Origin of the sequence: Colwellia chukchiensis (assembly GCF_002104455.1) — a bacterium.
Classification (GTDB): domain Bacteria; phylum Pseudomonadota; class Gammaproteobacteria; order Enterobacterales; family Alteromonadaceae; genus Cognaticolwellia; species Cognaticolwellia chukchiensis.
In genome coordinates, this window is record NZ_NBOC01000022.1 from 1 (window position 1) to 52,618 (window position 52,618).

The 52,618-nt window shown below is 42.9% G+C and carries 43 protein-coding genes and 4 pseudogenes; 22 read left to right on the forward strand and 25 right to left on the reverse strand.

The features are described from left to right. Positions 1–176 precede the first annotated feature (176 nt). Both B6K83_RS16575 and B6K83_RS16580 read right to left on the reverse strand, forming a co-directional pair. On the reverse strand, positions 177–1,916 hold the full coding sequence (locus tag B6K83_RS16575) for a sodium:solute symporter family protein (RefSeq protein WP_085285984.1): 1,740 nt from the start codon (positions 1,914–1,916) through the stop codon (positions 177–179). Beyond that, a complete protein-coding gene (locus B6K83_RS16580) occupies positions 1,916–2,167 on the reverse strand; it encodes a DUF4212 domain-containing protein (protein WP_085285985.1) in 252 nt (83 codons plus the stop codon). The genes B6K83_RS16575 and B6K83_RS16580 overlap by 1 nt, the downstream gene beginning before the upstream one ends. 310 nt (positions 2,168–2,477) lie before the next feature. Between B6K83_RS16580 and B6K83_RS16585 the strand changes: the two genes are divergently transcribed. Continuing rightward, a complete protein-coding gene (locus B6K83_RS16585; RefSeq protein WP_085285986.1) occupies positions 2,478–4,319 on the forward strand; it encodes a putative nucleotidyltransferase substrate binding domain-containing protein in 1,842 nt (613 codons plus the stop codon). 15 nt (positions 4,320–4,334) lie between these two features. After that, on the forward strand, positions 4,335–5,033 hold the full coding sequence (locus B6K83_RS16590) for an exonuclease domain-containing protein (protein ID WP_085285987.1): 699 nt from the start codon (positions 4,335–4,337) through the stop codon (positions 5,031–5,033). A gap of 463 nt (positions 5,034–5,496) precedes the next feature. On the opposite strand, the pseudogene B6K83_RS16595 reads toward B6K83_RS16590, so the two are convergent. The 9 genes and pseudogenes from B6K83_RS16595 to B6K83_RS16630 form a co-directional block, all read right to left on the reverse strand. Further along, positions 5,497–5,628: pseudogene (locus B6K83_RS16595) on the reverse strand (IS256 family transposase); the annotation flags it as partial. A gap of 44 nt (positions 5,629–5,672) precedes the next feature. Next, positions 5,673–5,909 (reverse strand): hypothetical protein, encoded by a 237-nt coding sequence (locus B6K83_RS16600; protein ID WP_085285988.1) that lies wholly within the window; start codon positions 5,907–5,909, stop codon positions 5,673–5,675. A gap of 405 nt (positions 5,910–6,314) precedes the next feature. Continuing rightward, positions 6,315–6,737 carry a hypothetical protein gene (locus B6K83_RS16605; RefSeq protein WP_233144081.1) on the reverse strand — a complete coding sequence of 141 codons (423 nt, stop codon included), beginning with the start codon at positions 6,735–6,737 and terminating at the stop codon, positions 6,315–6,317. 11 nt (positions 6,738–6,748) lie between these two features. Then, positions 6,749–7,609, reverse strand: coding sequence for a hypothetical protein (locus B6K83_RS16610; RefSeq protein ID WP_085285989.1), 861 nt, complete (start codon positions 7,607–7,609; stop codon positions 6,749–6,751). A 95-nt stretch (positions 7,610–7,704) separates the two neighbouring features. Further along, positions 7,705–7,971: pseudogene (locus B6K83_RS18610) on the reverse strand (transposase); the annotation flags it as partial. Positions 7,972–8,196: 225 nt separating this feature from the next. After that, on the reverse strand, positions 8,197–9,171 hold the full coding sequence (locus tag B6K83_RS16615) for a transposase (RefSeq protein WP_085285990.1): 975 nt from the start codon (positions 9,169–9,171) through the stop codon (positions 8,197–8,199). 286 nt (positions 9,172–9,457) lie between these two features. Beyond that, positions 9,458–9,931 carry a transcription elongation factor GreB gene (gene greB, locus B6K83_RS16620; protein WP_085285991.1) on the reverse strand — a complete coding sequence of 158 codons (474 nt, stop codon included), beginning with the start codon at positions 9,929–9,931 and terminating at the stop codon, positions 9,458–9,460. 256 nt (positions 9,932–10,187) lie between these two features. Then, a complete protein-coding gene (locus B6K83_RS16625) occupies positions 10,188–10,817 on the reverse strand; it encodes an OmpA family protein (RefSeq protein WP_085285992.1) in 630 nt (209 codons plus the stop codon). 404 nt (positions 10,818–11,221) lie between these two features. After that, positions 11,222–14,110: a M16 family metallopeptidase gene (locus tag B6K83_RS16630; RefSeq protein WP_085285993.1), complete on the reverse strand. Its 2,889-nt coding sequence runs from the start codon at positions 14,108–14,110 to the stop codon at positions 11,222–11,224. Between the two features lie 139 nt (positions 14,111–14,249). On the opposite strand from B6K83_RS16630, the gene B6K83_RS16635 reads away from it, so the two are divergent. Further along, entirely contained in the window at positions 14,250–15,074 is an 825-nt protein-coding gene (locus B6K83_RS16635) for an SDR family NAD(P)-dependent oxidoreductase (RefSeq protein WP_085285994.1), read from the forward strand. A 64-nt stretch (positions 15,075–15,138) separates the two neighbouring features. Here B6K83_RS16635 and B6K83_RS16640 read toward each other — a convergent pair whose 3' ends face one another. Then, positions 15,139–16,065 carry a peptidylprolyl isomerase gene (locus B6K83_RS16640; RefSeq protein WP_085285995.1) on the reverse strand — a complete coding sequence of 309 codons (927 nt, stop codon included), beginning with the start codon at positions 16,063–16,065 and terminating at the stop codon, positions 15,139–15,141. Between the two features lie 181 nt (positions 16,066–16,246). Between B6K83_RS16640 and B6K83_RS16645 the strand changes: the two genes are divergently transcribed. The 12 genes from B6K83_RS16645 to B6K83_RS16700 all read left to right on the forward strand — a co-directional run bounded on the left by B6K83_RS16645 (position 16,247) and on the right by B6K83_RS16700 (position 29,109). After that, positions 16,247–16,957, forward strand: coding sequence for a DUF445 domain-containing protein (locus B6K83_RS16645; RefSeq protein WP_085285996.1), 711 nt, complete (start codon positions 16,247–16,249; stop codon positions 16,955–16,957). A 302-nt stretch (positions 16,958–17,259) separates the two neighbouring features. Next, a complete protein-coding gene (locus tag B6K83_RS16650) occupies positions 17,260–18,447 on the forward strand; it encodes an amino acid aminotransferase (RefSeq protein WP_085285997.1) in 1,188 nt (395 codons plus the stop codon). Positions 18,448–18,746: 299 nt separating this feature from the next. After that, positions 18,747–19,370, forward strand: a complete 624-nt coding sequence (gene gmk / locus B6K83_RS16655; RefSeq protein ID WP_085285998.1) for a guanylate kinase — start codon at positions 18,747–18,749, stop codon at positions 19,368–19,370. Positions 19,371–19,444: 74 nt separating this feature from the next. Further along, positions 19,445–19,723, forward strand: a complete 279-nt coding sequence (rpoZ, locus tag B6K83_RS16660) for a DNA-directed RNA polymerase subunit omega (RefSeq protein ID WP_085285999.1) — start codon at positions 19,445–19,447, stop codon at positions 19,721–19,723. A gap of 242 nt (positions 19,724–19,965) precedes the next feature. Next, positions 19,966–22,074 carry a bifunctional GTP diphosphokinase/guanosine-3',5'-bis pyrophosphate 3'-pyrophosphohydrolase gene (gene spoT, locus B6K83_RS16665; protein ID WP_085286000.1) on the forward strand — a complete coding sequence of 703 codons (2,109 nt, stop codon included), beginning with the start codon at positions 19,966–19,968 and terminating at the stop codon, positions 22,072–22,074. Between the two features lie 18 nt (positions 22,075–22,092). Then, positions 22,093–22,482 (forward strand): RidA family protein, encoded by a 390-nt coding sequence (locus tag B6K83_RS16670; protein WP_085286001.1) that lies wholly within the window; start codon positions 22,093–22,095, stop codon positions 22,480–22,482. A 72-nt stretch (positions 22,483–22,554) separates the two neighbouring features. Next, complete coding sequence (gene trmH / locus B6K83_RS16675; RefSeq protein ID WP_085286023.1) at positions 22,555–23,265, forward strand: tRNA (guanosine(18)-2'-O)-methyltransferase TrmH; 711 nt, start codon at positions 22,555–22,557, stop codon at positions 23,263–23,265. Positions 23,266–23,316: 51 nt separating this feature from the next. Beyond that, on the forward strand, positions 23,317–25,404 hold the full coding sequence (gene recG, locus B6K83_RS16680; protein ID WP_085286002.1) for an ATP-dependent DNA helicase RecG: 2,088 nt from the start codon (positions 23,317–23,319) through the stop codon (positions 25,402–25,404). 130 nt (positions 25,405–25,534) lie between these two features. Continuing rightward, positions 25,535–26,326 (forward strand): bifunctional demethylmenaquinone methyltransferase/2-methoxy-6-polyprenyl-1,4-benzoquinol methylase UbiE, encoded by a 792-nt coding sequence (ubiE, locus tag B6K83_RS16685; RefSeq protein ID WP_175474845.1) that lies wholly within the window; start codon positions 25,535–25,537, stop codon positions 26,324–26,326. 3 nt (positions 26,327–26,329) lie between these two features. Further along, entirely contained in the window at positions 26,330–26,953 is a 624-nt protein-coding gene (locus tag B6K83_RS16690) for a ubiquinone biosynthesis accessory factor UbiJ (RefSeq protein ID WP_085286004.1), read from the forward strand. Positions 26,954–26,980: 27 nt separating this feature from the next. Beyond that, positions 26,981–28,546, forward strand: coding sequence for a ubiquinone biosynthesis regulatory protein kinase UbiB (gene ubiB, locus B6K83_RS16695; protein ID WP_085286005.1), 1,566 nt, complete (start codon positions 26,981–26,983; stop codon positions 28,544–28,546). A gap of 83 nt (positions 28,547–28,629) precedes the next feature. Then, positions 28,630–29,109, forward strand: coding sequence for a YehS family protein (locus B6K83_RS16700; protein ID WP_085286006.1), 480 nt, complete (start codon positions 28,630–28,632; stop codon positions 29,107–29,109). A gap of 15 nt (positions 29,110–29,124) precedes the next feature. Here B6K83_RS16700 and B6K83_RS16705 read toward each other — a convergent pair whose 3' ends face one another. Then, positions 29,125–30,135, reverse strand: a complete 1,011-nt coding sequence (locus B6K83_RS16705) for a GGDEF domain-containing protein (RefSeq protein ID WP_158088377.1) — start codon at positions 30,133–30,135, stop codon at positions 29,125–29,127. Positions 30,136–30,281: 146 nt separating this feature from the next. Beyond that, positions 30,282–32,300: a DNA helicase Rep gene (gene rep, locus B6K83_RS16710; protein ID WP_085286024.1), complete on the reverse strand. Its 2,019-nt coding sequence runs from the start codon at positions 32,298–32,300 to the stop codon at positions 30,282–30,284. 176 nt (positions 32,301–32,476) lie between these two features. Between rep and ubiK the strand changes: the two genes are divergently transcribed. Beyond that, positions 32,477–32,728, forward strand: a complete 252-nt coding sequence (ubiK, locus tag B6K83_RS16715; RefSeq protein WP_085286025.1) for a ubiquinone biosynthesis accessory factor UbiK — start codon at positions 32,477–32,479, stop codon at positions 32,726–32,728. Between the two features lie 18 nt (positions 32,729–32,746). Here the strand turns inward: ubiK and B6K83_RS16720 are convergent, their stop codons facing one another. From B6K83_RS16720 to ilvG, 7 genes are all read right to left on the reverse strand, one after another. After that, the gene (locus B6K83_RS16720) at positions 32,747–33,598 is read right to left on the reverse strand and encodes a universal stress protein (protein ID WP_085286008.1); all 852 of its coding nucleotides are present in this window, start codon (positions 33,596–33,598) and stop codon (positions 32,747–32,749) included. Positions 33,599–33,607: 9 nt separating this feature from the next. Further along, positions 33,608–35,098, reverse strand: coding sequence for a SulP family inorganic anion transporter (locus tag B6K83_RS16725; protein WP_085286009.1), 1,491 nt, complete (start codon positions 35,096–35,098; stop codon positions 33,608–33,610). Positions 35,099–35,419: 321 nt separating this feature from the next. After that, positions 35,420–37,000 carry a threonine ammonia-lyase, biosynthetic gene (gene ilvA, locus B6K83_RS16730; RefSeq protein WP_085286010.1) on the reverse strand — a complete coding sequence of 527 codons (1,581 nt, stop codon included), beginning with the start codon at positions 36,998–37,000 and terminating at the stop codon, positions 35,420–35,422. Further along, complete coding sequence (gene ilvD, locus B6K83_RS16735) at positions 36,993–38,867, reverse strand: dihydroxy-acid dehydratase (protein ID WP_085286011.1); 1,875 nt, start codon at positions 38,865–38,867, stop codon at positions 36,993–36,995. Before ilvD ends, ilvA begins: the two co-directional genes overlap by 8 nt. Before the next feature lie 348 nt (positions 38,868–39,215). Beyond that, the gene (locus B6K83_RS16740; RefSeq protein WP_085286012.1) at positions 39,216–40,142 is read right to left on the reverse strand and encodes a branched-chain amino acid transaminase; all 927 of its coding nucleotides are present in this window, start codon (positions 40,140–40,142) and stop codon (positions 39,216–39,218) included. 95 nt (positions 40,143–40,237) lie between these two features. Further along, a complete protein-coding gene (gene ilvM, locus B6K83_RS16745; RefSeq protein ID WP_085286013.1) occupies positions 40,238–40,495 on the reverse strand; it encodes an acetolactate synthase 2 small subunit in 258 nt (85 codons plus the stop codon). Then, a complete protein-coding gene (gene ilvG / locus B6K83_RS16750) occupies positions 40,496–42,160 on the reverse strand; it encodes an acetolactate synthase 2 catalytic subunit (RefSeq protein ID WP_085286014.1) in 1,665 nt (554 codons plus the stop codon). It abuts the gene before it with no gap. A 495-nt stretch (positions 42,161–42,655) separates the two neighbouring features. Here ilvG and B6K83_RS16755 point away from each other — a divergent pair, with 495 nt between their 5' ends. Continuing rightward, positions 42,656–44,182, forward strand: a complete 1,527-nt coding sequence (locus B6K83_RS16755; RefSeq protein ID WP_085286015.1) for a YifB family Mg chelatase-like AAA ATPase — start codon at positions 42,656–42,658, stop codon at positions 44,180–44,182. On the opposite strand, the gene ilvY is transcribed toward B6K83_RS16755, so the two are convergent. Continuing rightward, positions 44,172–45,050 carry an HTH-type transcriptional activator IlvY gene (ilvY, locus tag B6K83_RS16760; RefSeq protein WP_085286016.1) on the reverse strand — a complete coding sequence of 293 codons (879 nt, stop codon included), beginning with the start codon at positions 45,048–45,050 and terminating at the stop codon, positions 44,172–44,174. The two genes, B6K83_RS16755 and ilvY, sit on opposite strands and share 11 nt — an antisense overlap. A 171-nt stretch (positions 45,051–45,221) precedes the next feature. Between ilvY and ilvC the strand changes: the two genes are divergently transcribed. Next, entirely contained in the window at positions 45,222–46,706 is a 1,485-nt protein-coding gene (gene ilvC, locus B6K83_RS16765) for a ketol-acid reductoisomerase (RefSeq protein ID WP_085286017.1), read from the forward strand. A gap of 225 nt (positions 46,707–46,931) precedes the next feature. Here ilvC and B6K83_RS16770 read toward each other — a convergent pair whose 3' ends face one another. Both B6K83_RS16770 and proB read right to left on the reverse strand, forming a co-directional pair. Continuing rightward, positions 46,932–48,179 (reverse strand): glutamate-5-semialdehyde dehydrogenase, encoded by a 1,248-nt coding sequence (locus tag B6K83_RS16770; protein ID WP_085286018.1) that lies wholly within the window; start codon positions 48,177–48,179, stop codon positions 46,932–46,934. Between the two features lie 18 nt (positions 48,180–48,197). Further along, positions 48,198–49,310 (reverse strand): glutamate 5-kinase, encoded by a 1,113-nt coding sequence (gene proB / locus B6K83_RS16775; RefSeq protein ID WP_085286019.1) that lies wholly within the window; start codon positions 49,308–49,310, stop codon positions 48,198–48,200. A 488-nt stretch (positions 49,311–49,798) separates the two neighbouring features. On the opposite strand from proB, the gene B6K83_RS16780 reads away from it, so the two are divergent. Both B6K83_RS16780 and B6K83_RS16785 read left to right on the forward strand, forming a co-directional pair. Beyond that, entirely contained in the window at positions 49,799–50,704 is a 906-nt protein-coding gene (locus tag B6K83_RS16780) for an acyltransferase (protein WP_085286020.1), read from the forward strand. Continuing rightward, the gene (locus tag B6K83_RS16785) at positions 50,704–51,969 is read left to right on the forward strand and encodes a mechanosensitive ion channel family protein (RefSeq protein WP_085286021.1); all 1,266 of its coding nucleotides are present in this window, start codon (positions 50,704–50,706) and stop codon (positions 51,967–51,969) included. Before B6K83_RS16780 ends, B6K83_RS16785 begins: the two co-directional genes overlap by 1 nt. Here B6K83_RS16785 and B6K83_RS16790 read toward each other — a convergent pair. Next, positions 51,953–52,138: pseudogene (locus B6K83_RS16790) on the reverse strand (acyl-CoA thioesterase II); the annotation flags it as partial. The gene B6K83_RS16785 and the pseudogene B6K83_RS16790 sit on opposite strands and share 17 nt — an antisense overlap. Between B6K83_RS16790 and B6K83_RS18230 the strand changes: the two are divergent. Together B6K83_RS18230 and B6K83_RS16795 are read left to right on the forward strand one after the other, a co-directional pair. Then, on the forward strand, positions 52,136–52,378 hold the full coding sequence (locus B6K83_RS18230) for a hypothetical protein (protein ID WP_198951703.1): 243 nt from the start codon (positions 52,136–52,138) through the stop codon (positions 52,376–52,378). The pseudogene B6K83_RS16790 and the gene B6K83_RS18230 sit on opposite strands and share 3 nt — an antisense overlap. Before the next feature lie 51 nt (positions 52,379–52,429). Beyond that, positions 52,430–52,618 (forward strand): annotated as a pseudogene (locus B6K83_RS16795) (IS256 family transposase); the annotation flags it as partial.

Here is a 52,618-nt window from a genome sequence, read left to right on the forward strand (position 1 = left end):
CTTCAACTGATTCATAAACAAGCTCTAGTTCATTATTAAGCACAAAAAAATCCCCTCTGAAAATATCAGAGGGGATTATCTTATACTTGCAAGATCGTTCAACTATTTCTTAAACGATCGGCATTACCAGATAAGGGGCCTTTTTCTGTCGGTATTATCAATAAGTTAACACCGAGTTAGTGATCGTGCGCTGCTGCAACACCACCATGTGGTGTGCGGAAGTTATCGACCATTTCTTGAATATGGCTAGGCGCTGGACCTGTTACTTTTAACACCACAAAGGCAACAATAAAGTTCACTAAAGCACCCACTGAGCCAAAGGCATTCGGTGAGATACCAAAGAACCAGTTCTCGCCCATGCCACCTAAGAATGACGTGCCAGGAATAAACATAATACCTTTATGCTGGAACACATACAGCATAGTGACACCAATACCCGAAATCATTCCCCAAACCGCAGCCTTACCACTCATTTTCTTGGCAAATATCCCCATCATTAACGCTGGGAAAATTGACGATGCGGCTAAGCCAAAGGCCAGTGCCACCGTACCAGCCGCAAAGCCAGGCGGATTTAGCCCCAACCAACCAGCAACAATAATCGACAAGGTCATCACCACACGCCCCGCCAGCAGCTCATTTTTCTCTGACATATCTGGGGTCAGTATCCCTTTCATTAAGTCATGAGAAATAGACGAAGATATAGCCAATAATAAACCTGCCGCGGTCGATAATGCCGCTGCCAAACCGCCAGCTGCCACTAAGGCAATCACCCAGTTAGGTAAGTTAGCAATCGCAGGGTTAGCCAATACCATAATGTCACGGTCTACTTTAACCATTTCATTGCTGGCTTGATCAGCTGAGTATTGCACTTTGCCGTCACCATTTTTATCTTCAAATTGCAACAAGCCTGTGGTTTCCCAATCTTTAAACCATTGTGGACGCTCAGCATAGTCCATGTGTTGACCGGCAACTGGCTCTATGGTGTGCATTAAGTTTAATCGTGCCATCGCGCCAACAGCAGGGGCTACTGTATAAAGTAAGGCAATAAACACCAACGCATACCCGGCTGATTGACGCGCCGCTTTAACCGAAGGTACGGTGAAAAAGCGCATAATTACATGCGGTAAACCTGCAGTACCTATCATTAGCGACATGGTATAAGCAAACATGTTCACCGTGCCGCCCATGTTGTCTGTGGTGTACTCTTTAAAGCCAAGGTCAGTTACCACCATATCCAGCTTATCAAGCAAGTACATCCCGCTACCGTCAGCTAAGGTTGAGCCTAAGCCCAGTTGTGGGATTGGGTTGCCGGTTAATTGTAGCGAAATAAATACCGCCGGAATGGTGTAGGCAAAAATCAACACGCAGTATTGAGCAATTTGCGTATAGGTTATGCCTTTCATACCACCAAGAACCGCATACACCCAAACCACGAACATACCTATGTATAAACCTAGGTCGTAATCCACTTCTAAAAAGCGCGAGAAAGCAACACCAACGCCTTTCATTTGCCCTATGATATAAGTTAATGAGGCGATGATTAAACACACAACCGCAACAATACGCGCCGTTTTAGAGTAATAACGATCATAAATAAACTCAGGCACGGTAAACTTACCGTGTTTACGCATATAAGGCGCTAACAGCATAGCCAATAAAACATAACCGCCGGTCCAGCCCATCAGGAAAACCGAGCCGCCATAGCCTAAAAAGGAAATCATCCCCGCCATAGAAATAAACGAAGCAGCACTCATCCAGTCGGCACCAATCGCCATACCATTTTGCATTGGCGTGACACCGCCACCAGCCACATAAAAGTCACTGGTTGAGCCGGCACGCGCCCACCAAGCAATACCAAAATAGAGCGCAAAAGAGCCAAATACAGCGATATAGGTATAGATTTTTAACTCATCCATTATGACTCCTCCACATTATATTTTTTATCAAGATCGTTCATTTTCTTGGTATACCAAAAGATAAGACCCACAAAGGTATAAATAGAGCCTTGTTGAGCAAACCAGAAACCAAGTTTATAACCGCCTAACCGTATGGCATTTAACGGTTCAACCAAGATCAAACCAAAGCCAAATGACACCACAAACCAAATGGCCAGACATATGTATATTAAGCGCAGATTTTCCTGCCAATATGTTTTATTACCTTCCATCATTCTCTCCTAGCAATTATGGCCATTACAGCTAATAGCCACAGCGTTTTATGATTTTTATACGCTTTAACCAAGCAAAGTTTCCTGAGCCTAGCTTATTTCACCTGTTGTTATCCGAGGGATTGACTATTCATTGGTTGACGTTTTGAACTAAGCTGACGGCAATGAATACTTAACCTACTCTAAAATACACACTAGCAACCTTTTTTCAGCCCTGATATTAAACTTTAGTCTAGAACACAGGCGAATCGGTTGACTTAATAAAGATAATTGCCCTAAATACAGTAACTACTGCTAGACGAGACATTGCATGGACTCTGCACTAACTGAAATCTCTGACTTTATCCACGCCCTTCCAGCGATGGAGCTATTGCCGAGTCAGATCATTGAACAAGTGGTTAAAGAAATCAGTATTTGCTATGTGCGCCGAGGTCAAGTATTACCACCGCGTGGTGTATCTGAGCATAACCTTTACATTTTGCGTAAAGGGGCGCTAAGTTACGCCAGTGAAAATGATGAGCTATTAGCTAAATATGGCGAAGGCGATATTTGTACTGTTTTTTGTCATGAGCCTCAAGATAATATTAAGGTATGCGCTGAAGAAGACACCTTACTGTACAGCATTCATTACCCAACATTCCATAAAATCGTCAAGCACTACCCTGACGTGTTGGCGTTTTTTCAACACACAGCTGAGCAACGCCTGAGTAAAAAAATGCTACAAGTGAATGAAGATGCCATAGTTAACTCTTCTTTACTTAATAGTACTGTAGAAAAGTTTTATCACAGCCCTGTGGTGAGTGTTAGCTCAAGCACTAGCATTAAACAAGCCGCTATTTTGATGACCGAAGAAAACTTCTCCTGCTTAGTAATTGTTGACCAAGGTCAGCCATTAGGCATAGTCACAGATAAAGACATTCGTCGCCGTTGTGTGGCACAAGGCTTAGCCACAGAACAACCGGTTAGTGCCATCATGACTGACAACATGACCACAATCGACATTAAAAGTACCGCGTATGATGCCTTGTTGATCATGACACAGCAGCATATTCACCACTTGCCGGTCATGCAAAATACCAAGCTAGTTGGCATGGTTACCGTGACCGACTTAATGAATAACGAAGGACAAAATGCGGTCAACATTACCAGCGTTATTCACAAAGCGAAAACCGTTGCTGAGCTTAGTGAGATCAGTCATATGATCCCAAAACTGCAAATTCGCATGGCCAAACTCGGCACCACAGCCGATCATGTCGGCAAAAGTATTAGCGCCATTACCATGGCGTTTACCATTCGCCTGATTGAAATGGCAGAAAAGCTATTAGGCCCAGCGCCAGTGCCTTTTGCTTGGCTAGCGGCCGGCTCACAAGCGCGACAAGAGCAATTTGTGCACTCAGATCAAGACAATGCCTTGATCATCTCAAACGACTTAAAGCCAGAGCACGAATATTGGTTTAAAGACTTAGCAACCTTTGTCTGCGACGGTCTCGCCGCCTGCGGCTTTGTCTATTGCCCGGGTAATGTTATGGCCACCAACCCAAAGTGGTGCCAAACACAAGCCAAATGGCACCAGTATTTTACCCAGTGGATACATAACCCTGAGCCCAAGGCGTTAATGCATTGCAGTATATTTTTTGACTTAAGCACTGTCTATGGCGATAGCCACTTACTAGAGCAAGTGCGAGAAAAAATGCTCAAAGCAACCCAATTAAGCACCTTGTTTATTGCCCATTTAACGAAAAATGCCTTAAATTTACGCCCTCCTTTAGGTTTTTTTCGCGACTTTGTACTCATTCAAGACGGCGAAAATAAAGCCACACTCGACATTAAACACAACGGCATTGCCCCGATTGTTGATTTAGCAAGAATTTATGCCCTGTCAGAAGGCATTGCCTGTGTTAACACCATAGAGCGACTTAAACTAGCCGCCGGCACTCCATCATTAACCAGAGCCTCAGCCGCAAATTTAATCGCCGCCTATGAGTTTTTAAGCATGTTACGCATGACACATCAAGCCAATAAATTACAACAGGGCCAACAACCCAATAATTATTTGTCGCCAAAAGAATTATCTAAACTCGAGCGTGAACACTTAAAAGACGCCTTTAAAGTGATCAAAACCTTACAAGACAGTCGTCAATCAACTTTTTAGTGGTTTGTGTACATTATGCTTGAACATCATTTTCTCTTTCGCTCTTTTATCGGTTATGAAGCCCAACGTAAGCGCATGTTAAAAAGCGCACCTGCCGGGCCGTTGCGCACATTTTTATCACAACCGTTTCCGGCGCTTGATACACCGTTTGAAGATATTGAGATATTAGCCGTTGACTTTGAAACCACCGGCCTTGATGCGGTAAAAGACAAATTACTCAGTGTTGGCTGTGTTGACGTAACACAACAGCAAATAAAATTAGCCAGCAGTTATCACGCTATAATTCATACCCAGGGCAGTTTACAAGCCGACAATGTCACTATTCACCAAATTACCGACGACCAAAAAGACCAAGGCCAACCCTTAGCCGATGTGATAGCACAACTACTAGAACGTTTAGCCGGTAAAGTGATGTTAGTGCATTTTGCCCGCATTGAACGACAATTTTTACGACAAGCTTGCTTAGAGCTTTATGGCATGGCGCCACCCTTGCCGATAATTGACACCTTAGTAGTCGCTAAAAAAATGCTTGATAAAAGCGCCGTAGCGTACGACCCTTCGCAATTGCGACTGGCTGCGCTACGAGCAAAATACCACTTGCCCGATCATTACGCCCACAACGCCCTCAACGACGCCATTGCCACCGCAGAATTACTGCTGGCAATAAACGCTGAACGCCAGCAAGCGTTATCACTACAACAATTAATTTTATAGCCAAATGGCGAATTCTTAATAGCTTAAGGGTGGCTTGATAACGTCTGTTAATGAAATTGCGACATAAAGTGCTTTTCGGGCGCCACCTTTATAACTAATTGAATTACTTTGTATTTTTGGTGATTTAACGCGCATGTTGTAGGCGGATATTGCTGAGGCGATTACCTAGTATTCTGTTATGTTTTCAAAGAGCTCGGTGCAGGTCCATGCTTTTAAGGAGAACTTGGGGTATGCCAATTAACTCGACTCTTGGCAACCTTGCCATTGCGATATTCCTTTAAGTCCATTTTCAGACTAACTATAGCTCATAGACTCAAGAGCGGCGTTTAAATTTAACCGATCCCATTTATTTCATGATGATTCTGCAAGAAAAGTTATTTACCTAGCCATTGAGCAAGCATCAAAAAAATGGACGATGCCAATAAGAAATTGGAAAACGGCCTTGAATCGATTTATGATTGAATTCGAAGACCGCTTTTAAAGCAGCTTCGGTTAATTGCTTGATGAGCGGTGTTAAAACACCATCCTCACCTGTTAAACCTTTACCAGATTGAAGTTCAGCTAGTGCTTTGTTGAAGTCGAAAGATTGAGTCATGTGTCACTCCTATTTTCTTAATAATACTGAAATGACACAGATTTCTAAACACTACCGAACAATGAAAGGAATAGTTTGAATATACCTTCATTCGTTGCGTGTTTGGCTCCTTTTTTAATATCATCAATGTTTCCATTTCCTGTCTTTAAATCATCAGGTAGAGCTTGTTCTCGTTTTTCAATATTTCTTTTTGCATCTTTCAGAGTTGTATCTGCAAACTGATTAGATGCACACCCTGAAACCGATAATAAACAAGCAACAAAAAGTATAGCTCTGTTCATTTCTAACTCCTTAAGCAGCTCTTATAATTACTAATGTTTTACATATGGAATTTATCACCGTTTATATAGTCACCTTCGCTATACAATGGTCGAAGTTTTTTTCCTCTGTGAAAGAAAGATATTCATTTACTTCTATCATCGATTCCTCACCTCGTTTTCTAGATAGATTATATATCGCCTAACTGTTTTAAAACTCATCATATGGGGCATTTCATTAGCTTTACCCTCCTGTTACTTTAGATGATTTGCGTTGAGTTGGAATTTTTAGATGAGCTAAAGATAAAAAGGTGGTCAATAAAGCTTGACCACCTTTACTTTTCCTTTATTAGCTTATTATTACTTTTGCTGAATAAACAGTGTAATATTCTTCATTAGGCAATATTATTTACAAAGATTCAGTCACATTTACCATAAATAGCCAGCTTGTATTAAAAGTTGTGGCGAACTGTAATCTCCACTACCGAATGAAAGCCCCGGCTCAATAAAAAAACCATTTTTCTCCAATCGTGTCGTGATCCCCGCATAACTCCACTCTTTTAGTTTTGAGTTTTCTTGTCTACTATATCCTAAAACAATATTTGCATTTGATATAAAGTTATCAGGGTTGTTATAGAAGCTAGTCCCAACCTCTATACCACTAACTTTATCTCCCCAGTAACCACCAGACAATTGAAATTTTAGTCCTTTAATCTCTTTATGGATTACAATGTTTGCTAAAGCAGGGGAACCAACCGACAGCCCAATTTTGTAGTCATCATCCTGAGCTGAAAAACTGCTAAAACTTGTTAATAAAAGAGAAATCATACAAAACTTGATAGAATTTTTCATACTATTCTCCTTTATAGAGGCTGGCACGACTGGCACGGCGGGCTTGATGGGCCTGAAATAAATATTGTTCCGTATGTATAGCTCTTAGAATATGTGCCATCACTCACTGTCGCTTGAACTAAGTAGGGACCACCACCAGCTGAAGGAAAGACACTTAAGTTAATATTGTTGTCTAATATAGAGCTATAAATATATTTAGTTGATACAGACCCGTAAATTTCACTTGTGGCTTTTAGCTCTACCCGGACATTGGTTGAAGGATTTTTTGCTGCCTTCGAATATTTGTCCACATCATAAGAAATTGAAGCAGAAATTGCTCCAGAAGAGTCGGAGGCGGAATTAATAGTAATATCTGGTGAAAATTGAACCCAAACTTGCTGTGATGAACACAAGCCACTCGCTCTGTGCGCCCAAACTAAGCCTATCCCATATGTATTTGAGAATGACATGTTTTTATATGCATTGGTCTCTAAATTTGTTTTATCAGTGCCAACGTAACCCTTTTCTGAGTTACTAAACTTTATGTTTACATAAGGATCTAGAAATGCTTCGCCTTTAGCTCTAAATGTTTGCCCTCTTAATACATGTTTGGGGGCTGAAACTTTAACAGAGTCAAATGAATTAATTAATTCAGAAATTTGTTCAATCCACCCTTGATGAGCACTAATATCCCCAGAGCTTGCACTTGGATCATTATAGATATCATACCCAAACTGAATTTGCTCTTCTAGATTAGAAATAGAAAAGTCATAAGCTGTATTTCCATCAAGTTCACAATTATCAGGCATCTCATAGGTTCTTGAAAAAGCATTTTGAGAGCAAGTCGCAAGTGAGATGAAAATTACAGATGATAAAATAGATTTCTTAAACATGAATCACACCCTGTTATTATTTTAAAAATTTAAAGTTTGATTTGATCGTTAATTCTATAATATTCATATAGCTATAAAAAAAATCACCATAAACACTACGTTATTATTAACTTATTTGCAACAATGGCTCGTCGCTTCAACCCTTTATGTTCACAATAGTCAGTTAATACATCGCTATGACCTACAGCACCATGAAAGAGCTTTCTAAAATCTTTACTTAACGTTAACCAGTTTTCAGGCATTATATTTAACCTTGTTAGCAGTGCTGGTTGGTGTTTATCAATATACCCTGTTTTGTCTTCTCGAATACAGCGCCCTGTTAGCTCAATTAGTTCAAGATAGTCTTTAAGCTCAAACGGTAAAATTAATTAGGACACTCGCTTATAAATTACCTACAACAAAGCCAGCATGCAAGCTAATAAACAGCTTAAAATAAACTCAATGATTAAGAATATCGTCTTTATTTAAAAAAACTTTACCAAAGTTACAGTCAAAATAGAAAAACACTGTTTTCTAGGCAGAACTACTACATCAGGCTTGATGTGTTGGTGGGACTTGAGTGGTTGTACTACAAATTTTGCTTAATACTATGCTAACAATTTAGTACAACGGTTAACATTGGCTCGTCGCTTCAACCCTTTATGTTCACAATAGTCAGTTAATACATCGCTATGACCTACAGCACCATGAAAGAGCTTTCTAAAATCTTTACTTAACGTTAACCAGTTTTCAGGCATTATATTTAACCTTGTTAGCAGTGCTGGTTGGTGTTTATCAATATACCCTGTTTTGTCTTCTCGAATACAGCGCCCTGTTAGCTCAATTAGTTCAAGGTAGTCTTTGAGCTCAAACGGTAAGCCCTTGGGCATCGATTGGCGTGGGTTGCCAATAAAAGGCAACAACAATTTTGGTTGTTGAGCTTTTTTAGCTGATATTACGCGTTGTTTTACACTGGTATTCTCTGAGCTTTCTGGTGTTGTGGCTACATTGGCTCTAACGGGGTTTAAATCAACATAGGCCATACAAGCAGCAAGGGCGGCTTCATCTAATAACGCTTGAGATTTAAAACGTCCTTCCCAAAAATGCCCTGTACAGTTATCTTCTTGGTTGGCTTTTGTAGCAATACTTTGGTTGAGTAGGCGCATAAACCAGCTGATATCCATTAAACGGTTGCGATATACCTCAACTGTTTCAAGCAATGAGGTCATTAAGTAGTCGGGAATTTCATCACCGCAACAATATTGCTGTGTGAGTAATGTGCCTTTGAATAATTGATGCCAGCGTTCAAGCACTTCTTTACTTGACCAACCTTTAGCGGTGTCTTCGTCAATAAATAATACGGTATGGGTGTGGTTACTCATCACAGCGTAAGCGCATACATCAATAGCAAACACTTGAGTTAGGCTAAGTAGTTTTTCTTCTATCCAGCCTTTCCTGTGGTCAAAGTTCTGACCTGTATTTTTATCTTCACCACACAAAAAAGCACGGCGTACACAACGAGAAATACAATGATAATAAGGGGTATCGACTAAACTAATTAACTGCTTTCTCGCTGTTGTCATAATAACATCCCTGAATTTTGATTAGATATTAACCTTAGTTCAGCATTTTGTATTATTCAAATATAAGCGACTGTCCTTGTTATTTCTTTGAACGAGCTAAAAGTTAACGCTCGATTTAATATGGTTAGCCTTGATGCGTTCCGCGCCAAGCATTTTCATAAGCAAAGAGAATAAATATTTAGATAGCGACAGTTAAATCAATTTATGTGTTATTTCTAGCTACTACTAATTATCTCCATAAGTGATGAGCACTGGCCTGTTTAGGCTTAAATTCAGCGCTATCACCCTATTTTTCATACTGAATATCACATACATACCAAACTTTCTCGCCATTTGGCGTTTGCACCACCACTTCATCGTCTACTTCTTTTTGCAGGCAGGCACGCGCAATTGGCGAGTCGATTGACGAGTAATCGTTACGACCATAAATTTCTTCTGGGCCAACAATGCGAAATTTAAGGGTTTCATTATCGTCGTTTTCTAGGCTGACCCAAGCGCCAAAAAACACTTTACCTTCTTGCTGCGGACCGTAATCGACAATTTTTAATTCTTCGAGTATTTTCCGTAAGTAACGTACTCGCCGGTCTATTTCGCGAAGCCGTTTTTTGTTGTATTGATAGTCTGCATTTTCACTACGATCACCTAAACTGGCAGCCCACGAAACTTTACGCGTGGTTTCGGGTCGCTCTTCACGCCAAAGTTTATTTAACTCTTGCTGCAACATTTCATAGCCGGGTCGAGTAATTAGTTTTGTTTTCATCGTTATTCTGTGATCTTATTAGTCAAAAAAAGTTGTGCTAATGCCACTGGCTTACAACGCAATAATATAGCCAATTGTATTGCTATGCTAGCCGCGACGTTATTTGGGTTTATGGCCCTGAGACAAAAATACCACGCCAAGGCATGGTATTGATAACATTAATCATACGGTAAAAGCGGCACTACATACGCATTACCTGTGCACTTGCAATAACGTACAGCTCTGGCTATTACCTTGTGCTAATAAAGCTCGCCACTTACCCTTGCTTAGGAATAATTTGAATTTCAACACGGCGATTTAATGCTCGGCCATTGGCGGTGGCATTATCGGCAATGGGTCGTGATTTACCATAACCAACCGTTTGTAAACGATTTGCTAAAATAGCTTGATTGGTTAAATATTGCTTAACACTGGCGGCGCGTTGTTCGGATAAATTTTGGTTAAACGCCACGCCACCTTGGCTATCCGTATGGCCTTCAATGCTTAATAAGGTTTTTTCATACTTATTGAGCACGCGGGCAATATCGTCAAGCGTGGCATAAAAGCCCGAACTTATATAAGCTTGACCAGTAGCAAAAGTAATATTAGCCGGCATGATCAGGCGTAAATTATCACCTTCGCGCACCACGTCAATGCCAGAGCCAGATAGCTCCTGACGAAACTCTTGTTCTTGCTGATCCATATAATCACCAATCGCGGCACCGGCAATCGCACCAATGGCAGCACCCCAAACAGCGCGTTTATTTTTATGATTACTGGTTGATTTACCTAACACCGCACCCGCAACAGCACCTATGGCGGCACCTTTGCCTTTATTGGTACTAGCGCAACCGGTTAACACTATAGATGCAACAACTAAACTGATAATAGATTTTTTGAACCGCATGACCTATGTCCTCAAAAGAAATAGCTTTATTTACATCATACCAAGGGAAAAATGAATGGTTGATGAACGAGAAGCGTGATTGTAGCAAGCAATCACGGCTTATTGTCAATTTTAATAGCAGTAAAAATTTCTCACCATAAATATCAATCGAGGCGTGATTACAACCGAATTTACTATGGCTGATGCACTTGATAAGTGCTGGAAATAAGAGCCGTTAATAAATAATCAGTATGCTGTTAACGTCAGTTACTGAATATGTGTTGCGCTAACGGCAATAGAAATTAACAACATAGTACAGGAGTAATCGCGCATTTAGTGGCAGTCGCAGCGAACAAAGCCCAGCTTATTGGCCGCGAAAACACCACTGCGTGAATGGTGTTTTCGCTAGTTTATCAATTGTTTCGTTAGTTAAAGACTTCTTCAACCGCAAGCACTTTAACATTGTCGCTTGGCAGCTTAAGTTTATAGCTTTCAATAATTTTATCGGTCGCTAATAACGCCGCTGGTTTTTCAGCGTTGTATTTTAACGGTGAAATTTGCTCGTTTAATAAGCGTTGTTTCATGTCCTCACCGTCACCAGAAACAAAAACATAGTGCATGTTATCCGTTTGCAAGTTGTCTTTAATAACACGATTAACATCAGCTAAAGTCAATTTCGCTAATTGCCCACGCACATAACGAACAAATTCGTCGGTTTGATAAAAGGCACTATCTAGCGCATAGCCTAATTGCTTGTCTTGGCTAGCGACTAGTTGCGGCGCATAATTAATTAAATAATTGCGGGTCGCTTGAAAGTCTTTTTCGCTCATGCCGTTTTTAATCAATTGCTCTAGCTCATACACTGCTGCTCGAGTGGCAAAATGGGCATCATTATTTGAGCGCAAGGGGCGTAACCATACTTGGAATATTTGGCTTGACCGCCCTAAGTTCGCATCAGGTTTAGTTTGAAACATACCACGGGGAAAATACTCAATGTAGGCATAATCACCGTAGTTCATGCCGCGGTCTTGGCGTATTTGTTGATATAAATAACTATTTGAGCTTCTGTGTTCACCAAAGTAAGAGCGCACTAGCCACAAGGCGGGCCAGTCTTGATGATTGCGTATAGTGTCAATTGGAAAACCAAAAGACACCGCGGTTGATTGCGCGCTCTTTTCTACAATCGTGGCATGGCGACCTTGTAATGTTGGCGCTTTGGCTATGCTTAAGCGTTTTTCATCGCCGCGTGGCAAGCGGGCTAAATCACTTAGCAACTGTGCTTTAACATCACTTGGCATAGCGCCCGTAATACCCAAATGCAATTTGGCTTGGGTGAATTGTGTGGCATAAAATTGTTTTACATCGGCAAGCGTAATCGCGTTTAAATCTGCAACCGCACCATGATTATAGTGCTGATAAGCATGGCCTTGATAAAGTTGCTGATACAAAACCTCTTTACCTAATTCTTCGTCATTCGAAGACTTTAAGTCAGCATTAATACTATCGATTAATTCTTTTTTCAATCGTTTAAAGTCATCTTCTCGCCAACCCGGATTTAATAATTGCTCGCTGATCAGCTGATACCACGACTTTGCATTATCTTGATGAACGCGGCCGGTAAACGAGATCATTTCTTTATCAACTTGCGCAGAAAACTGCCCAGCAATCGGATATAAACCTTGTTGTATTGCTTGATAACTGCGAGTTTTTGAACCGCCTTTTGTCAACATACTGGCCGTAAGCGCCGCCAAGCCTTTTTTCCCAACAGGATCAGCCGCAGCGCCGGTATAAAACAAAAAGTTAACGTCTATTAACGGTGAATTGCTGCTGTGGTCTAATAGGGTATAGTAGGGTTTATTGACAGCTTGTTGTTGCATTTTTAACTGCGTTACCGCAGCGTTTAAGCTCACTTCTTCACTAAAGCCAGTGATTTCATGTAATGCCGATAAGGTGGCTGTGGTGCGGTTTTCATCCACAAAATACTTATTTGCCACAGTCAAAATATCTGCTGCGCTTACCTTGTCAAAGCTGTTATAAAGATAATTAATGGTTTCGGGATCACGGTTAAAATGCATATAGCTTGCTAATGTTGCTGCAATCGCCTCTGAAGAGTCTAAGCTATTAATAAAGCTATATTTTAAGTTTGATTTTAATTTATCAAGTTTTTCTACCGCCACTAAGCTGGTGCGTGCCTTAGCATAAGTTTGATTAATTGCGTCACGCACCGTCAGCAAGTCTTGCTCTTTATTTACTTTCACAAAAACATGGCGCAAGCCAACGTCTTTAGTGGCTGGGTTATAACTAAACATCTGACTAGCCAATTGTTTATCAACCACTAGCTCTTGATACAAGGCGGAATTTTTAGAAAAATAAAGTTCAGAGATCAAATCAAGAGCCGCGCGATCTTTTTTCGTCGGTTGCCAATCAGTCCCTTTATATGACACCAATAGCCAATGCCCCGGCATACCAGCAAATTGTTCGTGTACATATTTGGCGGTTTGCTGTTTTGGCTCTGGCGCTATCTGATTAACAAAATCACCACGTTGCCAATCGCCCCAATGTTGCTCTACCAAAGCTAAGGTTTGCGTAGGGTCAACGTCACCAACAATAATTAAAGAAACATACTCGGGTTTATAAAACTGTTGAAAGAATTTTTCACCATAAGCTAATTGCTCAGGCATGGCTTCTACGTCTTCAAAAAAGCCCATGGTGGTGTGCTTATAAGTATGACTTTCAAACGCCTCATTACGCACCGCTGCTAACAGCTTTCGTATTGGGTTGGCATTATTTTTTAAATACTCGCCTTTAACCGTCAGTGCTTCGGTTTTAAATTGCGCCGCAGTATAGGTTAAGTTTTTAAAGTGATCTGCTTGAATTTCTAAAACGCTTGCTAAGTGATCTTTTGAAAAGTCTAAATGGTAATTGGTATAGTCATTGGTGGTGTAGGCACCATTATCAACGCCAGCATTTTTAAATAAATCAGCATATACCGCTTGTGGGTATCGCGTTGAGCCTTTAAACATCATATGTTCAAAAAAGTGCGCAAAGCCGGTTTTACCCACTTGATCTTCATCTCGCGAGCCAACCGATACCGGAATTTGTACCGACACTAAATCAGGGTAATCTGTTTTTACAATCAACACCCGTAAGCCGTTACTTAGCTCTTTAAAAAGATAATTTTGTTTAAATACTTTATTGTTATTGTCCCCAGTCGCGGCACTTTGCGCGCTTGACTCTTGTTGGGTTTGGGTAGCGATACACGCTGAGAGTGTCAAGCTGATCAGCGCTGTCGCAATTAAGTTTGCTATTTTCATGTTAGTTCCCTTTCATATAGTATCGCTATTCTATGAAATTATTACTCTTTATTCATCTATTTAACAAATTGTTTACATGCTAACCTGTAATAAAATAACCACAAGTTACCGCACACGGTTACCCTATGAGGTATGGTTTATGGGCATTCATAACTTTAACGGCAAAACTGTCATCATTACCGGCGCCTCAACGGGTGTTGGGGCAGCCACTGCAAGGGCCTTTGCTCAACTCGGTGCACACCTAGTGTTAGTGGCGCGTGGCCAAGCTGGTTTAGATAAAATAACCGCCGAATTAAGCGCCATCACCCCTGTGATCAATGTGGCTATGGACATAGCCGATGCAAAAGCTAATGAGTTGCTGGTGCAAACAGCAATTGAGGCCTTTGGCCGCATTGATGTATTAATAAACAATGCCGGCTTTCATCAACGTGGTGATGTTGAGAAAAACCAAGCCAATGAGCTAGCGAAAATGGTTGATGTTAACCTTAGAGCACCGATCCAATTAAGCCGCTTAGTATTACCTCATGTACGCGCACTTGGTGCTGGCGCTATTGTCAATGTCGGCTCACTGGCCGGCAGAACGCCATTACAAGGCGCGGCGACTTATGCGGCAACAAAAGCAGGTTTGCGAGCTTTTACTTACTCGCTAGCCGATGAATTAATGGCCAGCGAAATTAGTGTTGCACTGGTATCGCCCGGACCGATTGATACCGGCTTTATTATGTCTGAACTTGAGCAAGTAGAAGACATTGTTTTCTCTCAGCCCATGAGCAGCGCTGAGCAAGTAGCCGAGGCAATAATTTGTTGCGCTCGTGGTGAGCAAATCGAAATTTCCTTACCCAGAGTCAGTGGTTGGTTAACTACGCTATCTTACCTATTTCCTCGGTTACGCCGAGCGCTGCGACCCGCGTTATACCGAAAGGGGCGTAAAATGAAGGCACAATATCGCCAGCGCCAGAAATAAGCACGGACGATATTGTCAAGTCGCTGTAAAACACATCTCGAAAAATCAACATATCCTAGTAAAATTAACCGTCAATACGACGGGTTAAAACTGGGGTTTGACAAACATCTAACACTTGCGGAGGCTGTTTAAAGAAAAACGCACTCTTGCGGGCTAAGCGCTCAGCTAACTTAGTGGCAAAAAGTGCACTATCGGTATTTTTAACCTGTAAATGAATTTGTTTTTCCGGCGCAACATCCGACATCATTTTCATTGAAACTATCGGGGTATGCTGCTGGCTGTCGACGGCTTTATCACCCTCAATCGCAGCGGTGCGGGTTAAGGCTTGCACATGTTGCATACCATAAATAACACGACCAAAAATACTCATAATACGATCTAAATATCGAGGTGCTTGCCCGATCGTAATATAAAAGTGACTTGAGCCAGAGTCCGCATCATTACCACGCGCCATAGCAACAACACCTGGGCAATGCGCTAACCACGCTTTTTGTTCACTGACATTGTGCGCAATGGCAAAACCATCTTTAAAGCCCGTTTGCTCAGCAAAAAGGTCGGGGCTTTGCACTAACGTAAACGACCAATCCTTGTCTGTTGCCCACTCACCTTCAAGCGCTAATAAAGGCACTTGCCTGTCAACGCGGCTATTATATTCTGGGCCCGCTTGCGCCACAAAGCCATCAATCACCCGATAAAATTTGTTACCGTCATAATGTCCAGACTGAATTAACCGGCTAAATTGCTGCACATGTTTAGGTGAAAACTGTGGCGCCAGTTCAATTACCACCTCACCATGGGGTAGCGTTAACAGCACCATATTCTCAAGTGCTACGGTGCGCCATTCGTCTTTTTTTTGCTTGGCGTTGTCTGCGGCAATTTTTGCCATCATTTGTGCTTGTACATTTTGCTCAGCATTAACCAATCCGCCATATGACAGGCTAAAAACACTGGTTAACACAATAGTTTTTAAAGACAGAGTTCTAAATTTCATGGTATCCCTTTATTATTATCGCTTTACGCACCAGTTTATAACAATATAACTCAATAGTTGCTTAAATTTATCAGCGACAACAGCGCCGGCAAAATGAATGATTGGCGTCGCTCTAAGCAATTGTTACCATAACGAATATCACACTAAAAATCACGGTTCTTATTTTATAGTTGGAGTTTTTGTGAATAAGAGTTTTCTCACGAATTTCTTGGCACTTAGCGCTATTATTATTGGCTACCTAAGTGATAATAATATTATTTTTACGGTTGGCTTATTTGCGCTTTCAGGCGCAATAACTAATTGGTTGGCTATTCATATGCTATTTGAGCGCGTACCTTTTTTGTATGGCTCGGGTGTTATTCCTGCGCGTTTTGAAGATTTCAAAGTCGCGATTCGGGCACTCATGATGGAGCAATTTTTTACCGAAGCAAACATTGACCGTTTTCTCAAGGGTAATGATAACGCTGCAACCACCATCGACCTGACACCTGTGATCAACAAAATCGATTTATCGCCCGCATTTGACAACTTAGTCAGCGTTGTTGAGCAGTCATCATTTGGCAGTATGTTAGCCATGATGGGGGGTAGCGAGGCACTGCAACCCATGCGTGAACCTTTTATCGAGAAAATGCGCGCCTCGGTCATCGAAATTAGCGAAAGCGATGAGTTTAATACCATGTTGCGTGAAGAGTTAGAGCAACCCAATATTATGGCTAGCATGCGTGAAAAAGTCAGTGACATTATCACCCAACGCCTGAATGAGCTAACGCCACAAATTGTCAAAGAAATCGTGCAAAAAATGATTCAAGAACATTTGGGTTGGTTAGTGGTTTGGGGCGGATTTTTTGGCGCAATTATTGGCTTTGTTGCCGCAATTTCAAACACACTATAAGCTCAGTTTATTTGAAAGTTATGCTATTTTATTAGTAAACCTTAGCCAGCGTAATGCTGAGCTTAACACTGGCTAAGTTCACACTTACCGCATATTTTTACCCCGTATTTAAAAAATCTGCCGAACTGGGCAACCAGTGTGGCTTTGTCGAAGCAAATACGCCATATTTTTTTACTTTTTATGCTTTAATTTTAGCCTGATAGCCGTTATGCTTGGCCTTTAATCACAGGGATTAATGCGCTGGCATCACTCGCGTTGTTCGAGCATGAAAAATTCCTCTCTTGGTAAAAGGTACCCCCATAATGTTTGGTAGTTTAACGGCACTGCCTGCCGATCCTATTTTAGGTTTGTTGGCTAAATATCGTGAAGATGCGAATCCTAATAAAATTGATTTAGGCGTTGGTGTCTACAAAAATGAAGCGGGTCATACCGCTGTTTTGGATTGTGTAAAAAGTGCGGAAAAACATCGACTCGATACCGAAGACTCTAAAGTCTATATCGGCCCAACGGGTTCGGCACTTTTTAACGAAGAAATGGCGAAGTTAATTTTTGGTCATCACAAAGTTTTATTAGAAAATCGTGCACGCACTGTTTCCGCGCCAGGCGGCACAGGTGCCTTGCGTGTTGCCGCTGAGTTTATCAGCTCTTGCAAAACCGGCGCGACTATTTGGGTAAGTAACCCAACTTGGGCAAATCACAGTGGTGTTTTTCAAGCGGCCGGATTAAACGTCAAAACTTATCCCTATTACGATTACGAAAATAAAACCCTAGATTTTGACGGCATGCTTGCCGCTTTAAAAACGGTTAAGCCAGATGATACCGTGTTATTGCATGCCTGTTGTCATAATCCCAGTGGTATGGATTTAACTAACGAGCAATGGCAGCAAGTCGCGGAAGTTGCCAAAGATGTTGGCTTTTTACCGTTAATTGATATGGCTTATCAAGGCTTTGGCGAAGGGCTAGACCAAGATGCATACGGTTTACGTTTAATGGCTGACAGCGTAAAAGAAATGATTGTCTGTAGCTCTTGCTCAAAAAACTTTGGTTTATATCGTGAGCGAATAGGCGCTTGTACTATCATAGCTGAAAACGCAGCAAGTGCTGATATTGCCAATTCTGTACTGCTAAGTGTTATCCGCTGTATTTATTCAATGCCACCAGCCCATGGTGCGGCTGTAGTTGAAACAATTTTACATTCCGATGAATTACGCACGCAATGGCACCAAGAGCTAAAAACCATGCGTGATCGAATCAACGGCAACCGCCAACTGTTAGTCGACAAACTAGTTGAAAACGGTGTCAGCCGTGATTTTAGCTTTATTCCACGCCAAAAAGGCATGTTTTCTTTCTTGGGGATAACGCCTGAACAAGTACAGCAATTACAAAGTGAATATAGTATCTATATGGTTGGCTCAAGCCGTATCAGTATTGCGGGTATTGCTAAGAGTAATGTCGACTATTTGGCAAAATCGATCGCCAAAGTACTGTAAATTGGATGATATTTAATCAAGGCTAGGGCAATGCCACTCGCTTTGATTGACGCTAGCGGCTCTTAATTGATATTAACGCAATGAGCCGCTTTTTTACGCCTATCGTTTGTGCACCTTACCTCTTGTCTCACACTTTTATTGCCCTTTATTTTATTTGACTAAATTGTTAATAGGCCATTTATCGCTATACTATTGTTGGGAAAATTAACAAAATTTAGGTATAGTGCGCGCCCTAATATTGATGATTAATAACAGCGACTGCTTTAGCGAATAACCCGCAGCTAAATAAAGGATACATTGTGACAACTAAAGGCAACCTTTTTATCTTATCCGCGCCCAGTGGTGCCGGTAAATCAAGTTTAATTTCTGCTTTACTAAAGCAAACATCGTCAAGACCAATGCAAGTATCGGTTTCACATACCACGCGCGCGCCACGCCCAGGCGAAGTCGACGGTCAGCATTATCACTTTGTTAATAAAGCACAATTTCAACAAGCTATCAGTGACAACCAGTTTTATGAATATGCCGAGGTCTTTGGTAATTATTATGGCACCAGTGAGCAGGCTATAGATCAACAACTTGCCCAAGGTATTGATGTCTTTCTTGATATCGACTGGCAAGGTGCACAGCAAGTGAGAATGAAAAAACCCGAAGTGACCTCCATCTTTATTTGCCCGCCTTCTAAGCAAGCACTAGAGCAAAGGTTGCGCAGTCGCGGTCAAGATAGCGATGCGGTGATCCAAGAACGTATGGCGCAGGCACAGGCTGAGTGCTCACATTATCAAGAGTTCGACTACATCATCATCAATGATGACTTTGAGCAAGCCTTGGCTGATTTAACCACTATCGTCAATAATCAACGCTTAAAGCGTAGCCAGCAAGCGTGCCAATATAGCGATTTATTTGCAGATTTATTAGCCTAGAGCGCTTGCGTACTGCTATGAGGATCAAGTAAACTACGCCACTATTTTATAAATTTAATTGTTGGAGTGACCACATGGCTCGCGTAACTGTTGAAGATGCCGTAGAAAAAGTCGGCAACCGTTTTGACTTGGTGTTAATCGCATCTCGTCGTGCTCGTCAAATTGCCACGGGCGGAAAAGATCCATTGGTAGAAATTGAAAATGACAAACCAACAGTATTGGCTTTGCGTGAAATCGAAGCTGGCTTAATTACTACCGAAGTCATGGACAGCTCAGATCGCCATGAACAAGTACAACAAGACTCTGCAGAATTAGCCGCAGTCGCTGCCATCGTTGGTGGCAATCAAGCTTAATAACTGTGGTTTAAACGAGTAAGTACAGTGAAAACGCGTAAATTACCCCATCGTAATTTACGCGTTTTTTATTTACTGCCCTAATTAAGCTGGTGCAAGTATTCGCTTTTCAGCGTGAAAATGACAAACTTCTGAGTTTTTAAGCCGCTAGGATGCATAAACATTGGCATAGCCAGAAAATAATCGTATCCTAAACTTATCAATCAAAGCTAACCAACGATTAATCATCAAGGAAAAACTGGGTGTACCTTTTTGAACCATTAAAAGAACTAGTTTCAAGTTATTTATCAAAAGTACAGGTTGACCTGCTTAAGCAGGCGTATATTTTTGCCCGTGCCGCACACGACGGCCAAATGCGCTCGAGTGGCGAACCTTACATTACCCACCCAGTTGCGGTGGCGCTCAACCTTGCTCGAATGAATCTTGACCATGAAACCTTAATGGCCGCCTTGTTGCATGATGTGATTGAAGATACCCCCGCAACTAAAGACGAGTTAGCCGAGCTGTTCGGTCATACTGTGGCAGAACTTGTGGAAGGGGTCAGTAAGCTTGATAAACTAAAGTTTGATAACAAAGAAGAAATGCAGGCGGAAAACTTCCGCAAAATGATCTTAGCCATGGTGCAAGATATTCGCGTGATTTTGATCAAGCTAGCCGATCGCACCCACAATATGCGCACCTTAGGATCGCTGCGACCTGATAAACGTCGCCGTATTGCTCGTGAAACTCTAGAAATTTACGCACCCATCGCCAATCGCCTTGGTATCCATGATGTAAAAAATGAATTGGAAGTTTTAGGTTTTGAAGCCCTTTATCCGATGCGCGCACGGGCGCTAAAGTCTGCCATTAAACAAGCCCGCGGTAACCGCAAAGAAATTGTCAATAATATTCAAGAAGAAATCACCCGTCGTTTAGCGGAAAATGGCTTAAAAGCCCAAGTTATTGGCCGCGAAAAACACCTTTATTCCATCTATCGCAAAATGCTTAATAAAGAGCTTATGTTCAACGAGGTAATGGATATTTATGCGTTTAGAATTATCGTAGGTGATAAGATCGATGACTGTTATCGGGCATTAGGCGCTGCACATAATTTATATAAACCCATTGAAACGCGCTTTAAAGATTATATTGCCATTCCTAAAACTAACGGCTATCAATCATTGCATACGTCGTTAATTGGCCCACACGGTATTCCGGTTGAAATTCAAATTCGCACCCACGACATGGATCAAATGGCGGATAGAGGCGTTGCCGCCCATTGGCTATATAAGCAAGACGGTGACGACTCCGGTACCACAGCGCAAATGAAAGCCAGACGCTGGATGCAAAGTTTACTTGAACTGCAACAAAGTGCCGGCAGTTCGTATGAGTTTATCGAAAACGTCAAATCAGATTTATTTCCAGAAGAAATTTATGTCTTTACGCCCGACGGCCGCATTATTGAGCTACCCATGGGCGCAACTGCCGTTGACTTTGCTTATGCGGTGCATACCGATGTTGGCAACTCGTGTGTCGGCGTTAAGGTTGATCGTAAGCCTTTCCCGTTAAGCCAACCGCTTGACTCCGGACAAACCATTGAAGTGATCACCTCCACCGCAGCTAGACCTAACGCCACTTGGCTCAATTTTGTGGTCACCTCTAAAGCACGACTGCAAATTCGCACCTATTTGCGCTCGCAAGAAAAAACCGAATCACTCGCCCTTGGCAGGCGATTGCTTAGCCATGCCCTAGGTTCAACTAAGCTCGAAGATATTTGCCAAGAAAAGCTTACGCAAGTAGTCCAAGATACCGGCAATAAATCCATTGAAGAATTATTGATTAATATTGGTCTGGGTAATGCACTGAGTATCGGTATAGCGAAGCGTTTAAAAGACGAGTTTAATGATGAAACTGAGCTTACTGTCACCAGCGCGAAAAGCAAAATGCCCATCAAGGGTACGGAAGGTATGATGGTTAGCTACGGTAAGTGTTGTCGACCTATTCCTGGTGACTCTATCTTGGCCTATTTAAGCCCAGGGAAAGGCTTAATGGTACACCAGCATGGCTGTCGCAATAACAAAGGCCACGAGCAAGGTAGTTTATTTCCAGTGCGCTGGGATACCGACATTGATCGCGACTTTATCGCCAAATTACGTATTGACATACTCAACCACAAAGGTGCGCTTGCAGCATTAACCAATGTTATTGCTCGCTGCGGCTCTAATGTCCATTCACTTAACTCTGGCGAAAAAGACTCCGGACTGTATTTAATCGATATGGAAATTACCTGTCGCAACCGGATCCACCTAGCCGATATTATTCGAAAAATTAAAGTCATGCCCGACGTACAACGGGTTATTCGCAACAAATAAATCTATTTAGGAAAATTTATGAAAACCATCATCAACACTGAACATGCCCCCAGTGCTATTGGTACTTATAGCCAAGCCGTCAAAGTAAATAACACGGTTTACCTTTCTGGCCAAATACCCTTAGTGCCTGCCACTATGGAGATAGTTTCAGCCGACTTTGCTGAGCAAACCCAGCAAGTTTTTAAAAACTTGGTGGCGGTTTGTGAAGCGGCCGGCGGTACAATTAACGATATGGTAAAATTGAATATTTTTTTACAAGACTTGGAAAACTTTGCCACAGTAAATGAAGTCATGAGCCAATATTTTCAGCAACCTTACCCGGCGCGCGCTGCGGTACAAGTGGCACGATTACCGAAAGATGTTGCCATTGAAATAGATGGCATTATGGAGCTACCCAACTACAGCTAAGCCAGCACTATAGCAAAACAACTCACTGTAAACACACGTTTGCCGATATTTAAAGCGACTTTAGAAGCCATTATGAGCCCGGAAAGACTAGAACGAATTAACGCCATGCTAGATCAGCGCCAGCCTGATTTAACCGTATGTATGGAGGGTGTACACAAAAATCACAACTTAGCGGCGGTGGTGCGCACCGCAGATGCCGTTGGGGTTAGCGATGTCCACGCGGTATGGAAAAATGAAACCATGCGTGTTTCAGGTGGCAGCGCGGCCGGCAGCCAAAATTGGCTTGATGTCCATAATTACACTAACACTAAAGACGCTATAGATACCTTAAAACAGCAAGGTATGCAGGTACTAGTTACTAATTTATCTGCCAGCGCAGTAGATTTTCGAGAAATCGATTATACCCAGCCAACAGCGATAATTTTAGGACAAGAAAAGTTTGGTGCTTCACAACAAGCCCTCGACATGGCAGATCAAGACATCATTATTCCTATGGTAGGTATGGTGCAATCATTAAATGTGTCTGTCGCCTGTTCTGTGGTGTTATATGAAGCACAACGTCAGCGCCAAGCAGCCGGCATGTACCAACAACCAAGGATCAGCCAACAACGTCGGCAACGGATATTATTTGAAGGCGGTCACCCCATTTTTGCCAAAGCCTGTCAGCGAAAAGGCTTACCTTACCCAGAAATTGACCAAGATGGCCAAATTGTCGCCTCTGAACAATGGTGGCAACAAATGCAAATGACCCAAGATGCTTGGCAAAATATTGATAACGAATAAACAACGGTTTTAAATCCATCTACAGCAAGGAAATTTGCGGTGTCTCGTGAAATGGCAGCGATAACAAATTTAGCGCAAGTACCGGTCACCAGCTTAAAAGGCGTTGGTCCCGGTATGGCCACTAAGCTCGCCAAAGTCGGAGTAAACACGCTACAAGACTTGCTGTTTCACTTACCACTGCGTTATGAAGATCGCACGCGAATTACCGCAGTGCGTGATCTTATGCCCGGTATTTACACCAATATCATTGGCGAAATAACCCATAGTGAGGTTATTCAAGGTAAACGCAGAATGTTACTGGTGACCGTCAATGATGGTACCGCCAGTATCAAGCTGCGCTTTTTTCACTTTTCTGCTAACCAAAAAAACCAGCTCAGTATTGGCCTTGCTATTCGCTGTTATGGTGAGATCACTCGCGGTATGCGTGGCTTTGAAATTGTTCATCCAGAATATAAAACTCTTGCACAAGATAAACCGCTCTCCCCTGAAGAAGAAACCTTAACGCCCGTCTATCCAAGCACAGACGGCTTACGGCAAATTTCCCTGCGCAATTTAACCCAGCAAGCATTAACGCGTTTACAGCGCGGTCAGGTTGAAGAGTTATTACCCAGTGATATTTGCCAACCAAACTACAGCTTAGCGGACGCCTTAACACTGATCCACAGACCGCCACCCGATACCTGTGTCAGTTTAATGGAAGCCGGCAAGCATCCTGCACAGCTGCGCCTGATCACAGAAGAGTTGCTAGCCCATAACCTCAGTATGTTGAAATTACGCGCCGCCAGTGATCATCACCCTGCGGTGCCGTTAGCAATAGATAAACAACTAGAGCAACGATTTTTGTCGTTATTACCATTTTCTCCGACCCAAGCACAAGCCAAGGTCAGTGCAGAAATACGCACCGACTTAGCGAAAGCCATGCCCATGATGCGCTTAGTACAAGGGGATGTCGGCTCAGGGAAAACCTTAGTAGCGGCATTAGCGGCATTAACCGCTATCGGGCAAGGTTTTCAAGTTGCTTTAATGGCACCAACGGAAATTTTAGCTGAGCAACACGCCATTAATTTTCAAAAGTGGTTTCAAGCTCTTGATATCTCAGTTGGCTGGCTCGCCGGTAAAACTAAAGCTAAAGCCCGACGTGAAGCCTTAGTAGAGATAGCAAGCGGCAGTATGCAAATGGTCATCGGCACTCACGCGCTCTTTCAAGAGCAAGTGGTTTTTCATAAGCTCGCCCTGATCATCATTGACGAGCAACACAGGTTTGGTGTCCATCAACGCCTGTCACTGCGCGAAAAAGGTGCATTCCAAGGTAATTACCCACATCAATTAATTATGACCGCAACCCCGATTCCGCGCACGCTGGCCATGACCGCCTATGCAGACTTAGACACCTCAGTGATTGACGAGTTACCCCCTGGGCGCACACCAATTACCACAATAGCATTGCCCGATAGTCGTCGTGATGAAGTTATTGAGCGCATTCGCCAAGGCTGCATCTCGGATAACCGTCAAGCTTATTGGGTTTGCACCTTGATTGACGAATCTGAAGTGCTTGAATGCCAAGCTGCAGAAGATACCGCCGTGTATTTACAAGCACAATTGCCTGAGCTCAATGTCGGTTTAGTGCATGGTCGAATGAAAGCCGATGAAAAACAAGCGGTAATGGAGCAATTTAAACACGCGCAACTGGATTTACTGGTTGCCACCACAGTGATTGAAGTCGGCGTTGATGTGCCTAATGCCAGTTTAATGGTGATTGAAAACCCTGAACGCTTAGGGCTAGCGCAATTGCATCAATTACGCGGTCGCGTTGGCCGTGGCTCCGTGGCCTCACATTGCGTATTAATGTACAAAGCACCGTTATCGAAAACCGCGACTAAGCGTTTAAAGGTACTGAGAACCAGCAATGATGGCTTTGTGATCGCCCAACAAGATCTGGAAATTCGCGGTCCGGGTGAATTACTCGGCACCAAACAAACCGGCTTGGCTGATTTAAAAATTGCTGACTTAGAGCGTGATGCACATCTGATCCCACAAGTGCAGCAGCAAGCACGCCAAATTTGGCAACAATATCCAGCACAAGCTAATGCCTTAATCCAACGTTGGCTAGCAAACCGAGAGCAATATTCAAACGCGTAATGCGCAATATCGGCTTACGCGCAAAAATATGACCATCGGCTAAGCTTTATCGACACTGGCTTGATCTCAAGTGTTAATAAATTACAAAAAATGCGCTAAACTAGCCCCAACTTTAGTTAATAGCGAAACTATGATGTCTGCACACGATCAAAACCCAGCCTCTCACACTGAACGTAACGATGAAAGTACCACCCATTTTGGCTTTCAAACCGTTGACAAACATGAAAAAGAGTCAAAAGTTGCCAATGTGTTTCACTCAGTAGCGCAACAATACGACATCATGAATGATTTAATGTCGTTTGGCATTCATCGGTTATGGAAACGTTTTACTATCGATGCCAGTGGCGTGCGCCCCGGCAACAAAGTGCTTGATCTTGCTGGTGGTACTGGCGATTTAACGGCAAAATTTTCTCAACTTGTTGGCCGTGAAGGTAAAGTGATTTTAGCTGATATTAACAGCTCTATGCTTAATGTAGGTCGAGATAAATTACGCGATAAAGGCTTAGTGCAAAACATTGAATATGTGCAAGCTAACGCCCAATACTTACCGTTTGAAGATAATACCTTTGACGTTATCACAATCGCGTTTGGCTTACGCAATGTCACCGATAAAGACATGGCATTACGTTCTATGTATCGGGTGTTAAAACCTGGTGGTCGCTTATTAGTATTAGAATTCTCAAAGCCTGAGCATGAACTGGTTAATAAAGCATACGACTTTTACTCTTTTAATATCTTACCTAAAATGGGCGAGATAGTTGCCAAAGACGGTGACAGCTATCAATATTTAGCGGAGTCGATTCGTATGCACCCCGACCAAGAAACCTTAAAAAGCATGATGGAGCAAGCGGGCTTTGAACAAACGAGCTTCAAAAACTTAACAGGTGGTGTGGTGGCATTACATAAAGGCTATAAGTTTTAAGCTATGCAAAAAGTTCTCGGTGAGCCATTGCTATTTGCCCAAGCGTTAAGCGCGGCACTCGAAACCCTGATCAACCAATTACTGCGTTATAACATGCAGGGTACGCGGGCATTACGACCGTTATCGGGGAAAACTTTAACGGTGCAACTCACCGAACTGAACATGCCGTTAAGTTTTACCATCAGTCATGAAAAAGTGCACGTCACCAGCAGTGACGAACACTATCATTGCTGTATACGCACCAGCGTCAGTACCTTGCTTGCGTTCAATAAAAACCAACAACTCACCGACTTAATAAAAAATGATCAACTCGATATACAAGGCGATCTAAAGGTCGCGCAACGCTTTGCTGAAATTGCCCAAACACTCGACATTGACTGGCAAAGCGAGATAGCTAAACGGATAGGTGATATGCCTACTTATCAATTAGGGCGAGTGGGCCGAAGCCTGAGAGAAAAGATTAACTTTGCCCGCACACAAATTCAAGCCGACGCCAGCGAATGGCTAGTGCATGAACAACGCTTGCTGGTAACGGCTGGCGAATTAGCGTACTTTAGTCGTGATGTTGAGCAAGTAACAGCAAAGCTGCACGCATTACAGCAACGACTTGACGCGCTTAATAAGTAACAAAATCATCTATCATAAGGCCCTGCGGTGAGTAGCAAACGTTTATATAAAATCGTCAAAACATTTCTTCAGTTTGGGTTAGATGAGTTGGTACCGAAAAAGTACTTACCTTGGTATGTAAAAATCGCTCGCCATTCATTATTTTGGCTAGGCAATAAACATAAAGACAAAACCAAAGCCCAACGATTTCGCTTAGCCATTGAGTCTTTAGGGCCAGTTTTTGTTAAGTTTGGTCAAATGCTGTCGACACGCCGAGACTTACTGGCCGATGATTTCGCCAACGAATTAAATTTATTACAAGATAAAGTGCCGGCATTTTCGGGAGCAGAAGCCGAAGCCATTATTACCGCTGCCCTTGGTGATGAAGTGTTCGCGCACCATTTTAAAGACTTCCAGCAAAACCCGTTAGCGTCGGCGTCAATCGCCCAAGTTCATACCGCGACACTATGTCAAGATGGCGATGAACAACAAGTCGTGATCAAGGTGCTAAGGCCTAAAATTGCCAACACCATCCTAGCAGATATTAAAATTATGGCCCGCTTTGCCAAGCTTATTGCACGTTGGTTGCCTGATGGCAAGCGTCTACGACCCGTAGAAGTGGTGGCTGAATATGAAAAAACCATTTTAGAAGAGTTAGATTTACATCGTGAAGCAGCGAATGCCATTCAACTTAAACGTAACTTTAGCCAAGGTAATGCGATAGACAAAGTACTTTATGTACCTGAAGTTTACAGCAAATTCTGCTCAAAAAATGTTATGGTCATGGAGCGCATCTACGGGATTGGTGTAGGCGATATTTCCGCCTTACATGAACAAAATGTCGATATGAAACTGCTGGCCGAGCGCGGTGTGGAAGTATTTTTCACGCAAGTATTTCGAGATAGCTTCTTTCATGCCGATATGCACCCAGGCAATGTTTTTGTTGATGCTAGCAATCCTGCCGATCCCACCTGGATCGCCATTGATTGCGGCATTGTCGGTACCTTAAATCGTGAAGATAAGCGTTACTTAGCAGAAAACTTTGTCGCCTTTTTTAACCGCGACTACCGTAAAGTAGCGCAACTGCATGTAGATTCTGGCTGGGTGCCTAGTGACACTTGCGTAGACGAATTTGAGTTTGCCATTCGCAGCGTTTGTGAGCCCATTTTTAACAAACCACTAGCCGAAATATCTTTTGGCCAAGTGTTGGTAAATTTGTTTAATACCGCCCGTCGCTTTAATATGCAAGTACAGCCACAACTGGTGCTATTACAGAAAACTTTACTCTATATTGAGGGTTTAGGCCGCCAACTTTACCCAGCTTTAGACTTGTGGCAAACCGCTAAACCATTTCTTGAAAACTGGGTAAAAGAGCAAATGGGTATTAAAGCTGTGTTTACTAAAATTAAAGGTAACCTGCCTTATTGGAATGAAAAACTGCCTGAGATCCCAGACCTAGTCTACGATTACCTGAAAACCAATCGCGCGGCACAGCGCCAGCAACTGACAAGCTTACAGCAGATACAGCAGCAACAAGTGCAACACAATAAGCAAATGAAAAAGCTGGTAGTACTTGCCACGCTTGCCATTTGCTTGACCATAGGCTTGAGTTAATAAGCGCACCTTATTTAAACCGTTACGCAGCAACTCAGCCTGCCAGCTATACTTTAGCGAAATTTTTAGTCACAGGAATAAACATGACCAACAACGAAGTTTTACAACACGTTCGTTATATCTTTGCCCTCAGCAATGAACAACTAGCCGCCATTTTTCAGCTGGCACAGTGCCCACAAAGCGACGAAGCGATTAGCCAATTTCTGTTGAAAAATGGCGATCCAGCCTTTAGACGAGTTCCGGATAACGTTTTAGCGAGTTTTCTTGACGGTTTGATCATTGAGCAGCGTGGTGTTAAAGACGGCGCACAAGCACAGTTGCAACAAACCATCAATAACAATAGCATTTTTAACAAAGTCAAAATTGCTCTGGCACTAAAAGCCGACGATATTATTGCCGTGCTGGCAGCGGCTGACCTAACCTTAAGCAAGCATGAGCTCAGCGCTTTTTTTCGCAAGGTTGAGCATAAACACTACCGTAGTTGTAGTGATGAAACCTTGTTGAAATTTTTTAATGGCTTACATTTGCAACACCAGCACGCGATTAAGCTCATTAAAGAATAATCAGCAAGGGCATCCTTAAACGGACACCTCGCCGTTATTGATCGTAACGGCGGTTGCCAAGTCTGTTTCCGTGATGACGCGATTACGGCCACCGTCTTTAGCTTTATATAGCGCCGCATCGGCACGGCTGATCCATGACTCTGCCGTTTCGCCGGTGCGATACTGAGCAACACCAATAGAAACAGTTAAAGTAATGGTGTTAGCAAATTTAGTCTCTGCAATTAACTTTCGCAAATTTTCTGCTAACTGCGCGGCTTCTTGCAAGGTCACTTGTAAAGGAATAATAATAAATTCCTCGCCACCATAACGATAAATATCATCAAGCGAACGGGTGTATTTTTGTATTAGTTCCACCAATTGCACTAACACAATATCACCTTTGGCATGGCCATTTTGGTCATTGATTTTTTTAAAGTGATCTAAGTCTAATAATAACAAAGACACAGCAGAGGCTGCGCGTTGTTGATCGGCTAGAATTTTACCCAACTGTCGATCTAAAGCGCGACGATTGCCAGCAGAGGTTAGTGGGTCGATATCTGCCAATAAGGTCAGTTTTTCATTAGTTTTACTGTAACTTTCAAAAATAACATAGGAAAACAGCGCGGTTAAAAATAACGTGAAAATAATAGTAAAAAGTCCTAGCACGCTAGTACTGGGGAATAACACTATGGCAATAAGGGTAATACCAACAAAACAAATAATGCCGGCAGGGCGTGGCGGTAAAATGTAGTAGAAGGCGATCATACAGGGGTATAACCATAATAAATGCGACTGACCCCGAATAGCCACAATCGCTACAATCGCCACGGTAAGGGCACTGGCTAACAAGAATTTTGCCGTGCTGACTTTACCGGTTCGATAAACTAGGAGAAAAAATATCATTAATACCAAAATTAACATGGCATCAATAAACGCCATCACCAAGTCGCCGTCAAGCCATCGAAAATAAACAAATGGCGAGATGCTAACCGCTGCAATAGCACTCAAGGTGAGTAACATTTTTTCGGTCGCTGAACGCTTACTCATATTGCATGCCATTTATGCATTGTGACTTCCTTTGCGTAGTAATATGTTACCTTGCTTACTGCTCTAATATAAAACGTTCTTAAATACTATTCAATCAGATAATCTAAGTACAACATGCATTTAGCTTACTGCCTCTAGAACGGCTATTATTTTTTTTGTTTGAGCATAGCGCGTAAGTTTGCCACACCCATTTTTGCCGCCGCTTGTTTTTTCTCTAAACTTTGTTTGTTTTGCGTTAATTCCCAGCTTAAATCGTCTTGCGGTAATTCATGTAAAAAACGACTGGCTTCCGTGCGCGCTACTTCACCAAACTGGCGGCGCTCTCGGGCGTAAGTGAATATTAACTCTTTTTGTGCACGGGTTATGCCAACATAGGCTAAGCGGCGCTCTTCTTCAACGTTACCTTCATCAATACTGGTTTGATGTGGCAGTAAACCTTCTTCCATGCCAATCAAAAAAACATAAGGAAACTCTAACCCTTTGGAGGCATGGAGCGTCATTAACTGCACTTGATCGGTATCTTCTTCATCCTCATTACGTTCCATCATGTCACGCAGCGTTAAGCGCGTCACGACTTGCGCTAAAGTCATCGGCTCTTCATCACCATCGCCCGCTAGCATTTGCGTAACCCAACTAAATAACTGAGTAACGTTTTTCATGCGCATTTCTGCCGCTTTGGCGCTGGGCGAGGTATCGTACAGCCAATCTTCGTAATTGATCTCTCGAACCATAGCCCTTAGCACTTCAGCGGTTTCACCACGCTCAGCATGATCAGCCGTTGCCACCAGCCAGTGAGTAAATTTTTGTACGCTATGCAAACCTCGACCGGTTAAATGCTGCTCTAAACCCAATTCAAAGCTAGCAGCAAACATACTAATTTGTCGCATATTGGCATAGCTGCCAAGTTTTTCTAACGTTGTTGGCCCTATTTCGCGACGTGGCACATTAACAATTCGCAAAAAGGCATTGTCATCATCTGGGTTCACTAACACCCGTAAAAACGCCATCATGTCTTTGATTTCAGCACGCGAAAAAAACGAGGTACCACCATTGATTTTATAGGGAATACGGTTAGTCATTAAGGCTTTTTCCAGTAGCCGTGACTGGTGATTACCGCGATACAAAATGGCGTAGTCTTTATATTTGCTTTTGTTTAAAAATCGATGACCGATTAATTCACCGACTACCCGCTCAACTTCGTGCTCTTCATTTTTCGTTTGTAACACCCGCAGCTCAACACCGTAATTAAGCTCGCTAAATAAGGCTTTGTCATAAACGTGAGGATTATTTGCAATTAAAATATTGGCACATTTTAAAATGCGCCCACTAGAGCGATAATTTTGCTCTAGCTTGATCAGTTTCAAATTCGGGTAGTCTTGCCCGAGTAACACTAAGTTTTGCGGTTTGGCGCCGCGCCAAGAATAGATAGATTGGTCATCATCACCCACCACAGTCAACAGGCCTTTTTCGCCAGTAATTAATTTCACCAGTTCGTACTGGCTAGCATTAGTATCTTGATATTCGTCCACCAACATATACTGAATTTTTTGCTGCCAACGGGCTCTCACTTCAGGGTAATTGCGCATTAACAAGGTTGGAATTAAAATTAAATCGTCAAAGTCTAGCGCGTTATAGGCCTTCATATGTTGTTGGTACAAGCCATAAAACTGGGCATATAAGCGACTATCGCCATCGCTAGCTTGCGCAATGGCAGCCTCGGGTAATAGCAGGTCATTTTTCCAGTTAGAAATCATCATTTGCAGCTGATTTAACAAATCTTTATCGCCATCAAGCTGCTCTTGGGTCAGCTCTTTTAATAACGCTAAACTGTCTTGGTCGTCAAACAAGGTAAAACCGGGTTTATAACCTAAGGTTTTCACTTCGCGCCGAATAATATCTAGCCCTAACGAGTGAAACGTACACACGGTTAAGCCTCGGGTTAGCGACTTATCCAGCATTTTTACCACCCGCTCTTTCATTTCACGGGCGGCTTTATTGGTAAAAGTGACCGCAGCAATATGTTTGGCTTTATAACCACATTTTTCAATTAAGTAGGCAATCTTTTGACAAATCACCCCGGTTTTACCACTACCAGCACCCGCTAATACTAAGCAGGGTCCACTGACATATTTTTTTGCTTCACTTTGGCCTGGATTTAACTTCATTGCGGCTTTAAAACTCACTTAGGGTATAAAATCATTGAGTGCTAATTTTACCTGCTTTAAATCAAGACAACACCTACTTTGCACCTCGCGTGGCAATTTCTTCTGTGCTTTATTCTCGATCTTATGGGCAATAGTGCTTACAATAGCGAAATTGCAAAACCACTATGGCAACAGAGATGATAAACGCGAAAAAAATTGAAGATATTGCAAAGCAAGTGACCGACTCACTACCGGCCGGTTTAAAAGATTTTGCTGCCGATATGGAAGATAAAACAAAAGTTGTGTTACAACGCAAACTATCACAATTGGATGTGGTTACCCGTGAAGAATTTGATGTACAAACACAAGTGTTAATTAAAACCCGCGCTAAACTCGTTGAACTGGAAGCACAAATTGCCAGCTTAGAAGCGAAATTAAACGCACAATAAACCCTGTGCGTTTAGCCATCACTTGAGCACAATCAAAGGGGTTTGGCAGTTTTCAATCATGCGCATGGTATTACTGCCGAGAAAAAACTGTCTAACTTTCGAATGAGCAAATGCCCCCATGACTATAAGGTCAATGGCATTGTTTTGTTGGTACTGTATTAGCTGCGGATAAATTTCGCCATCCAGATAACGCGCGACTACCTCAAAACCAGCTTGTACTAAGCGACTTTTCGCTTGCTCAAATTTTGCTTCTTGGTCTTTTGCGTTATTTTTTATCGTCACTAAATGACAACGAATACCTTGAAGTAAGCCACCATCTATAATGCGCTGTAATGCTTCATCGGCAACCTGTCGACCATCATAAGCTAACATAAAATCTGTTGGCGCTTGAAAATGCTCGGGGGCAATCACGATTGAATTATCAACTTGACGCACAATGCGCTCTATATGAGAGCCTATGGCGCTGAGCTCACTTTGATGATCTTGTCCTGCCCGACCAATAACTATTAAGCGCGCTTCTTGCTCTAAGGCACTGAGCGCCTCAATAAAGTCACCATGTCGTTGTTTGGTAACCACGTTATCTACACCAGCTGCGGTTGCTCTTGCTAAAGCTGCGGCTAATATCTTATCACTTTTTGCAATGGCGGCTTTAGCGCGTTGCTCATCAACAGCCGTCAATTTACCCAACAAGCTAGAGCGCGCTCCTAAGCCGATAGCGCCGGTTAAGTCGTCACTACCAGCTTGCTGATCTTTTTCAATGGTGTTTAGTAACATGATTTGCTTTTGTAAACGTACGGCCGCCCAAATTGCGGTGTCGCATACTGATTGCGCCATTTTTGAGTCATCAATACATGCAATTATTTTTGTCATAGCTTTTCCTTAATGCCCGGTCATCATTTTTTCTACTGCCGCAGGATCGTTATGCACCGCAAACTTATCAATCACCGTTTTAGTCGCATCGTTCATGCCGATAATCTCTACTTCAGCACCATCTCGTCGAAACTTAATCACTACTTTATCCAAGGCGCCGACAGCGCTGATATCCCAAAAATGCGCATGTGACAAATCAATGGCAACTTTATTCACCACTTCATGAAAATCAAAGGCATCAACAAACTTATCCGCCGAAGCAAAAAATATTTGCCCAGTAACCTGATAAAGTCGCTCTTTTTCTGCACTTATGCTGTGTTTAACAACCATAAAGCGACTGATTTTATTGGCAAAGAATAACGCAGACAGTAACACACCGACAAAAACCCCTAATGCTAAGTTATGTGTGCTCACCACCACAATCACGGTTGCTACCATCACCACACTACTGGATAACGGATGGCTTTTTATATCGCGGATTGAGCTCCATGAAAACGTACCAATGGAAACCATGATCATCACAGCGACTAACGCTGCCATAGGAATTTGTTTTAACCACTCTCCTAAAAATACCACTAAAATCAGCAAAAATATGCCGGCGGTGAGGGTAGATAAACGACCACGACCACCGGATTTAATATTTATAATTGATTGCCCTATCATGGCACAACCCGCCATACCGCCCATTAAGCCAGCACCAATATTAGCAATACCTTGGCCCTTACATTCACGATTGCGATCACTTTTAGTATCGGTTAAGTCATCCACTATGGTGGCAGTCATCATAGACTCGAGCAAACCAACAATCGCTAAGCCTATGGCATAAGGTAAAATGATCCACAGTGTGGTTAAGGTTAAAGGTACATCAGGCCATAAAAAAATTGGTAAGGTGTCGGGTAATTCACCCATATCGCCAACGGTTCTGATCTCTAACCCTATGATTTGCGATAAAATAGTCAGTGAAACGATACACACTAGCGGTGAAGGTATGTTTTTACCTAATACCGGAAGATACGGAAATAAATAAATAATGCCTAAACCAGCCGCGGTCATAGCATAAACATGCCAAGTCACATTAGTTAACTCCGGCAGCTGCGCTAGAAAAATCAGAATCGCTAACGCGTTGACAAAACCAGTTACCACTGAGCGTGAGACAAAACGCATTAAACTGCCGAGCTTTAAATAACCCGCGAGTATTTGCAAAACACCGGTTAATAACGTCGCCGCTAGTAAGTACTCTAAGCCGTGCTCTTTAACTAAGGTGATCATCAAAAGTGCCATGGCACCGGTTGCCGCAGATATCATGCCGGGACGACCACCAACAATAGCAATAATAGTGGCAATGCAAAACGAGGCATACAAGCCCACTTTCGGGTCAACACCAGCAATAATAGAAAAGGCAATGGCCTCTGGTACTAGTGCCAACGCAACAACTATACCCGCAAGCAGATCACCGCGAATGTTGCCAAACCAGTCGTCTTTTTTCGACAAAAAAATCATAGTTATCCTTTTCACAACCTCATTGTCAACCTTAGCTAGAATGCAAGCGCGGTCGACATAAACTAAAATATGCTAACTGCTAAAGTAGCATGGCTCTACCTTGGCTACGTTGTTTATTAAGCGCGATGACTCGCCTGATCTCAAAAGAAAGATTATAAGCTCGCACTAGGCGAATAATTATGCCGATTGCTTGACGTGGTGCAAGTGTTATTTTAACTGCGTGCTGTGCGGGGTTGAACTGGCGGTAATTGCCACCTTAGCTTAGCGCGACTAGCAAAACGTAACAATAGCAGCGCTACGCTGCTATTGTTACTGCAACCATCAACTTAAAAAGGTTTGATAAGCTTGGTTATCTGTTTCTTCCTGCCACTCGTAGCCTAGTGCTTTTAAATGACTGAAGAAATTAGCTTCTTGGCTTGGTTTGACTTCAAAGCCAGCAAGTACCTGACCAAACGCCGCACCGTGATTGCGATAGTGAAATAACGTAATATTCCAATGTTCACCTAGGGTATCTAAGAACTTTTCTAATGCGCCCGGATACTCTGGAAATTGAAAGCGAAAAATACGCTCTTGAGACGATAAAGCGTTTTTACCACCGATCATGTAGCGAACATGCAGCTTGGCAAGCTCATTTTCGGTAAAATCAGCTAATTGATAGCCTTGTGTTTGCAAGCTTTCGCTGAGTTTCGCTCTGTCATTTAGATCTGAGCCTAAGCGTACGCCAACAAAAACATTGGCATTGTTTATCGCGGCTGAGGCATCAGGCTTATCAACATAACGATAATTAAACTCTGTGATCACGCGACCGGCTAGCGCTTGGCAAAACTTTCTAAAACTGCCTTTTTGCTCCGGAATTTGCACTGCAAATACCGCTTCTTTTTGCTCGCCTAACTCACAACGCTCCGAAATATAACGCAAAGTGTGAAAATTCATATTAGCGCCCGATAGAATCGCCACTAAAGACTCATCACCCGCACTGGTTTGACAATATTTTTGCAAGCCTGCTAATGATAATGCGCCAGCCGGCTCTGAAATCACGCGAGTTTGCTCAAAAATATCTTTAATTGAGGCGCATATTTCATCGGTTGATACCGTGATCACATCGTCACAATAATGCTGGATTAATTCAAATGTGTGCTCGCCAATACGCTTTACCGCGACACCGTCAGCAAACAAACCTACCTGTGCTAAATCAACCGGTTGACCTGCGCTGAGCGCGGCTTTTAGGCAAGCAGAGTCTTGCGCTTCCACACCTATGACTTTAATACTCGGCTTTAATTGCTTTAGGTATACCGCCATTCCCGCCAATAACCCACCACCACCGACTGGAATAAATACCACCTCAGTGTGTGGATGTTGCTGCAACAACTCTTTGGCAACTGTGCCTTGACCGGCAATAACATCCACATCATCAAACGGGTGAATAATGGTTTTATTTTCTGCGAGCGCGAACTCGGCACAGGCTTGTTGCGCCTCATTAAAGCTTTTACCCACTAAGCGCACATCGGCGCCATAACGTCTGACATTATCAACTTTAATATCCGGGGTAGTGATAGGCATCACTATGGTCGCTTTAATGCCTAACTTATGCGCTGCTAACGCTAAGCCTTGTGCATGATTACCCGCCGACGCGGCAATCACGCCATGCAAGCATTGCTGCTCAGGTAAATTGACCAATTTATTATAAGCGCCACGCAACTTAAACGAGTGCACTGGCTGCTGATCTTCACGCTTTAAAAATATTTGATTGCCTAAACGTGACGACAACTTAGTTAACGGGGTTAACGCGCTTTCTACAGCCACATCATAAACCGGTGCTAATAAGATACGACGTAAGTAATCAAGACCTTGCCCCTGCATGGCTTGTGCATGCACTAAGGCAGCTTGCTCGGCATCAGTCATTATCACCACCATTAAAATTACCGTCGAGTAAAGCACGATTACGCACCGCACCTTTATCTGCACTGGTGGCTAACATGGCATAATTTTTTAATGCGTAGCTGATAGGGCGTACGCGATCTATGGGTTGCCACGCCTGTTTACCTTTGGCGTTCATGGCTTTGCGGCGTTGGGCCAGTTCTTCGGCACTGATTTCAAGGGCAATAGCGCGGTTAGGAATGTCGATATGAATAATATCCCCCTGTTCCACAAGCGCGATATTACCACCACTGGCCGCTTCTGGCGAAACATGACCAATCGACAAACCTGAGGTACCACCAGAGAAACGACCATCGGTTAATAACGCACAAGCCTTACCTAAGCCCATCGACTTTAAATACGTGGTTGGGTAAAGCATTTCCTGCATGCCCGGGCCACCTTTAGGGCCTTCATAACGGATCACCACCACTTCACCAGCAACCACTTTACCCGCTAAAATCCCCTCAACCGCGGCGTCTTGGCTTTCAAAAATATGAGCAGGCCCCGTAAAGGTTAAATTATCGTCGCTAACACCTGCGGTTTTCACCACACAACCATCCGGCGCAATATTACCCGACAGTACAGCTAAGCCACCTTCGGTTGAAAAGGCATTATCAATGCTACGAATACAGCCATTGGCTCTGTCATCGTCTAAGGTATCCCAACGGCAATCTTGACTAAAGGCTTTGGTGGTGCGTATGCCTGCAGGACCGGCACGATAGAATTTTTTTACGTCTTCGTCATCAGTTAAGGTAATGTCATATTTAGCGATAACATCCGCTAGTGTGGTGCCTAAGACGTTAGGTACATCGGTTTTTAAAAGCTTGGCGCGCGCTAACTCACCTAAAATAGCAATAACACCACCGGCGCGATGAACATCTTCCATGTGGTATTCAGGTGTTGACGGCGCAACTTTACATAACTGTGGCACGATACGCGATAATTTATCCATGTCTTCCATGGTGTAATCAATCTCCGCTTCTTGTGCAGTTGCCAGCAAATGCAAAATGGTATTGGTTGAGCCGCCCATGGCAATGTCTAAACACATGGCATTGTGTAATGCATCTTTACACGCAATATTGCGGGGTAAGGCTGACTCGTCATTATCTTGATAATAACGCTTGGTTAAATTAACGATTTCTTTACCTGCGTTTAAAAATAGTTGCTCACGGTCGGCATGGGTAGCGAGCATTGAACCATTACCCGGCAACGCTAAACCTAAGGCTTCCGCTAAACAGTTCATTGAGTTAGCGGTAAACATACCCGAACACGAGCCACAAGTAGGACAGGCTGAACGTTCCACTTGCTCTGATTGTGCATCAGAGACTTTTGGGTCAGCCCCTTGGATCATAGCGTCAACCAAATCTAGCTTGATGATTTGATCGGAAAGCTTTGTTTTACCCGCTTCCATTGGTCCACCCGAAACAAATATTACTGGGATGTTTAAGCGCATTGCCGCCATTAACATGCCTGGGGTAATTTTATCGCAATTAGAAATACACACCATAGCGTCAGCACAATGGGCATTGACCATATACTCAACCGAGTCGGCAATTAGATCACGCGAAGGTAGGCTATACAGCATACCGCTATGGCCCATGGCGATACCGTCATCAACCGCGATAGTATTAAACTCTTTTGCAACACCACCCGCCTCTTCAATGGCACCCGCCACCAATTGCCCCATATCTTTTAAATGCACATGCCCAGGCACAAACTGGGTAAACGAGTTCACCACAGCAATAATCGGCTTGCCAAAGTCTCCATCTGTCATGCCGGTGGCACGCCAAAGCGCGCGGGCTCCCGCCATGTTGCGCCCTTGTGTCGAAGTTGCTGATCTTAATTTTGGCATGACTTTAGTCCTATTTTGCTATCTGTGGCTGAGAAGTAAGTGCGTATTATGTTTTATCGTGAGTCCATACCTTGTGCATATGCCGTAGCCGTTGGTTTGGCAAATACAGGGCACAACAGTAATTTTTAACTCCGGTGATATCACATTATTTTAAAAGTACACTGTTAAAGCACGGATGCTCAATGCACTTTGAAAATAATCATCGTCGGCTTACTGACCAAATTACTTCCTTGACAGTACAAACCTTTTCACGATTAAGGCTCGCTGCAATTTAATCCAGCCCCCGACAAATATTTGTGCGGGGGTGGAACTCAGCGAGCACTGAATAGGGCAGTCGTTATAATTGAGTTATTCGACTTTATCTAACCAGTTTGCTGGCACTTTGGTCGTGCCATCAAAAATACCAAAAAACGCTTCTTGTAACGCTTTAGTGATTGGGCCTCGCGTACCATTGCCGACCGCAATACCGTCGACTGACTTCACCGGCACCACTTCGGTCGCGGTACCACACATGAAAAACTCATCACAAACATATAAAGATTCACGAGAAATAGACTCTTCTCTAACTTCATAACCCAGTTGTTTAGCAAGGAAAAATACCGTATCACGGGTTAAGCCTTGTAAGATTGACGCTGTACCTGGCGGGGTATAAATCACGCCATTGCGAATAATAAATAAATTTTGACCCGCGCCTTCACTGACCATGTTATTAACATCTAAAGCGACACCTTCTGCATAACCATGACGAGCCGCTTCCGTGGAAATTAATTGTGAAGACAAGTAATTACCGCCAGCTTTCGCCGTAGTTGGCATAGTGTTAGGCGCCAATCTATTCCAACTTGATACACCAACTTCAACACCGTTTTCAACAGCATCAGCACCTAAATAAGCTTCCCAACTAAAGGCAGCAACCATCACATCAGCCTGAGCATCAATTGGTGGACGAAGTCCCATACCGATATCCCCTAAAAATGCTAACGGGCGCAAATAGGCGGACTGTAAATTGTTTTTCACGACTGCATCTTTACAGGCTTGAATCACTTGCGCTTGCGTGAACGGTATGTTCATGCGGTAAATTTTCGCCGAATCGAATAGGCGCTTGATATGCTCTTCTAAACGAAAAATACAGGTACCTTTATGCGTATTATAGGCACGGATACCTTCAAACACTGAAGAGCCATAGTGGAGAGCGTGACTCATTACATGTACCGTCGCATTTTGCCACGGCATGAGTTGACCATTAAACCAAATTAATTCTGCGTTGACTTTTGCCATTTTCTGTTCCTAAAAATTTTACGTTGCAATCCTGCATTGGCTGCACGATTGACGGATTATATGTCTTAATTAAGCTCGTCGCGTTGAATCAAGCATTATGCAATGCACTGCTGCGATACACTATTGTCTACCCTGACTTCTTTGATGTCGATCAGTTTATTAATTTGATCCACTAAAAGTCCGATTGAACGTTCGCTGCTTACCATCAATTCAATGGTGCCTATGTTGGTGCCTGTATTAACCTTGGCGGAAATGCCATTGATTAAAAAGCCGCGGTAGCGAGTAACTTGTAAAATACGCTCTAGTACCACTTGCTTGTCATCCGCCTTGATTGTTAGTTGGTAATTGTTCATTTAGCTGTTCTCCATCATTTTATCATTGGCGGTATTCGGTGGTACTAATGGCCATACATTATCTTGGGCATTGATTTTTACCCGCAATAAGTAAGGTCCTTGGTGATCAAACATTGCCGCAATTGCAGCACTAACTTGTGACTTTTCGGTAACAGTTTTTGCTTTAATATCAAAAGCATTGGCTAACATAATAAAGTCAGGGTTGTCCGCTAAGTCGGTTTCACTTAACCGGCCATTAAAGAATAAGTCTTGCCACTGGCGCACCATACCTAATTTGGCATTATCGATTAGCACAATTTTCACCGGCAATTGAAATCGCTTAATGGTAGAAAGCTCTTGTACGTTCATCATAAACGAGCCATCACCTGACACCGCAATGATACAATCTCTAGGTCGACTCACTTGCGCGCCAATTGCCGCTGGAATGCCAAAGCCCATAGTGCCCATGCCACCACTGGTTAAAAAGTTACTGGGATCATCAAAGCGCATATGTTGTGCAGCCCACATTTGATGTTGCCCTACATCTGTTGTGACACAGGTATTTTTCGGCATTTGCTCGCTTATTTCTTTCAAAACTGCCGGCGCAAATATCGTTTCACCCGGGTGGTTATAATCCCAAGCGTAATCATTAGCCATTTGCTGACACTTTGCTTGCCATGGCGCAATCGACAACGGGACTGCTAAGGCGGGTAAATTCACCTTTAAGTCGCCTAATATGGCGGCATCAACAGCGCGGCGTTTGTTAATTTCGGCGGTATCTATATCAAAGTGGATCACCTTGGCATGCGGGGCAAACTCATTTAACTTACCGGTGACACGGTCATCAAAACGCGCACCAACCGCAATCAATAAATCACACTCTTGTACCGCTAAATTAGCGGCCTTAGTGCCATGCATGCCTAGCATTCCCAAATAATTTGAGTCTTTAGGGTCGATAGCGCCTAAGCCTTTTAAGGTGGAAACACTCGGCAATGCGGTTATCTGTGCAAAACTTCTTAACTCGTCTATGGCATTAGCCATGCCAACGCCACCACCGACATATAGTATCGGTTGCTTTGCTTGACTTAATAGCGCAATGGCACTGCCAACATTCGCTGGCGGTAACTTCACCTTATTTTTTAATTTAGCTAAGTGTTCTAAACAACCATTAACTTGGGCTAATTGAATGTCTTTGGGAATATCCACTAACACTGGCCCTTGCCTGCCCTCAAGGGCTATCGCAAAGGCTTGATGTAGCACTTTTGCCAAGTCATCAATATTGGTCACTTGAAAAGAATGCTTAGTACAAGCCAACGACAAACCAAAAATATCAATTTCTTGGAAGGCATCTGAGCCCATGGCTGCCGTTGCCACTTGCCCAGTTATGGCGACGACAGGAATTGAATCGGCTAACGCATCAGCCAAACCTGTGATCAAGTTTGTGGCACCAGGCCCAGAAGTTGCAAAGCACACCCCCACTTTACCTGATGCTCTGGCGTAGCCAACAGCGGAAAATGCCGCTCCTTGCTCATGTCGACAAAGAAAATGTTCAACATTGCTTTCATATAAGGCATCGTAAATTGGCATGATTGCGCCACCTGGATAGCCAAAAACATGTTCAACGCCATGCTGCTCAAGGACGTTAAATAATAAATCTCCGCCAGTAAATTTTTTTTCTGTTGCCATGTTTTTGTTTACGTTTCAATCACATCTTGTGCATTAGCGGTCTGCTTCTTGGCTATGCCGGTTTTGATGTAATTAATCCGTATTCTCCCAATGTCAATAATGTTAATGCGTTTGTTGCAGTTTAATCAGGTGCCATAACGACAAACCCCCCGGTCCTTGCGGAGCGGGGGGTTTGTGTTAATAAGACTTTTTACTTTTCTTTAGCTCAACAAATGCCCCCGCGACGATTTAATAATCACCACGATGAGAATGTTAATAATAACTAGGCTAAAGTTTTTCATATTGATAAATTTTTTGTAATTTCTTGGTTATTGCTTAATTGCTGTGTCAGTGTTGTTGCCAACCTATTTAAATTAGTACCATAGCTCTAAGCGCAAGTGCAAGCGTTTTTTTAGCAAAGCGGTAATTTAATTTTGGCAAAATCATGCGGTTAATTTTCGCGCAACTACAATAACTTTACTACACTTGCCTAAAGCATGATAAAAATGGACTTTTATGACTTTAGCCTGTGTTTACAGTCGAGCGCGCATCGGGCTCGAATCACCGTTAGTGACCGTAGAGGTGCACTTAGCCAATGGTTTACCTGCCTTTAATATTGTCGGCTTGCCAGAAACGTCCGTCCGTGAAGCGAAAGACCGCGTCCGAAGTGCCATTATCAATTGTGGCTATGAGTTTCCTGCCAAACGCATCACAGTGAATTTAGCGCCAGCAGACCTACCGAAAGAGGGCGGGCGTTTTGATCTGCCTATTGCCGTAGGTATCCTTGCCGCCGCGGAGCAAATTCCCAGTAACGATTTACAGCAATATGAATTTGCCGGTGAATTGGCATTATCGGGTGAGTTACGCGCAATCATTGGCGAAATACCGCTAGCGATGGCGTGTAAAGCCAGTACGCGCACCCTTGTATTACCTAGCCCGAACGCTGAGCAAGCAAGCTGGGTACATGATGTTAAAATATTAAGCTTGTCGCATTTGCAGCAACTATTTCCGCACTTTTTGCAGCAACAAACCTTGCCGTTAGTCGCCAATAAGCCCTTACCCAACTACCAAGCCGCATGCGAGCATGATATTGCAGATGTAATAGGGCAGCCATTAGCAAAACGTGCCTTAGAAATTGCCGCCAGTGGCAGGCACAACTTACTGTTTATCGGGCCACCGGGTACTGGCAAAACTATGTTAGCAAGCCGCTTACCTGGCATTTTACCGGCAATGACTGAACAAGAGGCGTTATCAAGTGCCGCCATACAATCCATTTGTCACCAAGATATTCGTCCAGACACTTGGCTGACACGTCCATTTCGCGCTCCACACCATACCGCTTCTTCTGCAGCCCTAGTCGGCGGTGGCAGTCATCCACAACCGGGAGAAATTTCCTTAGCTCATAATGGCGTGTTATTCCTTGATGAGTTACCCGAGTTTGAGCGCAAGGTTCTGGATGTATTGCGTGAGCCTATGGAGTCAGGCGAGGTCACAATTTCTCGCGCTTTAGTTAAACAAACCTTTCCAGCACAATTTCAACTAGTCGCGGCCATGAACCCAAGCCCAACGGGATTTTATAATGACAGGCGTAGTACGCCAGAGCAGGTTTTACGTTACCTTAACCGTTTATCTGGCCCCTTTTTAGACCGTATTGATATTCAAATTGAGGTCACGAGATTACCCAAGGGAATGTGGGCCAATGCCAATGAAAAAGGTGAATCAAGTCATACCATTCAACAGCGGGTAAGTCGCTGCCACCAATTACAAATCAAGCGCCAAGGTAAAGCCAATGCGCAACTTACTAGCGCAGAAGTTAGACGTTATTGCGCGCTGACACCTGACGACAATGATTTTTTGGAGTTAGCGATAGAGAAGCTAAACTTATCAACCCGTGCGCATCATAAAATATTGAAAATTGCCCGCACCCTTGCCGATATGGAAATGCTTGAAAATATCGAACATAAGCATTTAATTGAAGCCTTGTCGTACCGAGCTATGGACAGAATTTTGCGGCACTTAACTGACTCAGTTGCTACGGCGTAATGGCGGCAATAAAAGCTTGAATCAAAGGTTGGTCTTTACTTTGGTTTAGGCAACACACACCAAGCTCGAACGGCTCAATGGCACCCACCTCGGTTAAATATTGTACTCTGTCTTTCACTGGGCTATTTTCCACCACCACTTGTGGCACTATGCCGACGCCGCAGCCCAGCGCCACCATGCTCACTAACGCTTCATGACCAGAAACCGTGGCATAAATATTAGCTTTGCCTTGTTGTTTTTTCCGATACCAATATTCAAAGCGTTTTCGCGCTGGGCCATGCTCAGGCAAAATAATGGGTACCTCTGACCAAACAAAGTCTTGTTGAATTTGTTGCTGCACCTGACAAACCATAGTCGGCGCGATCACCGCAAGCGGAATAGTGGCTAAATGATGAAAACTAAAAATACGCGATAATTGCTCGGGCTTTGCCGCAATGGCAAAGTCTACTGCTTGCTTTTCTACTTGCTCTAGCGCATCGGCAGCATCACCTGTGGTTAGCATTATTTCTACTAGTGGATGCTGTTGACGAAAGCGCTCTAATAATGGTGGCAGGTGGCTATAAGCGGCGGTTACAGAGCAGTAAATACGCAGTTTCCCTTGTAATTCTGCCTGCTTTTGATGCAGCGACAACTGCAATAATTGCCACTGCTCCAGTTGTTGTTCAGCATATTGATAAAACTGCTTACCGGCTTCACTGAGCACCACAGTGCGATTATCTCGATGTAACAAGGCACTACCCAATTCCTGCTCAAGTCGCTGTACAGCGCGGCTTAGCGTAGAAGGACTGACATGATGTTGTTCTGCGGTTTTAGCAAAATGTAATGATTTTGCTAAGTCTATAAACATGCGTAACGATTTTAACTCCATAACCCTTGCTCATTGAGATTAATCTGATCTGCAGTTTATTGCGAAATACGCAACACTACAATGCAAATATATCATTTTAAGCAACAGAGTATTTTCGTTAAGATGGCTGCAAGGTCAAAATACAGACTATTAACTAATTTACTTGGCAGCACCAAGTGCAGGAGAAAAACGATGGCTAACTATTTCAATACATTAAGCTTGCGTGAAAAATTAGCGCAATTGGGTCAATGTCGCTTTATGAAGCGAGAAGAATTCAGCGACGGCTGTAATTTTATCAAAGATTGGAATATTGTTATTGTCGGCTGTGGCGCACAAGGCTTAAACCAAGGACTCAACATGCGCGACTCGGGCTTGAATATTTCTTACGCCTTGCGTGATGCCGCCATCGCAGAAAAGCGCCAATCATATCAATGGGCGACAGAAAACGGCTTTACGGTTGGTAACTATCAAGAGTTAATTCCTCAAGCCGATCTTGTTTTAAACCTAACCCCAGACAAGCAACACACTTCTGCAGTTAATGCGGTAATGCCGTTAATGAAAGAAGGCGCGACGTTAGCCTATTCGCATGGCTTCAACATTGTTGAAGAAGGTATGCAAATCCGCCCTGATATTACCGTGGTGATGGTGGCGCCTAAATGTCCTGGCACTGAAGTACGCGAAGAGTACAAGCGTGGCTTTGGCGTACCTACGTTGATCGCAGTGCACCCTGAGAATGATCCACAAGGCAACGGTTGGGCTATCGCTAAAGCCTACGCTTCAGCTACAGGTGGCGACCGCGCGGGTGTTTTAGCGTCATCATTTATCGCTGAAGTGAAGTCAGATTTAATGGGCGAGCAAACCATTCTTTGCGGCATGTTGCAAACTGCCGCCATTTTAGGTCACAAACAATTAGTGGCACAAGGCGTTGATGCCGGTTATGCCCGCAAGCTTTTACAATACGGCATTGAATGTGTAACTGAGGGCTTAAAGTACGGCGGTATCACCAACATGATGGACCGTTTATCTAACCCAGCGAAAATTAGAGCCTTTGACATGTCGCTAGAGTTAAAAGAGATTTTACGTCCGTTATTCCAAAAGCATATGGACGATATTATCGAAGGGCGCTTTTCTGAAGGTATGATGGCTGACTGGGCGAATGGCGATGCTAACTTGTTAAAATGGCGCGAACAAACGGCCGAAACCTCATTTGAAAAAGCGCCGGCATGTGACATTGAAATTACCGAACAAGAGTACTACGACAAAGGCATATTTGTGGTTGCTATGGTCAAAGCCGGTGTTGAGCTAGCGTTTGACGCTATGGTAGATTCAGGCATTATTGACGCTTCGGCTTATTACGAATCGCTGCATGAAACGCCACTCATTGCCAATACCATTGCCCGCAACATGTTGTATGAAATGAACGTGGTTATTTCTGATACCGCAGAGTATGGTAATTACCTATTCTCGCACGCAGCAGTGCCTTTACTCGAAGAGTTTGCAAGCAAGCTGACATTAGAAGATTTAGGCGAAGGCTTAAAAAATACGTCAAACGGTGTCGATAATGCGCGCTTAATTGAAGTAAACGAAGCAATACGCAGTCATGGTGTTGAGGCTATAGGTAAAGAGTTGCGTGGTTATATGACCGACATGAAGCGCATTGTAGAAGCAAACGCCTAACCGTAAACCTATGCGTTAGCATTGCACGACTATGGTTTGCACCAAGTCACATCACAGGCGGTATTGGCTCTATTGAGTCAATACCGTTTTTTTATTATCCAAGCTCATAACCGTCGAACGCATGTCGGTTTTTTCAAACATTGGTGTCACTTGGTTGGTTATATGATCAATATGGCGCGCATTATCAATATTACTTAGCGATAAATGCGCGTATTAACCATAAGCTTAAACTCTGACTTGTCCATCGCCGATAACAACAAATTTTTCTGTGGTTAGCGCGGTTAATCCCATCGGGCCATAGGCATGGAGCTTACTGGTGGATATACCGATTTCTGAGCCTAGCCCTAACTCTCCGCCATCCGAAAAACGCGAAGACGCATTGACCATCACCACCGATGAATTAATTGTGCGAACAAAGCGTTGGCTGCGACTGGTATCTTGCGTGACAATAATTTCGGTATGATCTGAGCTATAACATTGGATATGCGCCAATGCTTGCGCAAAATTATCGACAATTTTTATTGCTATTTCTGCTGCTAAATATTCCGCTTGATAATCTTGCTCTGTAGCTAATGTAGCATGGCTAAAATAAGGCAAACTTTGCTGACACGCATGAACTTTGACCTGCGCTACCTGCAATGCTTCGGCAATTTTTGGCATGAGACTTGTTGCAATATCCGCATGTACCAGTAACGTTTCTAGCGCATTACAGGCGCTCGGGCGTTGAGTTTTGCCGTTAAGCAAAATATTAATCGCCTTGGTGGTATCGGCATATTTATCAATAAATAAATGGCATACGCCTTTAAAGTGCTGAATAACAGGGATTTGACTATTTTCGCTGACATAGCGAATTAAACCTTCGCCGCCACGCGGGATCACTAAGTCAATGCTCTGGCGCTGCCTTAATAGCTGCTCAATCACCTCACGACGGGTATCCGGAATCACCGTGATGATATTTTTATCAATATCAGCCTGCGCTAGTACCTGATGCAAGCATTTTGCTATAGCAAGATTACTATGAATAGCTTCAGAGCCGCCGCGTAAAATTACGGCATTTCCAGACTTTAAACATAAAGCAGCGGCCTCAGCGGTAACATTGGGGCGGGCTTCATAAATCATGGCAATCACCCCAAGCGGGATACGCATTTTACCTACTTGCATACCGTTCGGTCGTAGCACCATGTTATCAATATGACCAACAGGATCTTCTAAACGGGCAATTTCTCGAATTGCGTCTGCGATATCTTGCACTCTTTGCTCTGTTAGCAATAACCTATCAAGCATAGCGTCAGTTAAGCCTTTGGCTTTACCCGCCAAAATATCTTTGTTATTTTCCGCCAAAATCATTGCACCATTGGCAACGATGGCATCAGCAATATTTAGCAACAGCGCATTTTTTTCATGGCTAGACAACTGCGCTACCGTTAATGACGCCTGCTTGGCTAAGTGCGCACTTTTTACTATATCGAACATGTCTTTTATCCTAGCTTTTTATGAGTTACTCGATTGCAGCATCACCATATCGTCGCGGTGAATAACAACTTTGCTGGGGCAACAACCTAATATGGTTGATATTTCATCACTTTTCACGCCTTTAATACGCTCAAGATCACGATAGCTATACTGACAGATACCTTTTGCGATACCTTGCTGGGAATTACCATCATAAATATCAATACAATCGCCAACATTAAAGCTACCCGCAAGCTTTATTACCCCAGACGGCAATAACGAAGCTCCTTGCTGTATGAGTGCATTAACAGCACCAGCATCTAAATAGACTTTACCACTACTTTTTAGGGTGTGCTTTAACCAATGTTTGCGCGCGCGCGTCGCACCTTGCTGGGCAAGAAAGTGGGTACCAGGGTTCTCGCCCCGCAGTATTGCTGCAAATACTGGGTCACGGCGACCATTTAAAATATAAGTGTCGATACCATTTTCAACCGCTTTTTCAGCCGCTTGGATTTTGGTTTTCATGCCGCCCGTGGCGATATGGTTATTGGTTGCCCCTGCTAAGGCATAAATACTCGCATCGATTTTTGCAATTTCTGGTATCAACTGAGCATTTGGGTTTAGCCGTGGGTCTTGTTCAAACACCCCATCAACATCGCTTAAAATAAATAAGCTATCAGCATCACTTACTAACGCAACTAACGCCGCTAAATTATCATTATCCCCCACCTTTAACTCTTCGGTTGCCACGGTATCATTTTCATTAACGATGGGAATGACACCATTTTGCAGTAATATTCTAATGGTGTTTTTGATATTCATGTAGCGTTGTCGATCTTTTAAATCGCCATGGGTGATCAATAATTGACTACAAGGAACGTCAAAAAAGCGCTGCCAATTGGCCATCATCTGCATTTGACCAACCGCAGCCATCGCTTGTTTGGTGGGTATCGAGGGGTTGGGCGAGCCGTGAGCAATCAAACCTCTACCCGCCGAAACACTGCCAGAGGAGACTAAAATAATTTCTTTGCCTGCTTGTTGGCATTGGCTGATAAAGCGCGCGATTGAAAGTAAATATTTACCACTACACCCTTGACCTTCAGGTGAAACCAAGGCACTACCAACCTTTATCACCACGCGATTAAATTTCATGATATCCCCTCATTATTTAAGTGCCTTAGCTTGCCTTGAAAAGTAACCCTTTGGCAATAAATTTTTCCATTAACCATAGACTTGTTTGCTATTTTTTAATGCTTTATTGCATAAAAATGCTTAACTCATTATTTTGCTAAGCTAATACTGAAAACTACTCGCTTATTTTGCCGCTCAATAATTTAATGATGCGTTTTTATCCATCTTGAATTATTGACTAAGCATATACTGCGTATATCTAACAACAAAAACATCGTGTGATATTTACCTCATAACTGGCACTTTTGTGACTTTCATCACGATTTAGTATATCTTCACACATAAGTACTAACTCATTTTTTTACTCAGCACCTTGCTATGCAAACTTTAAGATTAACAAATACCTTAATCTTGCTATTATACGCAGATTAAAAAGTTTGCTTGTTAATTCAGTTAATGTCACTTGTTTTAGCTGATGCATTTTTGATACTAATTTTTGGGTCGCAACTATGTTAAATTTTTTACCTAGTCCTATCATTGCCTGTCTTACGCTGCTATTTTACCTCTGCAATACTTTGCTTTGGCTGATCCCCATATTGGTGTTCTCATTATTAAAGGCCTTAATTCCGTTACCTTTTTGGCAAAAAATCTTTAGCTATTTACTGGATCAAATGGCCAGCAACTGGGTATTTTTAAACACCTTTAATCAAAAATTATTCACCAAAACAAAAATTTCAGTCACCGGCCTTGAGCAATTAAAAATGAATGACTGGTATTTAGTCATTAGCAACCATCAAAGTTGGATTGATATCTTAGTTTTACAGCGGGTGTTACATGGCAAAATTCCATTTCTGAAATTCTTTTTGAAAAAAGAATTAATCTATGTGCCATTTTTAGGTCTAGCATGGTGGGCGCTCGACTTTCCGTTTATGAAGCGATATAGCCAACATTTTCTTAAGCGCAACCCTCACCTTAAAGGCAAAGATATAGAAACCACCAAAAAGGCTTGCGAGAAATTCAAGCATAAGCCGGTCAGTGTCATGAACTTTATTGAAGGCACGCGCTTTACAACGGCAAAGCACCAACAACAAAACTCGCCGTTTAAAAAACTGTTAAAGCCTAAAGCTGGAGGCATTGGCTTTGTATTACAAGCCATGAAAGGTAACCTCAGTAAAGTGCTAGACGTCACCATTTACTACCCGGACGGTGATCCGAATTTTTTTGATTTTATCGCTGGAAAGATAACACGCGTAAACATTGTCATCAAAACACAAGACATTGATGAATCACTCCAAGGCGACTATGTTAATGATCGTGCGTATAAAATCCAGTTTCAAAAATGGGTCAACCAACTTTGGCTAGATAAAGATCAAACCTTGCTCGAACTCGAAGCACAAGCAAACAAGGATAACTAATGCAGGCAATTATTACATCATGGTTAAGTGAGCAAGGTATTCATGCCAGTTATCTGACATTAGCAGCTAATTGTATTGGTGTACTACTGATCTTAACCATAGCGGCCATTGGTTTTTATATCACTAAAAACACTGTGCTATCGGTTATTGATAAGATAATTCGTAACTCCAAGAATACTTGGGATGATCAGCTTTTTGAAAGCCAAGTATTTACCCGCGCCGCCACATTAGTCCCTTCGGTGTTAGTGCTATTATTAACACCGATATTTTTAGACGCTGACGCCGCGATCTCAGTATTGCTCATACTCGTGGTAAGAATTGCGTTATGTTTTCAAGTGGCGCGCAGCATAAGTGCGATACTGAATGTCATCAATACCCTTTATCAACAAACCGCCAGCGAACGCTATTTACCGCTAAATTCAACATTACAAGTGATCAAGCTAGCCATTTATTTAGTGGCGGCCATCTTAGCCATCTCATTATTGTTAGACCGGTCACCGTTATACTTATTAAGTGGTTTAGGCGCCTTAACCGCGGTACTAATTTTAGTGTTTCAAGACACCATCAAAGGTTTAGTGGCTAGCATACAAATTTCCGCCAATAGAATGGTGGCGCCGGGGGACTGGATTGAGCTGCCTAAATATGGCGCTGATGGTGATGTTATTGAAATAGGTATCAACACCGTCAAAGTCAGAAACTTTGATAAAACTGTCACCACAGTACCCACCTATGCCTTAACGAGCGGCTCATTTAAAAACTGGCGTGGCATGTTTAGCTCTGATGGTCGCAGAATTAAACGCGCCATCATCATAGATGTCAGTAGTATTAAGTTCTACAATCAGGCGCAACTTGACGAGTTAAAATCTGTGCAACTGCTTAGCGATTACCTTGAGAAAAAACTAGCAGAAATACAAGCACAAAAAACTGATTCAGAGCCAAATTCAGAGCTAACCGTTGCCACCATTAATAGTCGACAACTCACCAATATTGGTACCTTTAGGGCCTATATCACCGCGTATTTACAACAACACCCGAAAGTGCAAAAAAATATGACCTGCATGGTTAGGCAATTACCCGCAACAGAAGTAGGCTTGCCCATCGAGTTATATTGCTTTAGCAATGACAAAAAGTGGATCAACTACGAAGCCATTCAAGCGGATATATTTGACCACCTGTACGCCGCGGCCCCCCTGTTTGGTTTGCGGGTGTTTCAGCACCCGAGCGGTTACGACTGGCAACAGGCCAAGGTTAACGCTGACGCATAACCCCTTCTTGCATAGTAGAGGCAACTAAAACCCCCGCTTGGTTAAATATTTGCCCTCTAACTAAGCCTCTACCGCTGCTGGCCGAAGGGCTGTCAACACAATATAACAACCACTCATCAAGTCGGAAGGGTCGGTGGAACCACATGGAATGGTCGATAGTGGCTAATTGAAAGATGATTATTATATTGGATATCAGGTGAGTCCAACAGCAGAGTTTTCTCAATGGGCTGAAATTATCAAGGCTTTTATAGAGTATTATCGAGATGACAAGGTAGGTGTATTAAGAAGGCAAACACAATTTGCAGGAAAGCTAGCTGATTATTTATTTGTTTATCTAAAAAATTATTATCAAGCATCAGAAAATACAGTAGGTGAGTTACCTAATAAAATCGACCAGTTTTCCAGGTAGTGTTTAGAAATCTTTGTCATTTCAGTATTATTAATAAAATAGGAGTGACACATGACTCAATCTTTCGACTTCAACAAAGCATTAGCTGAACTTCAATCTGGTAAAGGTTTAACAGGTGAAGATGGTGTTTTAACACCGCTTATCAAGCAATTAACCGAAGCCGCTTTAAAAGCGGAGCTAGAACAACACTTAGGAGCAGATCCCGAGCCTAATCGTAAGAACGGTACAAGTAAGAAAACC

Bases quoted from the DNA above. Each gene is read 5' to 3' on its own strand.
- B6K83_RS16720 (WP_085286008.1), bottom strand. From the start codon at position 33,598: ATGACAAAAATAATTGCATGTATTGATGACTCAAAAATGGCGCAATCA.
- B6K83_RS16640 (WP_085285995.1), bottom strand. From the start codon at position 16,065: ATGAAATTTAGAACTCTGTCTTTAAAAACTATTGTGTTAACCAGTGTT.
- ubiE (WP_175474845.1), top strand. From the start codon at position 25,535: ATGATGTCTGCACACGATCAAAACCCAGCCTCTCACACTGAACGTAAC.
- ilvA (WP_085286010.1), bottom strand. From the start codon at position 37,000: ATGACTGATGCCGAGCAAGCTGCCTTAGTGCATGCACAAGCCATGCAG.
- greB (WP_085285991.1), bottom strand. From the start codon at position 9,931: ATGAAAACAAAACTAATTACTCGACCCGGCTATGAAATGTTGCAGCAA.
- B6K83_RS16705 (WP_158088377.1), bottom strand. From the start codon at position 30,135: ATGAGTAAGCGTTCAGCGACCGAAAAAATGTTACTCACCTTGAGTGCT.
- ilvY (WP_085286016.1), bottom strand. From the start codon at position 45,050: ATGGAGTTAAAATCGTTACGCATGTTTATAGACTTAGCAAAATCATTA.
- B6K83_RS16755 (WP_085286015.1), top strand. From the start codon at position 42,656: ATGACTTTAGCCTGTGTTTACAGTCGAGCGCGCATCGGGCTCGAATCA.
- B6K83_RS16670 (WP_085286001.1), top strand. From the start codon at position 22,093: ATGAAAACCATCATCAACACTGAACATGCCCCCAGTGCTATTGGTACT.
- recG (WP_085286002.1), top strand. From the start codon at position 23,317: ATGGCAGCGATAACAAATTTAGCGCAAGTACCGGTCACCAGCTTAAAA.
- ilvD (WP_085286011.1), bottom strand. From the start codon at position 38,867: ATGCCAAAATTAAGATCAGCAACTTCGACACAAGGGCGCAACATGGCG.
- B6K83_RS16740 (WP_085286012.1), bottom strand. From the start codon at position 40,142: ATGGCAAAAGTCAACGCAGAATTAATTTGGTTTAATGGTCAACTCATG.
- rpoZ (WP_085285999.1), top strand. From the start codon at position 19,445: ATGGCTCGCGTAACTGTTGAAGATGCCGTAGAAAAAGTCGGCAACCGT.
- proB (WP_085286019.1), bottom strand. From the start codon at position 49,310: ATGAAATTTAATCGCGTGGTGATAAAGGTTGGTAGTGCCTTGGTTTCA.
- ilvC (WP_085286017.1), top strand. From the start codon at position 45,222: ATGGCTAACTATTTCAATACATTAAGCTTGCGTGAAAAATTAGCGCAA.
- B6K83_RS16590 (WP_085285987.1), top strand. From the start codon at position 4,335: ATGCTTGAACATCATTTTCTCTTTCGCTCTTTTATCGGTTATGAAGCC.
- B6K83_RS16605 (WP_233144081.1), bottom strand. From the start codon at position 6,737: ATGAAAAATTCTATCAAGTTTTGTATGATTTCTCTTTTATTAACAAGT.
- ubiK (WP_085286025.1), top strand. From the start codon at position 32,477: ATGATAAACGCGAAAAAAATTGAAGATATTGCAAAGCAAGTGACCGAC.
- B6K83_RS16635 (WP_085285994.1), top strand. From the start codon at position 14,250: ATGGGCATTCATAACTTTAACGGCAAAACTGTCATCATTACCGGCGCC.
- B6K83_RS16785 (WP_085286021.1), top strand. From the start codon at position 50,704: ATGCAGGCAATTATTACATCATGGTTAAGTGAGCAAGGTATTCATGCC.
- B6K83_RS16690 (WP_085286004.1), top strand. From the start codon at position 26,330: ATGCAAAAAGTTCTCGGTGAGCCATTGCTATTTGCCCAAGCGTTAAGC.
- B6K83_RS16615 (WP_085285990.1), bottom strand. From the start codon at position 9,171: ATGACAACAGCGAGAAAGCAGTTAATTAGTTTAGTCGATACCCCTTAT.
- B6K83_RS16610 (WP_085285989.1), bottom strand. From the start codon at position 7,609: ATGTTTAAGAAATCTATTTTATCATCTGTAATTTTCATCTCACTTGCG.
- B6K83_RS16600 (WP_085285988.1), bottom strand. From the start codon at position 5,909: ATGAACAGAGCTATACTTTTTGTTGCTTGTTTATTATCGGTTTCAGGG.
- B6K83_RS16630 (WP_085285993.1), bottom strand. From the start codon at position 14,110: ATGAAAATAGCAAACTTAATTGCGACAGCGCTGATCAGCTTGACACTC.
- B6K83_RS16575 (WP_085285984.1), bottom strand. From the start codon at position 1,916: ATGGATGAGTTAAAAATCTATACCTATATCGCTGTATTTGGCTCTTTT.
- B6K83_RS16700 (WP_085286006.1), top strand. From the start codon at position 28,630: ATGACCAACAACGAAGTTTTACAACACGTTCGTTATATCTTTGCCCTC.
- B6K83_RS16780 (WP_085286020.1), top strand. From the start codon at position 49,799: ATGTTAAATTTTTTACCTAGTCCTATCATTGCCTGTCTTACGCTGCTA.
- B6K83_RS16585 (WP_085285986.1), top strand. From the start codon at position 2,478: ATGGACTCTGCACTAACTGAAATCTCTGACTTTATCCACGCCCTTCCA.
- trmH (WP_085286023.1), top strand. From the start codon at position 22,555: ATGAGCCCGGAAAGACTAGAACGAATTAACGCCATGCTAGATCAGCGC.
- B6K83_RS16725 (WP_085286009.1), bottom strand. From the start codon at position 35,098: ATGATTTTTTTGTCGAAAAAAGACGACTGGTTTGGCAACATTCGCGGT.
- B6K83_RS16625 (WP_085285992.1), bottom strand. From the start codon at position 10,817: ATGCGGTTCAAAAAATCTATTATCAGTTTAGTTGTTGCATCTATAGTG.
- B6K83_RS16650 (WP_085285997.1), top strand. From the start codon at position 17,260: ATGTTTGGTAGTTTAACGGCACTGCCTGCCGATCCTATTTTAGGTTTG.
- rep (WP_085286024.1), bottom strand. From the start codon at position 32,300: ATGAAGTTAAATCCAGGCCAAAGTGAAGCAAAAAAATATGTCAGTGGA.
- B6K83_RS16580 (WP_085285985.1), bottom strand. From the start codon at position 2,167: ATGGAAGGTAATAAAACATATTGGCAGGAAAATCTGCGCTTAATATAC.
- ilvG (WP_085286014.1), bottom strand. From the start codon at position 42,160: ATGGCAACAGAAAAAAAATTTACTGGCGGAGATTTATTATTTAACGTC.
- B6K83_RS16770 (WP_085286018.1), bottom strand. From the start codon at position 48,179: ATGTTCGATATAGTAAAAAGTGCGCACTTAGCCAAGCAGGCGTCATTA.
- ilvM (WP_085286013.1), bottom strand. From the start codon at position 40,495: ATGAACAATTACCAACTAACAATCAAGGCGGATGACAAGCAAGTGGTA.